Raw genomic sequence first — 57671 nt, 5'->3', positions numbered from 1 at the left:
GGTCGGCTGCGGGCGGCTCGGCTGTTGCGCGCCACCGAGTTCGCGGGGCTCGCGTTCGGACTCGCCCTCGGGGCGGCCCTGCTCGTGCCCGCCACGCGAGAGACGGTGCTCGCCGGGTCGGAGGTGCCGCCGAGCGGCGTCGGCTACGTGGTACTCGCCGTGCTGGTCGTGGTGGAGATCGCCATGTCGATCGCCCTCATCTACGGCGGCTACCTCGTCGAGAACACCGACAGCCAGGTGCTGTCCCTCACCGCCACGGCCGCCGCGTTGCGGCTGGTCGCCACCGTGGTGAGCGCGTTCGCGCTCGTGCCCTCGCTGGGCGCGGTCGGCGGGTTCAGCGCCATCGTCCTCGGCCTGACCGCCGAAGCGGCGTCGCTGCGTCGACTGCTGCGCCGTGCTCACCCCGAGTCCGAGCACCACCGCACCCTTGCCCGTTCCCACCCCGGCCGGTCCGGCCGGAATCCCACGTCGTCGGGATCGATCCCCGGAAGTCAGTAGCGAGACAAGTTGGAGCTGCCCATGTACGTCCTCGGCATCAGCAGGGTGCACGATTCCGCCGCCGCCCTCGTTCGTGATGGCGAGATCATCGCCTTCGCCGAGGAGGAACGGTTCACGCGCTTGAAGCACGACGGCCGCCTGCCCGCGAAGGCCATCGAGTTCTGCCTGCGCCAGGCCGGTATCACCCTCGGCGACGTCGACCACGTGGCCTACTACTGGACCCGGTGGGCCGAACCGATCCACGCGGCGAAGGTGTTCGCCCGCTACTTCCCGAAGACGCTGGAAGTCTTCCGCAACGAGAACGGCGACGACGGCGGGAAGGCGGCCGGGCTGCTCGACACCTTCCGCACTGGCGGCGGCAAGGGGGTGGACGACTACCACGTCGGCGGTGCCGTGCTCGCACACGTGAAGCGCTCCTTCACCCTCGAACGGGACGTCAAGGAGGCCGTCGGCTACACGGGCCCCACGAAGTTCAAGGTGCACCTCATCGACCACCACCGGTCGCACGCGGGCAGCGCTTACTACATCTGCCCGTGGGATGAGGCGGCCGTGCTCACCCTCGACGGCATCGGCAGCGACGGCACCAGCACCCTGCTCGCCCACGGTCGCGGCAACCGCATCCACGACCTGCGGCGCATCAAGTTCCCGCACTCCCTCGGTGCGATGTACGCGGCGGTGACCGGGTACCTCGGCTTCTACCCGACGCGCGACGAGGGCAAGGTCATGGGGCTCGCGCCGTTCGGCAAGGACACCTACGTCGAGGCGTTCCGTGACCTCGTCCACCTCGACCCCGACGGCGGGTTCGAGCTGAACCTGAGCTGGTTCCGTCACCACACCACCGGCAAGCACCAGCTCTCGAAGAAGTTCACCGACACGTTCGGGCCCGCCCGCCCCCGCACCCGCGTGACGGCCGAGAACCCGATCCCCCAGCACTACCAGGACATCGCCTACGCGCTCCAGGTGACGTTGGAGGAGGCGGGCCTGCACCTGGCGCGCTGGCTGCAGCGCCAGACCGGCTCCAAGCGCCTGGCGATGGCGGGCGGTGTGGCGCTCAACAGCGTCATGAACGGGCGCATCCTGCTGGAGACCCCGTTCGAGGAGTTCTTCGCCCAGCCCGCCGCCGCCGACGACGGCTGCGCCCTCGGTGCTGCGCTGGAGGTGAGCGTCGGCAAGCACAACCTGCCCCGCCCTCGCACCGGGTTCACCTACACGGGTCCCGAATTCACCGAGGCCGAGATAGAGCTCGCCCTGCAGGACGCCGGTGTGGAGTACCAGCGCATCGACGACATCGCCAAGCACACGGCGCAGAAGCTCGCCGACGGGCTCATCGTGGGCTGGGTGCAGGGGCGCATGGAGTGCGGTCCGCGTGCCCTGGGCAACCGCTCGCTGCTGGCCGACCCGCGGGACCCGGAGTCGAAGACCCGGATGAACGAGAAGGTGAAGCACCGCGAGGCCTTCCGTCCGTTCGCGCCCTCGTGCCTCGCCGAACGGGCGGGCGAGTACTTCGCCAGCGACTACCCGTCCCCGGTGATGCTGCTGGTCTTCGACGTCCTCGAACACCAGCGCGAGAAGGTTCCCGCCATCACCCACGTCGACGGCACCGCCCGCGTGCAGACCGTCAGCGAGAACGACAACCCGTTGTACTACCGCCTCATCAAGCACTTCGAGGAGATCACCGGGGTGCCTATGGTGGTCAACACGTCGTTCAACGACAACGACGAGCCGATCGTGGCGACTCCCGAGGACGCCATCCGCTGCTTCCTCAAGACCGACGTCGACGCGCTGGCCCTCGGTCCGTTCTGGACCCAGAAGCCGCACCTGGAGGACGAGACCGCATGACGACGACCGCACCGACCCCGCCCGCGACCTCGGAGACCGGCGGCGCGCTGATCCGGGCGCTCTACCGGCACCGCGGCTGGCTGTGGCTGGTCTTCGCGGTCCCGGCGGCCGTGCTCGCCCTGCTCATCATGGTGGTGCTGCCGCCGGACCAGACGCTGGACAACGTCGGCGAGTGGCTGTTCAAGATCAGTCCGTTCCTCTTCGCCGTGCCCGCGGTCGCCCTGTTCCCGAAGGTCAAGGCCGGGCCCGCGTTGCTCGCGCTGGCCGTGATCGCCTACATGAGCTACATCGACACCGAGATGGTGTTGCGCATCCAGGAGTACGGCCGCACGGTCGACACCGATCCGGGTGCGTTCGAGCCCGTGTACCAGTTCGAACTGTTCATCGTCACGTTCATCGTGCTGTTCGCGCTGCTGGCGTACCGCCTCGGCGGGGCCCGCACGACGACCGTGCTGAAGACCGGGATCGCGAGCATCCTGCTCGTCATCGCCGGGATCAACGACCTGACCTTCTGGGCACTGAACGAGGTCTGGTCGGCGGGCAGCCGCCCCGACGCCCTCGCGTGGGCGTCGCACATCGTCGTCTTCGTGGGCGGCCCGCCGAGCGTGGTCACCGCCGTGGTGTTCATGCTCGTCCACGTGGCCCTGGCCGTGGCGGTGCTGCTGCTGCCGCTGGGCAGGTGGGTCGACCGCGCGCTGGGCCTGCCGACGAAGTAGGGAAACCGCTGCTGACAGCGTCGAGACCCGTTCGGACACCCACCGACGCGTGTCCGAACGGGTCTCGACGCATAGAGCCGCCCTCGACCGGGAACACGCGACTGGCGGAGCCCGACAACTTGCCCACCCGCTCCAAACATGATCAACTCTGGAGTCGACGTTCGAAGCGCGGGGAGGGCTTCGACGGTGTGACGTAAGGGTGGACGAAGGGTGGTAGCACCGCAATGACCTCAACACTCGATCCCGACGTCGAGTACGTCGTCCTGTGCGGCTCTCGGCACGAGCGGATCGGATACGCACCGAAGGCCGAGGTCCATCACCTGTCCACCCCGCTTCACCTGGCGTTCTCGTGCTACCTGTTCGACCAGGAGGGCAACTTCCTCGTCACGTGGCGGGCCAAGCACAAGAAGACGTTCCCCGGGGTGCGCACCAACACGTGCTGCGGGCACCCCGGTCCCGACGAGATCATTCCCGACGCCATCGAGCGACGGCTCACCGACGAACTCGGCATCACCGTCGACCGCATCGAGCTGGTGCTGCCCGAGTTCCGGTACGAGGCCACCATGCCCGACGGCGTGCGCGAGAACGAGGTGTGTCCCGTCTACCGCGCCACGGTCACCCGGCGACCGGTGCCCGCCCCGAACCCGGACGAGGTCCACGACACGGTGTGGATGCCGTGGTCGGACTTCGTCGCCGAGGTGGAGGCCGACCGCACCAGCGTGTCGCCGTGGTGTGCGCTGCAGGTCGAGCAGCTCCGGGCTCTCGGCCCCGACCCGCTGGCCTGGCCGGTCGCTGACGACTCCCGTCTTCCGGACGCCGCGCGGGAGCCGCTGGAGGGGCGTCGCTGAGCTGCTTCGACGCGGCCAGAGGGGGGCCGACGCACGGCCACCGACCGCATACGCCATGATCACCCCTCGACAAGGCACTAACGGGTGACTGGTGGCAAGGGCGCGAATATGGCACTGTGCGCCCGGTCTCGGTGAAGAAGTCCGCATGCGCGGGTGCCCGGCAGCGGTTCAACAGGTCGTCGTGGAGCGTCGTGAACAACGAAGACAAGCCAACGCAGGACAAACCAGACCAAGGACACCACAAGTCGATCCGGAAGCGGCTGACCGGCACCGTCCTGGTGCCGAGTATCGCGTTGCTGCTGCTGTGGATCGGCATGTCCACGTACTTCGTCATCGACGCGTTCTATCTGCGCGCGGTGGCGTCGAGTGTGCAGCAGGTGTCGATTCCGGCCGTGACCTCGCTGAGTGCGTTGCAGCAGGAACGCCAGATGTCGCTGGTCTACCTGGAGAAGCCTGAGACCGGGCTGGTCGAGCTGCAGCAGCAACAGCAGCGCATCGACGACTCCCTCGGTGCCCTGCGGCAGGCCATGGAGGAAATCGGGGACGACCTGCCCCCGGAGATCTCCGGGCGCATGCGGGACCTGGAGTCCAGCCTCGACCAGCTTCCCGACATCCGCTCGCAGATCAACCTGCTCAGCATCGGGACCAGCGAGGTCAACGACTACTACAACGAGCTGATCGACACCGCCACCGGGCTGTTCGACGCCCAGGCGCGTGTCGTCCCGGACGTCGCGGCCTCCCAGAACGGTCTGATGGCGACCGAGCTGTTCCGGGTGTCGGACCAGATGTCGCGGGCCGCCTCGCTCGCGTCGAGTGCCTTCGCCAACGGCAGCCTCACCGCGACGCAGCACCGGTCGCTGTCCGAACTGGTCGGTGCCTACCGGTCGGGCCTCAGCGAGAGCGCCCCGAACACGCTGCCCGACGTGCGCGCCTTCCACGACGAGCTCGTCGAAAGCGACGACTGGCGGCGGCTGCAGCGCATCGAGAACGAGCTGATCGCGAGCGGCCCCGGCCCGATGGACGTGAACAGCTTCTCGCTCTCGGGCGCCGAGCTGCGCGACATCTCCAGCCGCGTCGCCAACGAACTCGCCTCGCTCACCATCACGCAGGCCGACCAGACCTCGGCGAAGGCTCTGGAGGACTCCGGCCAGAACCTCACCAACGTGCTGCTCGGTAGCGCGTTGACCCTCATCGCCGCCATCGCGTCGATCGTGGTCGCCGTCCGCGTGTCGCGGACCCTGGTCGACCGGACCCTGATGACGCGCCTCGAACGCCTCCGCAACGACTCCCTGGAGCTCGCGCGGACCAGGCTGCCCAACATCGTGCAGCGGCTGAAGGACGGCGAGGCGGTGGACGTCAACGCCGAGATGCCGCGACTGGACCACGGCCGCGACGAGATCGGGCAGGTGGCCGAGGCGTTCAACATCGCGCAGCTCACCGCCGTCAACGCGGCGGTCAGCGAGGCGAAGGCCCGCAGCGGTGTGAACAACGTGTTCCTCGGTATCGCCCACCGCAACCAGGGCCTCGTGCACCGCCAGCTCCAGATCCTCGACCGGATGGAGAGCCGCGAGGAGAACCCGGCTCAGTTGAAGAGCCTCTTCCAGCTCGACAACCTCGCGACCCGAGCCCGCCGCACCACCGAGAACCTCATCATCCTCGGTGGCAAGCAGCCCGGACGTCGCTGGCGCAAGCCGGTCATGCTGATGGACGTCCTGCGTGCCGCGATCTCCGAGACCGAGCACTTCTCGCGAGTCGAGGTCGAGCCCATCCCCGAGGTGGCCCTCGTGGGTTCCGCGGTCGCCGACGCCATTCACCTCGTCGCCGAGCTGGTGGACAACGCGACGACGTTCTCGCCCCCGGGATCGCCCGTCTACATGACGGGGACGAAGGTGGCGCGTGGCGTCGTCGTCGACATCGCCGACCAGGGCCTCGGGATGAAGGACGACGTCCGCGAGTGGGCGAACTCGATGATGTCGGAGCCGCCCGAGTTCGACGCCATGGCCATGAAGGCCGACGCGAGCCTCGGTCTGTTCGTGGTGGCGCGCCTGGCGCACCGCCTCGGTGCGCAAGTCACGTTCGACTCGTCGCGCTACGGCGGCACTCGCGCCACGATCCTGCTGCCCACCGACATCCTGGCCAGCGACGAGCAGACCGCCGACATCGACTCGGGCTTCCACGCCACCCCGGCCATGGAACCGGAGATCGAGGTGCACAGCCCGGCAGTCACGACTCCGGCGCAGCAGTCGCCGCAGTCGCAGCAGCAGACCCAGCAGAACACGCCTCAGGCGGCTCCGGTCACGGCACCGGTTCAGCAGCCGCCGACGCCGACACCGCGGAACGCGCAGCCTGCCACGCGCAACGGCTACGCACCCGCTCTGTCACCCCGGTCAGCGTCGACCGAGGCGGCCCCGGCGAGGCCCCGCGACGCCTACTCGTCGCCCTCGCCTCAGGACAGGCCCGGACATCACGCGGGGACGACCGACTCCGCTGCACCGGGCAACGGCTTGCCGCAGCGGAAGAGGCAACGCGCACCGTTGCCGCAGCGGCGACCACAAGAGAACCTCGTGGAACAGCTGCGTGACGATCCCGAGTCCGAGCAGCGAGACATCGAACGCTTTGCGGGCCGGACGCGGAGCACGCTGTCGGCATTCCGCAAGGGCACTCTCAGGGGACGTGACGCCGACGACGCGTCCCAATCGACCGATGCCAACTGATAGGGGAAGCGGATTCATCGATGAATGAGAACGGCAATTCCATGTTGGATCTCAACTGGCTGCTGGACGACATGGTGGACCGCGTGGTCGGAGCACAACACGCCGTCGTGTTGTCGGCTGACGGCCTGCTGATGGGCAAGTCCAACTCGCTGTCCAAGGACGACTCCGACCAGCTCTCCGCCATGGCTTCCAGCCTGCAGAGTCTCGCGAAGGGCGTCAGCCGCCACTTCCACCGCGGCCCCGTGCTCCAGACCCTCATCGAGATGACCGAGGGTTATCTGTTCGTCTCCGCGGCCGGTGCCGGCGCGTGCCTCGCCGTGCTCGCGGAGGACGCCGTCGACGTCGAGATGATCGCCTACGAGATGAACCGGCTGGTGAAGCGCGTCGGGGACTACATGACCGCGGCGCCGCGGAACCCGGCCGCGTCGGGGACGTGAGATGAACGATCAGTGGTACGACGAGGCGGCCGGCCCACTCGTGCGGCCGTACGCCATCACCAGGGGCCGAATACCGGCGTCGGACATCACCCTGGACGTCGCCACGCAGGTGATGGCGCTGTCCGGGACGAAGCGGACCGGCATGGGCCTCACCCCGGAACACACGGCGATCCTCGATCTCTGCGTCCGGCCGCTGTCGGTCGCCGAGATCGCAGCGCACGTGAAGGTGCCGATCGCGGTCGTGAAGGTCCTGTGCGGTGACCTCATCGAACGAGGTGAAGTGATCGTCCGCTCTCCGTCCCAGACGTTGCAAGCCCCGGATCGTCAACTACTTCAGGCGGTGCTCGATGGCCTCTCCAAGCTCTGAAGACAGCACGGCGACAGCCGTGGTCCCCACTCCGGTCAAGATCATCGTGGCCGGTGGTTTCGGTGCCGGCAAGACCACGATGGTCGGCTCGGTCAGCGAGATCCCGCCCCTGTCCACCGAGGAGGTGATGACGGCCGCCAGCGACGGTGTCGACGACATCACGGGCGTCGAGCAGAAGAAGACCACCACCGTCGCCCTGGACTTCGGCCGCATCACCATCTCGCCCCACACCGTGCTGTACCTGTTCGGCACACCCGGCCAGGAGCGCTTCTGGTACATGTGGGACGAGCTCGCGCGGGGCGCGATCGGCACGGTCGTGCTCGTGGACACCCGTCGGCTCGACAGCAGCTTCTCGGCCATCGACTTCTTCGAACGCCGCAACATCCCGTTCATCGTGGCGGTGAACTGCTTCGACGGCTCGGACGAGTACACCGAGGACGAGATTAGGTCGGCGTTGGCCATCTCCCCCGGCGTGCCGATCCTGTTCTGCGACGCCCGCCAGCGGGAGTCCAGCAAGCTCGCGTTGATCCGCCTCGTGCGTTACGCGATGAGCAGGCTCCCGACCGAACCGCAGTTGGCTCCCTCCGGCGCCTGAGGACGACACACGAAGGGCCACCTCCCGGACGTTCCGGGGAGGTGGCCCTCGCTTTTGGACTGCGCTGTCAGTTCCCCGCCGGGATCTGCGCGAGCTTCAGGTTGAAGTGACGCAGCAGCGGCGGCGCGTCGACGATCCGGTACGACGCCACGCGGTGCGGGTTCTTCGCGATGTCGGCCAGCACGTCGGCGACGTACTCCAGGTGCGCCATCGTGTACGTGCGCCGCGGGATCGCCAGCCGCACCAGCTCGAACGGCGCGGGGTTCACGAGGTTGTGATTCTCGTCGAAGCTGCCCAGGTAGAGCGAGCCGAGCTCGGCGGCCCGGATCCCGCCCGCGAGGTACAGCTCCGACGCCAGCGCGTGCCCGGGGTAGCCGTACGCCGGGATGTGGGACAGCAGGCGTCCCGCGTTGAGGTAGAGGGCATGCATGCCGGCCGGCTGCACGATGTCCACCCCGGCCTGGTTGATCAGCTCGGCGAAGCGGGCGGCGTCGGCCTCCCTCGACCGCAGGTAGTTCGGGTCGAGCACCTCGTAGAGGCCCTGCGCGACCCGCTCCAGGTCGTGTGCCGCCATACCGCCGTACGTGCGGAAGCCCTCCGTGGCGATGAGGTTGGCCTCGCACCGCTTGGCGAGCTCCGGGTTCCGGATGCCGAGCAGCGCGCCCATCGGGGCGATGCCGTCCTTTTTGAGGCTTGCGACGCAACCGTCGGCCAGCGCGAAGGTCTGGCGCGCGATCTCCCGGGGGCTGAGGTGACCGTAGCCCGGCTCGCGACGCGCGACGAGCCAGGAGTTCTCCGCGAACCGCGCGGCGTCGAGGAAGAAGGGGACACCGTAGCGGTCGCACAGCGCACGCACCGCGCGCAGGTTCGCCATCGACACCGGCTGACCGCCACCACCGTTGTTCGTGATGGTGATCAGCACCTGTCCGACCCGGCTGCCGTCGGGTCCGCGAAGGGTCTGCTCCAACGCGTCGAGATCGATGTTGCCCTTGAAGGGCTCGCGACTGTCCAAATTGCCGAATTCCGGGCACGGCAGGTCGCGCGCCTCGGCACCCACCAGTTCGACGTTGGCCCGGGTGGTGTCGAAGTGGGTGTTGCTCAGCGAGATCTGGCCCGGCTTGAGCACGGTCGAGAAGAGCACCCGCTCGGCAGCCCGCCCCTGGTGCACGGGGTAGGCGAAGGGGTACGAGGTCAGCTCGTCCACGGCCCGACGGAACCGGTAGAACGCGTCCGATCCCGCGTACGCCCGGTCCGCCTGCGCCGCGCCCGCCTCCTGCGCGGCCGAGACCGCGCCGGTGCCCGAGTCGGTCAGCAGGTCGATGGTGACCATGCTGGAGGGCAGGTTGAACGGGTTGTACGCGGCCCGGGCCAGCGCTTCCTCACGCTGCTGCCGAGTCGTGATGGGGATTTCTTTGACGACCTGGATTCGATAGGGAGGGAACGGCCTCAAGGCTCCTACTTTCGAAGGACGCTGATGATCGCTGTCGGTGCTTCAGACTCCCACGGAGCCCGACGCTGCCGAGGCACCGACCCGAGGTGGCAGCACCTCGTAGCCCTCCGACGACAGGTAGATCGTCGTTCCGGTCCCGAACTGCCCCAACCGCAGCGACACGTGGGCGAGCAGGCCACGACCGGCGTCGAGCGGCCGGTCGGTGAGAGCGGCGATCGCCCTGTCCAGCCCGGCGGGATCGCTGCCCCGGGCGGCCAGGTACGCGCGCACCCGCTCCCGCGCTTCGGCGTCGTCGGTGACGTAGTCGCGGATCGGCAGGTAGAGGCTGTAGTTGCCGGGGCGCTTCGGCTCGGAGTCGACGAAGGAGTAGCTCGACACCAGCGGTCGACCGCCGTAGATCTCGGTGTCGCCGCCCAGCACCCGGCAGAAGTCGCGGATCACCTCGCCGTCGAGTCCGTCGACGGCTTGCGACGCACGGACCGCCTCCTCGACCGTGGCGGAGTAGTGCGAGATGTAGAGCTTGACGCGCGACGTGGGGCTGTCGTCGAGGTCCACGGCGAAGAAGGTGAACCGGTCGTCGTCGCCCCGGTGGATCGAATGCTCGGTGGCGGCGTCGTAGGCGTCGTCCATGCCGAGCCGACGGAATCCCTCGGCGACGAGTTCCCGCCCGCGGTCCTCACCGCGAACGTCCGGGTTGAAGTAGACCTTCACCTTCGGTTTCGCGGAGGGCCGGAAAATGAGCGAGTACCAGAACGAGAACTTGCCCTGCGGGTCCTCGGGAAGAAAGAGGTCCTGGACGGCGTCGAAGCGCTCCGTGGGGATATCGAGACGTCGCGCCGTGGAGTCCAGGAAGCGCCGCGCGGCATTCATGTTGGCGGCCATTCCCGGTTGGTCGGCGATCACCTCGCCCAAAACGCGGACGGCGTTCTCGCCCGTGTCGTCCAGTGCCACGGAGAACTCGACGGGCGTGGCGTCGTCGGCCACGTCGGACGGCCACAGTGGCCCTTCGGAGAGCCGACGGTCGCCTCCGGCACCGAGAAGCTCACGGAGCAGCTCGACCGGGCTGTCGTCGGAAGGCGGAAAACCGGCTTCGTGGCACAGGTTCCGCAACTGCCTACTGGTGTGTTCGAAAAGCGTGGGATCGTTGATGTCGTTCACGCTCGCTCCGACGGGCTCGCGTACAAGAGTGCTTCACTCCCACAGACGTCGTGGTCACAAACGTGATCAAGATACGTCCGTTTCACACCCCGAGATACCCCTTTATGAGTGATCTTGACAACCGGGATGATCACGCTCCGGCGTCGTCGACCGCGTGTCCAGGGCACACGTTCCCCTGCCGTGAACCACGTCACGAGTCCACACCGACCGGTCGAATGCGGCCGGGTCCTGACCGCTTTGCTCCATAGCGTCCGGGCATGACCGATGACGACATCCGACCGTTCCGTGTGCACGTTCCCCAGGAGCAGCTCGACGACCTCGCCACCCGGCTCGCCGCAACCCGGTGGCCGAGCGAGCTGCCGGGGGTCGGCTGGACTCGCGGGGTACCCGTCGACTACCTGCGCGACCTGGCCGAGTACTGGCGCACCGGATACGACTGGCGGCGACACGAGGCCGCGCTCAACGACCTGCCCCAGTTCGTCACGACAGTGGAGAACCAACTGATCCACTTTCTGCACATCCGCTCGTCCGAACCGGACGCGACGCCGCTGCTGTTGCTGCACGGCTGGCCCGGCAACGTCACCGACTTCCTGCGCGTGATCGACCCACTCGTGAACCCGACCGCACACGGCGGCACGGCGTCCGACGCGTGCCACGTGGTCGTGCCGTCGCTTCCCGGCTTCGGGTTCTCGACTCCGCTCGCGGGACCGGGCGTCGACGCGACGCGAATGGCGGAGCTGCTGGACACCGTCATGCACCGACTCGGCCACCACCGCTACGCCGTCCACGGCTACGACACGGGTTCCTGGGTGGCGCTGGCCCTCGGCCGCGTCCGACCCGAGTCCGTTCGCGCCGTGCACGTCAGCGCCATGCTCAGCTTCCCGACCGGAGCCGACGGCGAGTTCGACGCTCTCGACGAGCGTGACCTCGCCCGGTGGGATCGGATGCAGCACCACAACGACGCCTACCTCCAGTGCAACGCCAAGCGACCTCAGACAGTCGCGTATGGACTGACGGACTCGCCCGTGGGGCAACTGGCCTGGATCGTGGAGAAGTTCAAGGAGCTGACCCACCCGGAGGTCGCCCTGCCCGAGCAGTGCGTGGACCGTGACCACCTGCTCACCGACGTGAGCCTCTACTGGTTCACCGGCACTGCGGCCTCGGCCGCGCAGGTGTACTACGAGGAGATGTCGGCCGTGGACTGGGCGCAGGCGCCCGACGACGCAGCTCCCGCACGGAGCACGGTGCCCACCGGTGTGCTCCTGTCCGCCCACGACGTGACCGTGCGCGCGTGGGCCGAGCGGGACCACCCGATCGTCCGGTGGACCGAACTCGACACCGGGGGACACTTCCTGGCCATGGAGGAGCCGGACGCGCTGGTGCAGGACGTGCGACAGTTCCTCGCGGACGTGCCGTGAGGCTCTCCGCACGCCGCCTCGGCCGAGCCCTCCTCGCGCGCCAACTCCTGACGAGGCGCGAGTCGCTGTCGGTCGTCGACGCCGTCGAGCGCGTCCTCGGGCTGAACGCCCAGAACCCGAATCCGCCGTACCTCGCGCTGTGGAATCGGGTCGAAGGCTTCACCAAGGAGCACCTCACGCGCGCCGTCGAGGACGGAACGGTCGTGCGGTCGACGTCGCTGCGAGGCACACAGCACCTGCTGTCGGTGGCCGACTTCCGGTTGGTGCGCCCGCTCGTGGCACCGCTGTTGCGCCGCGTGCAGCGCAACGCCTTCGGACGCCGGACCGCCGAGGTCGACCTCGACGCACTCGTCGCCGAAGCCCGTCGGTTCCTGGCCGACGGGCGCGTGTCGACCCGGCCCGAGCTGGGTCGGCTGCTCGCCGAGCGGTGGCCGTCCGTGGAGCCGGGTGTGCTCGCCACGTCGGTGCAGTACCTGCTGCCGGTGGTGCATCCGGCTCCGAGCGGTACCTGGAACGTCCACGGCGCCACGCCGTTCGCCTCGGCCGAGCCGCTCGGCGTCCCCGCCATACCCACGGCCGAGGAAGCCCGCAGACTCGTGGTGCGATACCTGCACGCCTTCGGCCCGGCCTCGGTGGCCGACGCGCGGACGTGGTCGGGGATCGGCGGGCTGGCGGAAGCGTTCGAGGACCTACGGCCGGAGTTGGTCCGGCACACCGACGAGCACGGCCGTGAGGTGTTCGACGTCGAGGGCGCGCCGCTTCCCGACGTCGACATCGAATGTCCAGTTCGGCTGCTGCCGGAGTTCGACGCGACGTTGCTCGCCCACGCCGACCGCACGCGGATCATGAGCGAGGACGTGCGCCGTCGCGTCTGTCGGGGCGCGGCCGTGGCCGCGACGGTCCTGCTCGACGGCACCGTGGCCGCGAGTTGGACGACGACCGCGACCCGAAAGCTCGCCACCCTCACGGTCCGTCCCTTTCGGACGATCGACCCGGCGCGACGCTCGGCCGTGGAGGCCGAGGCGTACCGGTTGCTGGACTTCACCGATCCGGACGCCGAACACCGGGTCGAGTGGGCGCCGGACGACTGAGCACGCCGTATTCGGTCGGGCACCTTCGGCTACTGATCGACTCCCTCGGTCACCGGCCTGTAGCAGGGCGTTCGTATCGGCGACCCGGGAACTTGGTCTGGATCACACATCTCGCCGGAACGGGTCGAGATGGCCCCCCGCAGAGTCCGAACCGGGACATCTCGCTCGCGTTCGAACGGAAGTGAACCACTGTGCAGAAGCGACGCATCGCCCTGACCGCCGTCACCGCCACCACCCTCGCGTTCGGCCTGGCGGCCTGTGGCGGCGACGAGGACGGCTCGACCGACACCGACACGATGCCCACCTCCGCCTCCTCGTCGGTGGCCGAGTCGCCCGAGTCGTCGGCCGCCGAGGAACCCGCCGACGACACCGGTGCCGCTCCGGGCGAGATCACGCCTCCCGGCACCGAACTGAAGGTCGGCGAGACCGCCACCGTCCCGTACACCTACGGCAAGGACAAGAGCGGCACCATCGCCATCACCGTCACCGACATCGAGAAGGGTGACCCCGCCGACCTGGCCCAGTTCGGCGACCGCGCCGAGGGCCTCGTGCCCTACTACATCAAGTTCACCGTGGAGAACGTCGAGGGCACCGACCTCGCCTACAGCTCGTTGCGCCTGCGCGCACAGACCGCCGACGGCCGCGGCACGGGCGTCGTCATCAGCGGCAAGATCGAGGGCAAGTGCGAGAGCGAAAGCGCTGACCGCGACTTCACCACCGCGGGCGCCACGTACGAGTCCTGCTCGCTCCAGGCCTCGCGCGACGGCGTCGACGTCGTGGCTGCCGAGTTCGACGACTCGGACGACTACTCCGACGACCCCATCGTCTGGACCAAGTGAGCTGATGTCGGCCGCTCGGTGAACCGGCGGCCTCGTCCGGCGGATGCGCGCGTCGCGTCCGCCGGACGTTTCGCGCGCTACGCGCTCTCCCACTCCTGCGGTCGTCCCGCCCTGGCCAGTAGTCCGTCGACGAAGGCCCGCAACCCCGCACCGTAGGTGTCCTGCGACGCAAGCGTCGCCCACTTCCCTCCCAGCGCGGCGAGCTGCGGCAGCGACTCGGCGTCGATGCCCCCGAAGAAGTCCGCGCGCTCGGCGTCCGCCCGCGCGGCCTGCTCGCCGTCGCCCACCGATCCACGGGCCGAGTGCGCCCGGACGAGGATCTCCCCGACCGTGTAGTACCAGAGGCTGCGGAAGACGTGCACCGCCTGTTCGGGCGTGCAGCCCGCGGCGACCGCCCCGCCGACGATCGCCTCCACCAGTCGGAGCGCGGGCTCCCCGAGCCGGGCGATGAAACCGTCCGCGGTGAGCACCTCCGCCGCCCACGGCCAGGCTGCCAGCGCGTCGTGGATGACCGTGGCCGCCACGACGATGCGCTCCCGCGGGTCCTCCGGCAGCTCGGGCTGCGAGATCTGATCCGCGTACTCCCGGATGAGCAGGAGCAGCAGATCCTCCTTGCCCCGCACGTGGTGGTACAGCGTCGTGGCTCCGATACCCAGTTCGGCGGCGAGCTGGCGGATGGTCAGGCTCTCCCAGCCGTTGCGGTCGATGAGCCGTCGGGCCGCGGCCAGGATCTGCGCACGCGAGGTCAGCGGCGGCCGACCGGTCCGCCCGGATTCGTTGCGTCGGGGCATCACTCCATCATGCCTCGCTCCCGCCGACCGGCAGCGTCACCGACTGCCGCCGTCCCCATCGCGGTCGACAGTCGGCCGCGCCCGGTGCTACTTTTGGAACGCGTTCGAAAAGGTGTCCGTAGCAAGGTAGAAGGACTGGATAGCGGTGACACAGACGGAGTCAGCAGGTGGTCGGTCGGCTGTGACACGGGGCGCGAGCCCCGGTCTCACCCTCGCCGCAGTCGCGGTCGTGCAGTTCATGGTGTCCGTGGACCTCACGGTGGTGAACGTCGGTCTCCCGGAGATCGACCGCGCCCTCGGCTTCAGTGACGTGGGCCTGACCTGGGTGATCCATGCCTACGCCCTCACTTTCGGTGGGCTGCTCCTCCTCGGCGGCAAGCTCGCCGACCGGTACGGCCACAAGCGGGTCCTGCTGACCGGACTCGCCGTCTTCGCGCTCGCCTCCCTGCTCGGCGGGTTCTCGCAGGTCCCCGGACACCTGGTGGCCGCGCGGGCCGTCCAGGGCATCGGTGCCGCGGCACTCGCCCCGGCCGCGCTCGCGCTGCTCACGGCCACCTTCCCCAGCGGCAAGGCCCGGGTGAAGGCGTTCGGTGTGTGGAGCGCGATGAACGCCGCGGGCGGTGCGCTCGGCGTGCTGATCGGCGGCGCGCTCACCGAGTACGCCGGCTGGCAGTGGGTGATGTTCGTGATGGTGCCGATGGCCGCCTGCGCGCTGGCGCTGGCCATGCGTGGCGTCGCACCCGACCCGGCGCCCACCCGCCGGGGCCGTCCCGACGTCCTCGGGGCCGTGCTGGCCACCGCGGGCATGACGTTGCTCGTGTTCGGCATCGTGCGCACCGAGCAGTACGCGTGGACGTCGGCGACCACGATCGTCACGCTGGCGGTGGCCGTCGTGCTGCTGGCCGTGTTCCTCGCCGTCGAGCGCACCACCAACCGCGACCCGCTGGTGCGGCTCGGGCTGTTCGCCAACCGCTCCGTCGCCGGAGCCAACGCCTTCAACCTGCTGCTCGGCGCGGCGATGGCCTCGGCCTTCTACTTCGTGTCGCTCTATCTGCAGCGAGTCCTGGACAGCGGCCCGGCCTTGACCGGTCTCCAGTGCCTGCCGTTCGCGATCGGCGTGGTCGTCGGCTCCGTCGTCGCGATCAAGCTCGGCTACAAGGTTCCCCGGCGGACCCTGCTCGTCGCCGGTGGTCTGCTGACGGCGGTCGGGTTCGCGTGGTTCGGCCTGCTCAGCGCCGACGGCTCGTTCGCGGCCGACGTGCTCGGCCCGTCGATCGTGACGAGCCTCGGGTTCGGTCTGTGCCTCGGCCCGGTCGTCTCGACCGCCACCGTGGGCGTCGCGCCGCACGAGACGGGCACCGCCTCCGGCCTGCTCAACAGCACTCGTCAGATCGGTGCCTCGCTCGGGCTGGCCGCACTCGGCACCGCCGCCTACCAGCACACGGACGGGCAGACCACGCCCCAGGCGCTCGCCGACGGCTACGGGTTGGGCATGACGATCTGCGCCGTGCTCCTGGTCGCCGCGGCTGTCATCGCGTTCACCGTGCTGCCTCGCACCAACGAGGCGGAGCCGGAGAAGGACGCGGTCGCGAGCGCCGACTGACGTCTCGCTCATCGACTCGGGCCGCTGCCGGAAACCCTGCCCGGCAGCGGCCCGACCCGTTCGGGGAGGATGGCAGGATGCCTGCTGAGGTACCTCGCAGTCGGGGTGTCGGTCGGCCCCCGCGCCTGTCGCTCGACGCGATCGTGGCCGCCGCCGACCGCATCCTCCGCACCGACGGCCCGGAGAAGTTGTCGATGCGACGCCTGGCCACCGAACTCGGCAGCACGCCCATGGCGCTGTACCACCACGTGCGGGACAAGGACGAGTTGCTGCTGCTGGTGATGGAGACCCACGCCCGGCGGATGACCCGGCCCGACTTCCCCGACGACCCACGCGAACGCCTCGTGGCCGCGGCGATCCTGCTCCACGAACTGCTGTCCGAACATCTGTGGATCGTCGACGTCCTGACCGGCGACGACCTGATCGGCCCTTCAGCGCTGTGGATCGTCGAGGAGATGATCGACGCCGCCGTCGAGGCCGGCTGCACCCTCGACGAGGCGTTCCACGTCTACCGCGCGATCTGGTACTACATCGTCGGCGACCTCATCATCCGCCTGAACCGCACCCGGCGCCGCGCCCGCTCCACCACGCCGGTGCACCAGAACGAGGTCGTCGCGAACCTGACCGCGGGCACCCATCCCCGATTGGCGGCACTCGCCGACCGCTGGGAAGACCTGAACGCCCGCGACACACACCGGTGGGGGCTGCGCGCCGTCGTGGCCGGGTTGTTGCAGTCCGAGACCGTGCCCGACGCCCTCCGCTGACGCCGGGCACGGCGGCCTGGGGCGAGGTCAGCCCAGGTCGAGCTCGGGCGAGTGCAGCTCCAACCACGTGTGCAGGTCCAGCACCCGTTCGAGGTTCGCCCGGGCGCCCATGGACACCGTGGTCGGGTCCTGCTCCACGGCCTGCTGCGCCCAGCCGCGGTCGACCAGCGCGAACACCGGGGCGTCGGGCTCCGCGACGAGTTCCTTGATCTGCTGCTGCAACAACGCCGCGTACTGGGGGTTCTGCGGCGACGGGTACGGGCTCTTCACCCGCTCCACCACCGACCGCGGCAGCACGTGGGAGGCGGCGTGTCGCAACAGGCTCTTCTCCCGGCCGTCGAACGCCTTCAGCTCCCACGGCGTGTTGTAGACGTACTCCACGAGCCGGTGGTCGCAGAACGGAACCCGAACCTCCAGACCCACCGCCATCGACAACCGGTCCTTGCGGTCGAGCAGCGTGCGCATGAATCGCGTCAGGTGCAGGTGGCACAGCGTCCGCATCCGCCGTTCCGCCTCGGACTCGCCGTCCAGGTGTTCGACCTCCGCGAGCGCGGTCGAGTACTGGTCGGCGGTGTAGGTGGCGACGTCGAGTCGTCGGGCCAGCCCGCGTTCGATGTGGTCGGATCGAGCGGCGAGCCCCATCGGCGGAATGGCCGCCATCCACGGGAACGTTTCGACGTTCCGCATGGCCTCGTGGTGGAACCACGGGTAACCGCCGAACACCTCGTCGGCGGCCTCCCCGGACAGGGCGACCGTCGAGTGTTCCCGGATGCCCTTGAACAGCAGGTAAAGCGAGCTGTCGAGGTCGCCGAACCCGACCGGGATGTCGCGGGCGGCGACGGTGGCTCGCCGCACGGAGGGGTCGGAGATGGCCGCCGGATCGAGCAGCACGTCCCGGTGCTGCGACCGCACGTGCGCCACCACGTCCCGCACGAACGGCGCGTCGGGGGTCTCCCGCAGCTCGTCCGGGACGAAGTTGTCCTCCTCGCCGAAGTTCACCGCGAAGCTGCGTACCTGCTCGCCCCGCAGGCCGAGCCGCTCGGCGGCCAGCGCGGTGATGGAGCTGGAGTCGAGCCCTCCCGAGAGCAGGACACACTGCGGGACGTCCGAGATGAGCTGGTGCTCGACGATGTCGGTGAGCAGCTCCCGCACGCGAGCCACGGTCTCGTCCCGGCCGTCGGTGTGCTCGGTGGCGCTCAGCTTCCAGTAGGTCCGCTGCCGCAGGCCGTCGCGGTCGACGCTGACGAACGTGCCGGGCTGCATGTCGTGCATGCCCTTCCACAACGCCCAGCCGGGGGTCTTGGTCTGGGCGAACAGTTCCCGCAGCCCGTCGAGGTCGACCACGTTGCGCACCATCGGGTTCGCCAGGATCGCCTTCGGCTCGGACCCGAAGACCACGCCGTCGGGCGTCGGGTAGAAGTAGAGCGGCTTGATTCCCAATCGGTCGCGCACCAGGAGCAGTCGCTGTTCCCGCTCATCCCAGATCGCGAAGGCGTACATTCCGACGAGCCGGTCGACCAGCTTCTCGCCCCACTCCAGATAGGCGCGGAGAACGACCTCGGTGTCGCTGTCCGTCCGGAACGAGTGACCATTCGACACGAGCTGCTCACGCAGTTCGCGAAAATTGTAGACCTCACCGGAATACACGAGCGCGACCTCGCCCGCCGGAGTGTCCACACTCATCGGCTGCGCGCCACCGGGCAGGTCGATGACGGCGAGGCGACGGTGGCCCAGTCCCACGCGCTGTCGCAGATACGTGCCGCTGCTGTCCGGGCCACGGTCGGACATCGTCTCGGTCATCGCGTCGAGCACGTCGGCCCGGCGCGACAGATCGGATTCGAACGACACCCAGCCCGTGATCCCGCACATTGTCAAACCCCGTTTCGCAGTTCTGCGCGCTCGTCCCAGTGATTCGACGACGACGTCGCTCGCCGAAAATCACACGAGCGAACCGCCGAACACAGCCATGGTGCCAATGGCGACGCCGGAGTCACAATGTTCGTTCCACCCCAACCGACGTGAGAATCGCACGCCCGAATTGCCGCGAACGAATTCTCGCGGTCAGGGAGCCGACGGCCACGGCGCGGTCGTCGCCCCGCACGCGGCACGTGCGCAGGACACGAGCAGTTCCACCACCGCGTCACGGTGTCGGTCCAGATAGAAATGACCGCCCTCGAAGACCGTGAGCTCGCACGAGTCCTCGGTGACCGACCGCCATCCCTCGGCCTCCCGAGTGTCAACCTCGGGGTCCCGATCGCCGTACAGCACGGTGACCGGGACCTTCAGCAACGGACCGGGAGCCGGACGATAGGTCTCGCTCAGGCGGTAGTCGGCCCTGATGATCGGCAGGAACGCCGCGACCAGCGACGGGTTGTCGAGGATGTCGACGTGCGTGGCCTCGGTGCGGCGCAGTTCCTCCACCAGCTCGTCGTCGGTGGCCAGGTGCAGCCGACCCGGCCGGGTCAGCTCCGGTGCCGGATGCCCGGAGACCACCAACGCCGCAGGCGGCGTGCCCGCCTCCGAGAGGCGGCGCGCGACCTCGTACGCCGCGAGCGATCCCATGCTGTGTCCGAACAGGACCAGCGGACGGGGTAACCCGTCTCGGGGCACGTCGGCGGCGAGCGAGTCGGCGAGGGACTGCATGTCGCTCGGCACGGGCTCGGAGTACCTGTCCTCCCGGCCCGGATACTGCGCGACGAGCAGCTCGACGTCCCACGGCGCCGCCGTGGCCCAGGACCGGTGGTAGCTCGCGCTCCCCCCACCGTGCGGGAACACCAGGATGCGAGCCCGCGCGTACGGGCGGGGTGCGTACCGGCGGAACGCGCCGGAACTCTCGGACGGAGATACCACCGGTCTCTACCTCACTCGCTCGTCACCGACGCCATGGACAGATCGCAGAAGCGCGCGTACCGGCCGTTGCGCGCCACCAGCTCGTCGTGCGTGCCCTCTTCGACGATGTGTCCGTCGTCGAGGAAGACGACCCGGTCGGCGCGGCGGACAGTGCGCATGCGGTGCGCCACCATCACCACGGTCCGGCCCGCCATCAGCCGTTCGATGCCCTCGTGGACGGCCGTCTCGTTCACCGGGTCGAGCGCCGACGTCACCTCGTCCAGCAACACGACGGGTGCGTTCTTCAGCAGCGCTCGCGCGATGGAGACCCGCTGGCGTTCTCCGCCCGAGAGCAGCGCACCGCCCTCACCGACGTTCGCCTGCCAGCCACCGGGCAGCCGCTCGATCACCTCGTCCAGCCGCGCGGCAGTCGCCGCCTCCCTGACCTCCTCGTCGGTGGCGTCGGGCCGACCGAGGCGGATGTTCTCCTCGATGGTGCCGTCGAAGAGGTACACGTCCTGGAACACGATGGCGACCTTCGACATCAGGACCTCGGCGTCCATGTTCCGCACGTCGACCCCGCCCATGCGGACCGCGCCGCCGTCCACGTCGTAGAAGCGCGCCACCAGCTCCAGCAGCGTGCTCTTGCCCGCACCGGACGGACCGACCACCGCGAGCCGCTGTCCCTCGGGCACGTGCAACGACAGCTCGTCGATCACCGTGCGGTCGCCCCGGCGGAACGTGACCGCGTCGAACGTCAGGTCGTCGGTCTCCGGCCGGACGGGCTCGGCGGGCTCGGGCAACGGCTCGGTGCGCAGCACCACGTCGAGCCTGGCCAGCTCGCCCCGGGCGGCCCGCAGCTTGCCGCCGATGTCGGACAGCGACAGCAGCGGGTCGGCACAGCGCGCGGCGAGCACGAGCACCGTCAACAGCTCGGGCACCCCGATGGAGCCGCCGAGCGCCAGGTACGCGCCCAGCGCGAGCAGCACCGTGAACATCGCCTGCACGACGACCGTCAGCCCCACCGCGCCGGGCATGGCCGACAACGTCTGGCGTCGGGACGCCCGCTCGACCTGCCGCAACGAGTTGTCGAGCAGTTCGAACCGTTCGCCGGTCCGGTTGCCCGCGCGCAGCACCGGCTGAGCCTGGAGGTACTCGATCACGCGATCGGTCGCGTCCTTGTCGCGGCGGGCCCGCTCCACGTCGTCGGCGGCCATCGAGCGGCCGGTCCACACCTGGATGGCCGCGACCAGCGGGGCCGCGACAAGCGCCGCCAGGCCGAGCCGCCAGTCGAAGACGAGCATGACGACCACGATCGTCAACGGGGTCACGCACGCCGAGACGAACGGAGCGAGCAGGTGGGCGATCACGCTCATCGCCTGCAGCACACCCCGGCTGGCCAGGACGGACACCTCGCCGACCCGGCCGGAGTCGTACCACCCGAGCGGCAGGCGGGCCAGGTGGTCGCCGAGCCGGTGGTACATGCCCCGCAGCAGGGCGGCGCCCACGCGGAACCCCGACAGGTCGCTGACGTAACGCAGCACCGCGTACAGCACCACCGCGCCCGCGAACGCGATCAGCCAGGGCCAGGCGTCGGCGGGGGTGTCGCCGAACAACTCCCGCAGCACGGGCACGATCAGGGCGTACGACAGACCCTCGGCGATCGCGGTGATCGTCATCAACGCGACCGTGCGGCGCAACGGCCGGGCGTACTCCTCGCCGAGCACGCGCAGCAGCGTCCGGATCATCGAACTCCACCTCCTCGCACCACGTCCTCCTCGGACTCGTCGTCGGCGACCGCCGCGCGGTGGGTGCGCCAGAACTCGGCGAACCTCCCGCCCTTCTCCAGCAGTTCGGCCGGCGTGCCCTGCTCGACGATCTGCCCGCCGTCCAACATCACCACCGTGTCGGCGTCGGCCACCGTTTCGAGCCGGTGCGCGATGACCAGCACCGTCTGTTCCGGACCGAGGTTCGACAACGCACGACGCACCGCCGCCTCCGTCTGCGGGTCGGCGAAGGCCGTGGCCTCGTCGAGCACGAGCACCGGGGCCTCGGAAAGCAACGCGCGGGCGATCGCGATCCGCTGCGCCTCACCGCCGGACAGTCCGGCGTCCTCCCCGATCACCGACTCGTACCCGCGCGGCAGCTCCAGAATCCGGTCGTGGATGTTGGCCAGCTTGGCGACGCGCACGACGTCGTCGAGTTCCGCGTGCGGCACCGCGAGCGCGATGTTCTCGGCGACGGACGCCCGCAGCAGGCGGACGTCCTGGAAGACGAACGAGACCGTGCGGTACAGCTCCGCGCTCTCGACCTCGCGCAGGTCGACCCCACCGAGCCGCACCGACCCCTGGGTCGGGTCGAAGAACCGGGGCAGCAACTGCACCAGCGTGGACTTCCCGCTGCCCGACGGACCGACGATCGCGGTGACGGTGCCCGGCTCGAGCGTCAGGTCGATGCCCTTGAGCACCTCGTGGTCGTCCTCGTAGGAGAACCGGACGTCACGCAGTTCGACCCGGTGACCCTCCGGCCGCCGAGGCCGGGTCGGCTCCGGCAGCGGGTCGACCCCCAGCACCTCCTTGATGCGGCCGACGGCGCGTCCGGCGGCCTGCATCTCGTCGAACCCGTGTCCCAGCGCGGCCACCGGTGCCGTGAGCCCGAGGCCGAGCAGCAGGAACGGCAACAGGTCCGCGGGCGCGAGACTGCCCGAGGTGATCAACGCGGTCCCGCCCACGAGCACCGCGACGAGCACGAACGGCGGCGACAGCACGAGCTGCATGCCCGCGGCGATGCCGGACATGCCGCGCACCCACCGGGTGAAGGTACCGACGAACTCGTCGGCGGCCGTGAGGAACCTGCGGTGGGCCCGTCCCGTGCCGTTGAAGGTCTTCACGACCGAGATGCCCTGCACGAACTCGACGACGGAGTTCGAGATCCGGCCCATCGCCGCGTCGAACTCGTTCTGCTCGCGCGTGCGGGTCGGGGTCATCATCAGCGGGACCAGGGCGATGGCCAGCACGACGGGGATCAACGTGATCAGCGTGAGCCGCCAGTCGACCGTGAACAGGTAGACGAGCGACACCAGCGGGACCACGAAAGCGGAGACCAGCTCACCGGGCGTGTGCGCGATGAACGGGTGGACGGCACCGACGTCCTCACCCACCACCTTGGCGAGCTCGCCGGTGCGGCGTCGGGAGAACCAGCCGACCGGCACCCGCCCGAGCTGCGTGGCGAGCGCGCGGCGCAGCGTCAACTGGACCTTGCCGTCGACGACGTGTCCGAGCCCCGACGACGCGGCCGTGAACACCAGCCGGACGAGCAGCCCGACGGCACCCACGACGACGATCGTCCACACCCGGCTCTCGTCGACCGGGTCAGGTGACAGCAGTGTGCGGCCCAGTTCCACGACGGCCAACAGCGGTGCCAGCCCCGCGACGGCGCCGATGACCTGCAGCACGACCACACCCGCGAAGCTCGCGGCGTGAGGTCGCAGAAGTGTTCCCATGCTGTGTTCCGCGGCGGAGTCGGCAGCGGGCTCCGCGGCCGACGGCCGCTGCCCCACTCCGGCGGAATCGCTCGCGTTCATCGCCCTCCAGTCCCCTTTTTGATACGCGTACGAATATCACCGTACTCGCGCCGAACGCCGCGAGCCAGCACGAAACCGCACCCCGGTCCACCCGCGGTGACGGGCCGTGCCGACGGGCGGCGAGACCTACAGATCCGCCACCGTCAACGGCTCGCCTGGGTCCGGAGTGGACGTTTCGGGATAGCCGAGTCCCTCGGTCAGCTCCTTCCATGCCCGCGCGACGGTCAACATCCGTTGTCCGCCCCGCAACGGATCGGTCTTCGCGGTGATCCGGTCGCGCAGATCGTCCAATGCGGACACGACGCCGTCGCCCCACACGTCGCGCACCACCGTGGACCAGGTGGGAGTGTCGGGACCTCCCACGTACGCCCCGGTGGGACCACCGACGTCCGGGGCGTCCGCTCCGGTGAACCACAGCCCGAGCGGGTCCGACGTCGTCCGCAGCACGGGGCTCCAGATCACCGGACCGTGGGTGTTGGCCAGCATGAGGTTGCCCGCGTCCGTGCCGACGGTGATGCGGTGCAGCAGCAAGCTGCTGCTGTCGTCCCCCTCCTTCATCCGGTTCTCCACGCGCAGCGTGAGCGGCACACCCGCGACCGTTCCGTGCACGGCGGTCAGGGGCCGGCCCCGGGAGTCGCCGACGGGTGTCACCGACCAGGGCCGGAGTCCGTCGAAGATGTCGGCCAGGATGTCGAGCAGGTCGAACGAGACCTGCACGGCGCACAACGCGTCGACGAAGACGGGACGACGTTGCCGGATCAGCGCTCGCGCCGCCGAGGTGAACCGGCGGACGGGTTCGACGTACGGGTAGAACGTGTTCACCACGTACTGGGTTCCCGTCCTCCGGGCCACGCGCAGGCAGTCGGCGAGTTCGTCCGGATGGACCGGGTGCTCCTGCAGCACGTGGACGCCGCGTTCGAGCAAGGCGCGGGCGAGGTCCGCACCACGCCCGCCACCGACCGCGCTCGACACGACGACGCAGGCCGCGTCCACGTCGTCCGGAAGCTGCTCGACCGCGTCATAGAGCGGGACGCCGTACTGCTCGGCGAGCGCGCGTGAGCGGGCACTGCCCCTGGCCAGGATGCCGACGAGTCGGTAGCGCTCCGGCGCCCGCGCGAGTGCGGCGAGGTAGATCTGCCCGAACCGCGTACCGCACACGACGACGCGCAGCGGGGCGCTCATGCCCGGTCCCCGGCGGCCAGCGCGGCGGCGAGCTGCTCGACGTGCGGAAGCCGCAGACAGCCGACGTGGTCACCGGGGACGTCGACCACGGTCACCTCCCCGAGACACGCGTCGCGCCAGAACGCGACCGGGTCCTCACCCGGCGGTCGGGCCTCCACCGGGCAGAGGTAGGTCAGGTCGCCCGCGTACAGCTCCGGCTCGTACCGCGCCACCGCGTCGACGATGCGGGCGAACCACTCGCGCGCCCGCGCGACGTGCTCGCCCAGCCGCTCGGCGTCGAGCCGGTCGAACAGCTCGTCGGCGGCCTCGTCCGACAGCGGAGCGGCGACGTGGTGCCCCGACACGAGGGACAGCCGTACCGTCGTCCCCGCCTCGCTCAGCACCCTGGCCAGCTCGAACGCCACCGGCGCGCCCAGCGAGTACCCGACGACCTCGATCTCGTCGTACCCGGCGGCCCGCAGCGTGCGGGCGTGCTCGGCGGCCAGGGTCTCGACCAGCTCGGACGCGGGTGCGTCGACCGACTCCACAACGCCGTCGCCGAGCACGGCGAGACCGAACAACGGCCGGTCGGTGGCCAGCCGGGGCACCAGATCGCGGTACGGCACCAGCGTTCCGGTGGCGTCGTGCACGAGCACCCGTGCCGACGTCGAGTCGGACTCCGACGGCACCCACAGCGGCACCAACGGCGAGTGGGACTCGGCGGGCTCCGTCGCCGACGACGTGGGAGCGCCCGCCGCTTCCAGCCGTTGCGCCAGCCCGGCGACGCTCGGCGCGTCGAGCAGCGCACGCAAGAGGACGTCGAACGACACCGCGGCGGCTTCGCCGACGTGTTCGCGCACCCGACCGACCAACTGCGCGGCGAGCAGGGAGTTTCCGCCCGCGTCGAAGAAGTTCTCGTCGCGGCTCGTCGGTTGCCGCCCCAGCACGTCGGCCCACAGCTCGGCGATCCGCGTCTCGGCTCCCGGACGCGGTGGGTCGGTGTGCGTGGGACGCGGTGCGGGGGCTGCCGTCACCGTGGAGAGCAAACGTTTGCGGTCGACCTTGCCGTTGGCCGTCAGCGGGAACGCCTCGACCGGCCGCACCCAGGCCGGGACCATGTGCGCGGGCAGGCGGTCGGCCACCCACCGCAGCAACTCGTCCGTGTCGACGTCCGCCGAACGCTGCTTCGGGAGGACGAACGCGACGAGGGCCCGCTCGAACGCCTCCTCACCCGCGGCCAGCACCACGCAGGTCCCCACCGCCGGATGGTCGCTGAGCACCGACTCGATCTCACCGAGCTCGATCCGGTGGCCCCGGATCTTGACCTGTTGGTCGGCCCGGCCCAGGAACTCGATCTCGCCGTTCGGCAGGTACCGACCGAGGTCACCGGTGCGGTAGAGCCGTTCCCCGGTCTCCGGGTGGAAGGGGAAGCGTTCGGCCGTGCGCTCCGGGTCGTTGAGGTAACCGGTCGCCAGTCCGATCCCGGCGATGTACAGCTCGCCCGTCACCAGGTCGGGACACTCGCGCAGCGCGGCGTCGAGCACGTGGAACCGTTGGTTGTCCAGCGGCCTGCCGTACGGGATGCTGCGCCAGTGCGGCTCGACCCCGTCGATGCGGTGGTGGATCGACCAGATCGCCGCCTCCGTCGCACCGCCCAGGCTCACGAGCTCGGTACCGGGCAGGTGCCGACCCGCGTGTTCCGGCAACACCAGCGGAATCCAGTCCCCGGACAACAACGCCACCCGCAGGCTCGGCAGCTCCGTGGGCTCGACGTCCAGGTAGTGCAGGAGCATGTGCAGTTGCGCGGGGACCGAGTTCCACACCGTCACGCCGTGCTCGGCGACCAGCGCCGCCCAGTGGGACGGGTCGCCACGGCGGTCCGGATCGGGCAGCACGAGCGCCGCCCCGACGGCGGGAGGTCCGAACAGGTCGTAGACCGACAGGTCGAAACTCAGCGCCGCGAGCCCCAGGACGCGGTCGGAGTCACCGACCCCGAAGCGCCGGTTGATGTCGTGCACCGTGTTCGTCGCGGCGCGGTGGCTGGTCATGACGCCCTTCGGCACACCCGTCGATCCCGAGGTGTGGATGACGTAGGCCAGCTCGCCCGGGTCCACGGCGGGCCCGTCGGGCACGTCCGCGACCGGTACCTCCCGCGCCTCGGCGACGCACACGGAGCGGAATTCCGACGGCGCGGTGACTCCCTCGGCCACGATCGCGACCCGCACGCCGCTGTCGGTGAGGATGCGGTCGCGGCGGACGGCCGGCTGTCCGGGGTCGACGGGGACGTAGACGCCTCCGGCGAGCAGCACCCCCAGCACCGCCACCACCTGGTCGAGCCCCTTGTCGAGGACGATCCCGACGAAGTCGCCGGGTCGACAGCCTGCGGAGCGCAGCACCTCGGCCAGCCCGGCCGCGCGGCCCAGCCACTGACCGAAGGTCAGCGAACCCGACGAGGCGATCACGGCCGTCCGATCGGGATTCGCCCGCGCGTAGGCCACCAGCGGGTCGTGCAACAGCCCCTCCGGGACCGGCGCCGACGTCGCGTTCACCTCGGCACGAACCGCGCGCTGTCGCTCCGGCAACGGCTGCGGCACCCTGGCCTTCCAGGGGTCGTCGTGCTCGGCGAGTCGGTGCAGCAGGCCCACGAACGCGGCGAACATGTCGTCCACCACGCCGTCCGGGAAGACACCCTCCCGCACGTCCCAGTTGATGTCGAGCCCGCCGAACTGGTCACCGACCTGACAGTCGAGCCAGACCTGCGGCGTCTGGCTGATCCCGTGGACCGGCCTGGGGTTGCGGCCCGCCACCGAGGTCGTCGCGCCGCCGACCCCGATGCTGCCGGTGAACACCACCGGGGCGGTCGCCGCCTCCCGGCCGCGCCGCCGGGCCAGCTCGCGCAGGACCTCGACCCCGCTGTAGAGCCGGTGGTCCAGGTCCTCGAAGACGCGCTCACCGAGGGCACGAGCCCGCTCCGCGAAGCTGGACTTGCCGTCGTGGTCGACGGCAAGGACGTTGAGCGAGGTGAAGTCGCCGAGCAGCCGGTCGACGTGCGGGTGCAGCGGCATCCGGTCGAGGACGGGCAACGCGAGACTGAACCGCTCGGTGGCACTCCACCGACCGATGGTCTCCGCGTAGGCGGCCAGCACCGCGTTGGCCGGGGTGCTGCCGTGCTCCGCCGCGCGCGCCTTGAGCGACCGCCACGTCTGCGGGTCGACCGTCGTCGTCAACCGGCGGAAGCGCGCGGGCACCGTCGCCGGGTCGTGGTCCTCGCGCAATGGCAACGCGGGCGCACCCGGCAGTTCGTCGACGCGGGCGAGCCAGTAGGCGCGGTCCCGCTCGTACCTCTCGGTCTCCCGCAACCTGCGGTGAGCGAGCACGTAGTCCCGGAACGTGGCCTCGACGGGCGGAAGTTCACAGTCCGGCGAGCGGTACCGCTGGTCCAGTTCGGACAGCACCTGTTGCAGCGAGAGCCAGTCCAGAGCCATGAAGTCGACCGACACGTGCAGGACGCTGCGCTCGCGCTCCAGGTGCAGCCGCAGCTCGTACATCGGCCGCACCTCGGTGGGGTGCACCTTGTGCGACAGCTCCGCTCGCACCTTCGCCGACGCCGCCGCCACCGCGTCTGCGTCCGCGTCGCGCAGGTCGACGACCTCGATGCGGGTGTCCGGCAGCTCCGGCAGCACCCGCTGGGTGCCGTCGTCGGTGAGCACCGTGCGCAGGGCGTCGTGCCGCCGCACGAGCCCGTCCCACGCCCGCTGGAACCGGTCCGGATCGAGGTCGGCCGGGTACTCGTACTCCTGGTAGATGTGGCAGGACACCCCGCCGTAGTCGAACGCCGGGTTGCGCCCGAACAGGTAGGCCGACTGGATGTCGGTCAACGGGAAGGGCTGGTCGCTCTCCTCCGGCCGCGCCCGCCACACCGAACCCACGCCGTCGCCCGTGCGGCGCCCGGCGGGCAACGTGGCCAGCAGCTCCGGTTTGGCCTGCCGTAGTCGTCGCAGCCGGTCCTCGGTCATGGCGCCCCGGGGCGCCCGGAAGCGGAGCTGGTCCCCCTCCCGCCACAATTCGATCCCGGCATCCTCGAACTCGTCGAGCAGCTCGCCCGCGTTCACACCGCACCCTCTTCGAAGCCGTCGTCGATCCCGTCAGCCGGCCGGTCGCCCTCGGCGACGAGGTGGTCGATCAACGCGCCCACCGCGGCGACCGTCGGCGCGCGCATGACCTCCCGCATGGGCAGCTCCACGTTCCACGTGGCGCGCACGTCGGCGACGAACCGCGTGGCCAGCAGGCTGTCCCCGCCGAGCCGGAAGAAGTTCTCCTCCCTGCCGAGGGAGGCAAGTCCGAGCAACGCCGCCCACCGTTCGGCGACGGCCACCTCGGTGGCACCACGCGGGGGATCGCCCACGTCGCGGGGCCGCTCGGCGGACTGGTCGAGCACCGTGCGGATCTGCCGCCGGTCGACCTTGCCGTTCGCACTCAGCGGCAGCGTCGGCAGCACGACGAGCCGGTCCGGAACCATGTGCTCGGGCAGCAGGTCCGCGGCCCACAGCCGCACCTGTTCCGGGTCGATGGCGGTCGCCGTGTCCGGCCGGTCGGCACTGATCAGCACCTCGCCGGTCTCCTCGGAGTGCCGCACCGTCACGTTCCGCAGCCCGGCCCGCCCACAGGCCTGCCGCCAGCGCTCCCGACCGGAGAGCCACGGCCCGGGCCGGTGTCCGTCGGAGAAGCGACCCGCCCGCGCCTCCAACGGCAGCGCGGTCACCAGCGCGAGCGGCGCCGGGTACGTGCGTTCGACGAGATAGAGCCGACCACCCGGGGCGAGCAGCAGCGCTGTCGTCGCCACCGCCGAGTCCGGGTCCGCCATGCGGTGCAGCACGTTGTTGGCGATCACGGCGTCGAACGCGTGCAGATGGTCGCTCGCGATCACCGCCTCGCCCTGCAACGCCGTCCGGGCCTTCGCTCCGGCCTCGCGGACGGCGGCCTCGGCGGCGGTCACCGTCGCCGCAGAACTGCCGAGCACCGTGTAGTCGATCGCATCCGCAGCCCCACCGAGCGCGGTGAGCAGGCGCACCGCGCCCCGGCCGCCCGCGTCCCAGTCGGCGACCGTCAGCGGTGTGACACCGTCCTTCTGTTCGCGCAGATCCTGCGCGAGCACGTCCAGGCAGCGTGCCGTGCCGGGCATCGCATCGGCCAACGCGTCAGGCGCCAACACCGGGTCGTCGAGCAGCGCCGTCGCGTCGGCCTCCCCAGCGACGACGGCCTTGAACAGCGGGGTGGCCCACTGCAACGCCGTCGCCACCGACTCCAGCGGGGTGCCCGCGGTGGAGTCGACGACGGCGCGCCTCCAGTCCGGTGACGTCACCTCGGCCCAACGGGACCCGGGCCGATACGCCACGCCTGCGCGCTCGACCACGTCACGCCGCACGAGGTAGTCGAGCCAGACGTCCAGCACGGGTGCCTGCTCGGCACACGCGGCCGGAGTGCCCTCACCCGACGCGAACGCGGGTGCGACGACGTCGGCGAGTGTGGCCTCCACCAGGTGATGCTGGAGGCGGTCGGGGTCGTCCTGCGCGCCGACCTCGGTCGCGGGCGGCAGGAAGGCGTGGTCGGTGGTGGGCTCCACGCTCTCGGCGGCAGCGTCCTCCTCTGGAACCGGTGCCCGTTCGACCACGGCGGCGACGAGCTCGCGCCGCCCCTCGGTGAACGGGACCGCCACGGCCTGCGAGATCGCCGGGTGCGCCTGCAGGCACGCCTCGATCTCACCCAGCTCCACCCGGAAGCCGTTGATCTTCACCTGCTGGTCGAGCCGTCCCAGGAACTCCAGGTTGCCGTCGGGCCAGTACCGACCGAGGTCGCCGGTGCGATACCAGCGCTCGCCGTCCACCACCGGGAACCGGGCCGCGGTCAGCTCGGGGTCGCCGCGGTAGCCGAGCGCGACACCCGCCCCACCGATCCACAGCTCGCCCGGGACCCAGTCGGGGCAGTCCCGGCCCTGGTCGTCGACGACGCGGAACTTCTGGTTGCGCAGCGGGGTGCCGTACGGGATCGACCGCCAGCCGCCGGGAACCTCGGTGACTTCGAAGGCATTCGACCAGATGGCGGCCTCGGTCGCACCGCCGAGGGCGATCAACCGGCAGCGGCCCTTCGAGGCCCGGGCCAACCTGCCCGGCAGGTCAAGGCCGATCCAGTCGCCGGAGAGCAGCGCCAACCGCATGGTCGGGGGCAACTCGGTCTCCCCGGCCGCGGTCAGCACCATGTCGAGCAGCGCCGGGACGGTGTTCCACACCGTCACGCCGTGCCGCCGGCAGAGAGTGAGCCATTCGACCGCGTCGCGGCGTCCGGACTCGGAGACCAGCACCGCCGCACCACCCACGGCGAGGAACCCGAAGACGTCCCACACCGACAGGTCGAAGTCGAGCGCGGACACCGCCAGCACTCGGTCGTCCGGGCCGATGCCGAAGCGTTCGTTGACGTCCTCCACCGTGTTCACCGCGGCGCGATGGCTGACCTCCACGCCCTTGGGCAGGCCAGTGGAGCCCGACGTGAAGATCACGTACGCGGGGTCGTCCGGAGTGGACGGTACCGGCGCGGGAAGCGGCCGAGCCGCCGACGCCTCGTCGATCGGCAACACGTCGAACCCGTCGAGCGACAACCCGCCGGTGCCGTCGAGCACAATCTTCGCGCCGCTGAGGTCGAGGATGCGGGCCCGTCGTTCGGCGGGTTGGTCCACACCGATCGGCACGTACGCCGCACCGGCGGCGAGAACCCCGAGCACGGCAGTGATCTGATCGGCTCCCTTGGGTGCCGTCACGGCGACGTAGTCGCCTCGCCCGACACCTCGCTCCGCGAGCGCGCCCGCGACGCACAGCGCACGCCGGGCCAGCTCGTCATGGGTCGTCACGCCGGCCTCGCCCCACAGCAACGCGGGCCGTCCCGCTCGGGCGGCTGCCTGCTCGAAGAAGACCGTGTGCAGGAGGTTCTCGGTCAGAGGGCGAGTGGTCGAGTTGACCGCCGTGCGCCGCTGCCGTTGCTCGGCGGGCAGAGGCAGCTCACCGACCGCGGCGTCCCAGTCGTCGGTCAGCAACCGCCGGACCAGGGTTTGGTAGCTGGCCATCATCGCATCGAGCACACCGGCCGGGAACAGTTCGTCGACCGCGTCCCAGACGAGCAGCACGCCGCCCTCGCGGGTGCGGTAGACCTGGTGATCGAGCCAGATCTGCGGAGTCTGCGACAACATCCACGTCGGCTCGCCGAACCGCGCGACGAAGTCGTCCGGCACCAACGGCGCGGACAGGTCACAGGCGAAGACCACCGGAGCGGTCCGGGGCGCGTCGAGGTCGGTGCGGATGAAGTCGCGCAGCACCTCGACCCCGGAGTAGGCGGCGTGGCCGATGTCGGAGTGCATCCGCCGCTGAATGGCCTTGGCGCACTCGGTGAAGCTCTCCTGTTCGAGTTCGACCTCCAGCAGCACCAGGCCCGTGAAGTCGGCGACGATCCGGTCGAGCTGCGGGTGCGCGTCGAGGTCACGGTCGAACAGCGGCAGGTTGAGCAGGAAGTGGTCGCTTCCGCTCCACCGGCTCAGCACCAGGGAGAACGCCGTGGCCAGCACCACCGACGGCGTGATCCCGGCCTCGGCAGCCCGGCGTTCGATGCGGCCCCACTCCTCGGCCGACAGCTCGTGCGAGCGGCGGACGAACCGGGGCGAGGTGACCGTCTCCGGGTCGAGCGCGAGCGGCAGTTTCGGTCCACTCGGCAGGTTCGGCAGGCGTTCCTGCCAGTACGCCTTCGCCCGCTCCCGGTCGCGCGCACGAACCGCGTCCTGTTCGGCGAGGTACCGGTCGAACGTGTAGGTGAGGTCTGGCAGATCACCCGTGTCGCCGTAGAACACGGCGAGGTCCGCCAACAGCACGCGGATGCTGGCGAGGTCGGCCGCGAGCAGGTCGACGTTGAAGTGCAGCCGGTCCACCCCGTACGGCAGGCGGGAGATCTGGACGTCGATGACCTCGCCCCGCTCCACCTCCAGCCGCCGGTGGGAGAGCCGCTCGCGCAGCGCCAGCGCCGCCTCCGTCGCGTCCTCCGCCGAGAGTTCACGGTGGTCGTGCACGGTCACACCCGGCCAGGGCGACACGGGAAGCACCTGCTGGGTCGCGTCGTCGGTGAACGACACCCGCAACATCGGATGCCGCTCCACCAACAGCCGCACCGCCTTCTCCAGCCGATCCGGATCGACGTCGGGCGCGTCGAACTCCAGGTAGGCGTGGCAACTCACACCGCCGAGCGGCTGGTCGTCGGCCCGACCGATGAAGTAGGCCTGCTGCACGGCGGTGAGCGGGAACGGCCGGTCGATGGCGACCTCCCCGACCGGCTCGGGTCGCGGAGCCTCCTCCGCGGGCTCGACCGGCGTCACCGGCTCGCCGGTTCCGGGCGTCAGCAACGCGAACCACGCCGACAGCCTCGGGTCCTCCGAGAGCTGTGCGAACTTGATCTCGGCTCCGGCCCGGTTCAGCCGGCCCGCCAGCCGCATCAGCGACAGTGACTGCAATCCGAGTTCGAAGAGGTTGGCGTCGTCGTCGGCCTCCGACAGCTCGACGCCCAACAACTCACCGACGGCCCGGCGCAACTCGTCGGGACTCAGCAACGATTCCGCGGCGGCGCGGGCTCCGGTGTCGCGCTGTTTGTTCTCCGGTAACACGTCTCGGCTCCCTCGCGCGCGATCGACTCCACGGCGGCACACATCACGCCGACGACAACCGACGTGAATAACAATTCGTTCGGCCGACTCGGGATACTGTATTGACTGAAAAACGCACTTGTCACGTTTTCGACAAGACCGTACCAACACTTCGACAAGGGCGGCAATCCACGCAACACCCGGCGTTCTCGTGAATTACTCAATGCCCGATGTGACGGTTTCACATGCGCCCGAGCACACGATTGGCACGCATTCTCGATTGCGATATTCCTGTTCGATGACCAACGGTTTCGAACGCCGGGAAACGGAAACACTCGACCGACTGCAACGGCAGGCAGGCAACGCGGGCGAGACGCTTTCCTACGGTCCGCATCCCGATCAGATCGTCGAATTGATCGGCGACTCGGGTCCCGTGGTCGCGTTCGTCCACGGCGGCTACTTCCGCCCCACGATCGACCGCAGTCACGCTCGCTCCACCGCGCGTGCCCTCGCCCGGCTCGGCGTGCGGGTGGCGCTGCTGGAGTACCGACGGGTTCCCGGACGCCCGTGGCTGTCGGTCGCGGACCTCGACCTCGCCGAGGCTCGGCTGCGTCCCGCGCTGTGGGTGGGCCACTCGGCAGGCGGCATGCTGGCACTGACCCGCGCCTACGGACGTCCCACCGCCGTGCTTGCGCTGGCCCCGGTCGCCGACCTCGACCGCGCGGTGGAGCTGAACCTCGGGAACGGCGCGGTGGCCGCCTGGATGGGCGGGACACCACGCCGACTACCGCACCGCTACGCCGCCCTGAACCCGCGGCGACGGCTCACCCCCGGCAGCCCCGGCGTCCTGTTGATGCACGGCAGGCACGACGCGACGGTCCCGGTGGCGCTGAGCGAGGACAGCCCGGCGGAGTCGTCGGTGCTGCCCCACGCTCACCATTTCGACCTCGTCGACCCGGAGTCCGGGCACTGGCCGGTCGTGCTGGACGCCGTGCGCTCGTCACTCGGCGCCGCGGCCACGGCTCTCGCGGAGTGACTTCTTGTCGATCTTCCCGACGGGTGTGCGGGGGAAGTCCGACAACACGACCAGCTCGTCCGGCAGCTTGTAGGCCGCCAGCCCGCGCTGTCGGATGTGGTCACGCAGCTCCCGCAGGGACAGCTCCCCCGCCTCACCGTCGGCGTGTCCCTTGAGGATCACGAAGACACAGAGTCGTTCGTCCAGCTCCTCGTCCGGAATGCCGACCACGGCGGCGTCCCGCACGCGGGGATGGGTCAGGACGTGTCCTTCCACTTCCTCCGCCGAGACCTTCTCCCCCATGTGGTGGATGATGTCCTTCAGGCGGCCCTCGATGACGACGTTGCCGTCCTCGGTCATCCTCGCCAAGTCACCGGAGCGGTAGAAACCGTCGGTGGTGAACGAGCGACGGTTGTGCTCCGGCGCGGCGAAGTAGCCGCGGATCGTGTACGGGCCGCGCGTGAGGAGTTCACCGACCTCGCCGACGGCGACCTCGTTGTCCTCGGAGTCGACGATCTTGATCTCGTCGTCGGGGCAGATCGGCCTGCCCTCCGTGCCGAACACCACCTCCGGCGGGTCGTCCCGGCGGGTGTGGGTGATGAGTCCCTCGCCGATGCCGTACACGTTCATGAGGCGGCACCCCAGGTTCGTGCTGACCCGCTCGGCCGCCGTCGGGCCGAACTTCGAGCTGCCCACCTGGATCGTCACGCCACTCATGTCGACCGGCATGAGCTGCGCCGCCTCCGCCCACAACAGCGCCAAGGCGGGCACCAGGGTCGTCAGGGTGACGCCTTCGCGCTCGATCAGCGGGAACACGTCGTCGGGACTGGGGTTGGCGGCCAGCACGGCCTTGCCGCCCAGCAGCACCGCGCCCAACGCGCCGGGACAGCCGAGGGCGGCGTTGTGGGGGACGGGGTTCGCGGCCAGGTAGACGCCGTTTTCATCGAAGCCCGCCACCTCGGCGCACGCGCGGATGTTGTACGCGTAGTCGTCATGGGTCCGGGGGATCAGCTTCGGCACCCCGGTGGTCCCGCCCGAGAGCAACAGCAACGCCACCGTCGACGGGTCGACCGGCGGAAGCTCCCGCTTGTCGCTACGGGCCAGTTCGGACAGTGCCGTGAACTCCTCGGCCTCCCCTGCCACGACGACGTGCTTCAGCGCGGGGATATCCTCGCGGACCTCGCGGGCGAGCGTCCGGTAGTCGAAGCCCTGGAAGCGGTCCGGCCCCACGTAGGCCACCGCGTCCGATGCCCGCACGAGGTGGCTGATCTCGTCCCGGCGGTGTCCCGGCAACGCCAGCACCGGGATCGCGCCGATGCTGAACATCGCGCAGAGGGTCGACAGGAACTCCACGACGTTGGGCAGGTGCAGGATCACGCGGTCGCCGCTGCCGATACCCAGGTCGAGCAGACCGGCTGCGATCCGGTCGGTCTCGTCGACCAATTCGGAGTAGGAGACCCGGCGGGTCCCGTCCACCACGGCGACCTTGTCCGGCCTGCGCTCGGCACTCTCGGAAAGCAACTGTCGAAGCGACAGTCCTTTCCAGTAACCGGCCCGGCGGTAGCGCTCGGCGAAGTCGGGCGGCCAGGGCACGAAACCGTCCAGCATGGTCTCCTCCTCGGTTGCGACGCCCCCAGGTTCGGGCACGAACCCGATTCGACACAGCACAGTCGACAGAGCTTTGACAGATTGACCGAAGGTGGCGGAGGTTCTGGTGACGCTGTGGGCGTGAAGCCAGGACGATCACGTGAGCGAGGTTGGCTACGGACGCTACGCGGCGTGCGGGACGACCACCCTGCCCTGCGGCTGGTCTGCTTCCCCCACTCCGGCGCCTCGGTGACCACCTACCGTTCCTGGGCACCGCTGGTGCCGGAAGGCGTCGAGCTGCTCGCTGTGCAGTACCCGCAGCACGCGGACCGCTTCGCCGAACCTCCCGCCGGCAGCGTGGCCGAGATGGGAGCGGCCGTCGCGGCGGAGCTGGCCACGCTCGACAGAACTCCCGTCGCCCTGTTCGGGCACAGCCTCGGCGCGTTGGTGTCCTACGAGACCGCGCGGGCGCTCACGGACGCGGGCTTCTCCCCGCGGCTGCTGTTCGTGTCGGGGTGTCCGGCGCCGGAACTCGCGGGCGGCGGCACCACGCACACGCTCCCCGACGACGAACTGTGGACGCGCCTGCTCGCGCTCGGGGGCACCGACTCCGCCCTCGCCGCCGACGACGAGATCCGTGACCTGGTGCTCCCGGTGCTGCGGTCGGACATCACCCTGCACGAGACCTACCGGCCCGCTCCGCCGGTGCGGCCGCTGAGCTGCCCGATCCGCTGCCACTACAACACCGACGACCCGCTCGTACCCGACGGCTCGTTCGCCACCTGGGCGGATGCCACCAGCGGCCCGTTCAGCGTCCGGGCGTGGCCCGGTGGGCACTTCCACCACCTCACCGACCCCACCGCCCTCGTCGCCGACGTGTGCGACAACCTCGTCGAGGTGGTCCGATGACACTCGCCGGGAAGTCCGTGATCGTCACCGGGGCCGGAACCGGTATCGGTCTCGGCATCACCGAAACCTTGCTGGCCGACGGAGCGAACGTCACCGTCGTGGGACGTCGGGAGGAACCGCTCCGCACGCTCGCCGACAAGTACGGCGACGCGGTGAACGTCGTCACCCAGGACGTCAGCGCGCCCGGCGCGGGAGAACGCATCGTCGCCGCGGCCACCCGCGCGTTCGGAGGCGTCGACTCGGTGGTCAACAACGCCGGGCTCGCCCGGTTCGGCCGCCTCGACACGATCGACCCCGACCTGTTCGACGCGATGTTCGCCGTCAACGTCAAGGCACCCGCCGAACTGATCCGGTGCGCGCTGCCTCAGCTCAAGGCCCACCACGGCAGCGTCGTCAACATCTCGTCGGTGGGCGGCGCACTCTCCATGCCCGGCCGCTCGTTCTACGGGGCCACCAAGGCGGCCCTCAACAGTCTTACCCGGTCGCTGGCGCGGGAGCTCGCTCCGGACGTCCGGGTCAACGCCCTGATGCCAGGCCCGGTCGACACTCCGATGTGGAACGAAACCGGACTGGACGCCGCAGGCACCGACCGGCTGCGCGACGAGCTGACCGCGTCCACTCCGATGGGACGGTTCGGGCGCGGCGAGGAGATCGGCACCTGGGTGCGGTTGCTGCTCGACCCCGACGTCTCGGGCTGGGTCACCGGCGCGGTCGTCCCCGTCGACGGAGGCCGCACGACCTGATCGAACCGACAACCCGACCCGACGTCGAAGGTGGTACCAGCGTGACTCCAGCAATCCACTCCGCCGCCGAATCCATCCCGTCCTCGTGCCTGCACGGCATCTTCCGGGCCGCCGAGGAACAGGAGAAGCAAGCCGGGGTCGACGTGATGAAACTGCACGTCGGCGACCCGTACTTCAACCCGGGCGAGGACGTCGCCGCCGCGTTCGTCGACGCGGTGCAGCGTGGTGAGACCAAGTACACCGGGGTGGAGGGCATGACCGCGTTGCGCGAGGCCGCGGTCGAGAAACTCCGGGTGGACAACGGCATCGACAGCGACGTGTCGCGACTGCTGATCTCGCCGGGCTCCTGTCAGGGGCTCGCCGCTCTGTTGCAGACGCTCGCCGAACCCGGCGCCGAGATCCTGCTGCCGGAACTGCACTGGCCGGTGCACGTCCAGCAGAGCCTGCTGGCCGGTTTCCGCCCGGTGCTGTACCGGCTCGACGAGAACTTCCACCCCGACGCCGACTCGATCGCCGCCGTGGCCACCCCGCGCACGAAGGTCCTGCTCATCAACTCGCCCGCCAACCCGACCGGGGCCATCCTCGACCGGGCCGAGATCGAGTCGCTGTTGCAGCTCGCGCGGGAACGCGGTTGGCACGTGATCAGCGACGAGGCGTACGAGCACTTCACCTACGACCGCGAGCACCTCTCCGTCGCCTCGCTGGAGCGGGACGTGCCCGTGGCCGAGCGCATCGTGCACAGCGTGTTCACGTTCTCGAAGAGCTTCGCGATGACCGGCTACCGCCTCGGGTACGTCGCGCTGGCCAACGACAAGGCCGCCGACGTCATGAAGGTGGTCCAGGAGGCCAACATCATCGGCACCTCCACGCCGGCCCAGTACGCGGGCATCGCCGCCCTGGCCAGCCGCGCGCAGAGCACGGCGGCCAACCGCAAGCTCGTGCAGCACAACCGGGACGTGGCCCTGCCCCCGCTGATCGACGCCGGGCTGCTGCGGGAGCTGCCCGCCGGTGGCTGGTACGCGATGCTCGACGTGGGTCGCACGGGGCTGGACTCGGAGACCTTCGCCACGAAGCTGCTCGAAGCCAAGGGCGTCGCGGTGGTGCCGGGCAACGGCTTCGCCATGCGCCCCCACGTCGACGACCACGGCCGCGTCACCTCCCACGACTACGCGCCGTGGGCCCAGCACCTTGTCCGCATCGCGTTCTGCGTCGATCCCACCTGGCTGGAGAACGGGATCGGCCGACTCCTGGAGTTCGTCGAGGAGTGCGACGAGCGCTCCGCCTGAGCGGCCTGAGCGCACGATTTCCCGAAGTCGTCCGTTGTCCACGACCTGAAACAGCACGGTCGCGTCAGTCCGAGAGAAGCGAGGTAACCATGGCGAGAAGCGTCGTCATCGTCGGAGGCGGCACCGCGGGTTGGATGACCGCGTCGTATCTCAAGGCCGCGTTCGGCGACCGGCTCCCCGTCACGCTCGTGGAGTCGAAGAACGTCCCCACCATCGGCGTCGGCGAAGCCTCCTTCAGCACGATCCGGCACTTCTTCGCCTACCTCGGCCTGGACGAGGACGACTGGATGCCGGATTGTCACGCCACCTACAAGCTGGGCATCCGTTACGACAACTGGCGGGCCGAGGGGCACCACTTCTACCACCCCTTCGAGCGTCCGCGCGTGGTCGAAGGGGTCTCACTGGCCGACTGGTGGCTGCACAAGCGGCCGAGCGCGGACTTCGACCGCGACTGCACGGTGATCGCCGCGCTCTGCGAGGCCAAGCGGGCACCTCGCGACTTCGACGGCAACCTGATGACCCGCGACCACGGTGACAGCGACCCGGCCCGGCTCGGCCGCTCGACGATGGCCCAGCAGACCACCCAGTTCCCGTACGCCTACCAGTTCGACGCGACGCTGCTGGCCCGGCTGCTCACCCGCTACGGCACCGAACGCGGCGTGCGGCACGTCCTGGACGACGTGGTGGACGTGGCGCTGAACGAGCGTGGCGACATCACGCACGTCCGAACCCGCGAGAACGGTGACCTCAAGGGCGACCTGTTCATCGACTGCACCGGCTTCCGGGGCATGCTCATCAACAAGGCACTGGGCGAGCCGTTCGTGTCGTACCAGGACACGCTGCCCAACGACAGTGCCGTCGCCCTGCGGGTCCCGCTGGAGATGCCCGAGCAGGGCATGGGCCCCTACACCAGGGCGAGCGCGCAGGACGCGGGGTGGATCTGGACCATTCCGCTGTGGGGTCGGATCGGGACAGGTTACGTCTACGCCAGCGACTACTGCACCCCCGACGAAGCCGAGCGCACGCTGCGGTCCTACGTGGGCCCGGCCGCCGACGGCCTAGAGGCCAACCACATCCGCATGCGCATCGGGCGCACGCGGCGGTCGTGGGTGAACAACTGCGTCGCGATCGGCCTGTCCAGCGGGTTCGTCGAGCCGCTCGAATCGACAGGCATCTTCTTCATCCAGAACGGCATCGAGCAACTCGTAAAGCACTTCCCGGGCGGCCAGGACGACGACCAGCTCCGCAAGTCCTACAACCGCCAGGTCGCGAACGTGCTGGACGGCGTGCGCGAGTTCCTCGTGCTGCACTACGTCGCGGCGGCCCGCAACAACAACGACTACTGGCGTGACGCCAAGACGCTGCGCGTGCCGGATGAGCTGGCCGCGCGCATCGAGCAGTGGAAGTACAAGCTTCCCGACGAGGAAACCGTCTTCCCCTACTACCACGGCTTCGAGCCGTACTCCTACATCGCGATGATCCTCGGTCTCGGTGGTCTGGACCTCCACCCGCTTCCGGGCCTGAAGCTCATGGACGACACGGCGGCGATGAAGGAGATGCAGGCGATCAAGGACGAGGCCAAGATGCTGGTCGACCAGCTCCCGAGCCACTGGGACTACCTGGGTCACGTCCACCGCAAGAAAACGCGGTCGTGACAGCCGAGGCCAGGAGGCGGTGAACATGACCGATCATCTGACCAGCGCCGTCGGCCGTCCGCCGGTCGACGCAGGCCAATTCCGGTCGCTCATGGCGACGTTGCCCGCCGGGGTCGCCGTCGTCACGACCACCGCACCGGACGGGCGGCCGTGGGGCATGACGTGCTCGTCGATCTGCAGCGTCTCGCTGCGGCCACCGATCCTGCTGGCGTGTCTGCGCGAGCAGTCACCCACCCTGGCGGCGCTGCTGGAGAGCTCCGTCTTCGCCGTCAACCTGCTGCACGACAGGGCGGAGGCGACGGCCACGCTGTTCGCCTCCGGCGCGGCGGACCGGTTCGACCGCGTCCCCTGGTCGCGCGAACCGGTTTCCGGTGTGCCCCACCTCGTCGAGGCCGCCCACGCGATCGCCGACTGCTCAGTCGAGCAGACCCTGCGAGTCGGCGATCACCTGGTGGTCTTCGGCACGGTGCACCGGGTGCGCACGCAACCGGAGCGGTCGGCGAACCCACTGCTGTACGGCATGCGCCGCTACTGGTCGTTGGCCGAAGTCCCGTCATGACGACGACCGAGGACAGCCCGGTCGACAAGGCCAGGCACTCCGACGCGGACGGACCCGGCGAGCGGTCCGTCCGGTCGGACGGTCCCCGACCACGGATCCCCGACTGTCCCCTCGCCCGCACCGCGCAGACGATCGGGCCGTGGTGGACGTTGGAGATCCTGCACGAAATTCTCGACGGCAACACCGACGTCGACACCGTCTCCCGCAACCTCGACATGCCGCCCGACCTGCTGCGACAGCGGTTGGACACGCTCGTGGCGAAAGGCCTGCTGGAACCGGCCTCCGGCGCGGCTCGGTACCGGGCGACCCGGCGCGGTCGGGCGCTGCGTCCGCTCATCCTCGTCATGGCCGCGTGGGGCAACCACGAGCTGGCACCCGAGGAGCGCGGCCTGGTGATCGTCGACGCACGCACCGGTGTCGAGGTGGAGCCCGTCGTGGTGGACCGACGGAGCGGAGAGCCGATCGACACCCCTCACCACGTGTTCGCCCGTGGCCCCAAGGCCAGTGAGCAGCTTCGCGCCCGCTACCCGGAGATTCCGAAGCGGACGTAAGCCCGCCGATCACGGGCGCGGACGGCGGTCGCCCGGAGCCCCCGGCGAGAGCGACGAAAGCGGGAAAGGAAGCAGCAAGAGATGGGCCGTCGCAGGTCGGACGACTGTCACAGTGGGCCGATGAGTCAGCCCGCTCTCGGTGTCCGTTCCCTCGATCTCACCGACCCGGCGACGTTCGTCGACAACGACCCGCACGAGTTCTGGCGAGAGGTGCGCGCGGCCAGCCCGGTCTACTGGCACGACTCCGGCGAACACCGCCCCGGCTTCTGGGTCGTGTCCCGCCACGCCGACGTCCAGGCGCTCTACCACCTCGACGCCCTCAGCTCCGAGCGCGGCAACGTGCTCGACGTCGTCCTACGCGGTGACGACTCCGCGGGCGGAACCATGCTCGCCGTCACCGATCCGCCTCGACACGGCCGGATGCGGGAGTTGCTGCGCACGGCCTTCACCCCGCGCGTCCTCGCCGACGTGGTCGAGAAGGTGCGCGCTCGCACCACGGCGTTGATCACCGCCGTCGTCGACGCGGGCACCTTCGACTTCGCCACGCAGGTCGCCGACCAGATCCCGATGAACACGATCTGCGATCTGCTGTCGATCCCGGCCGAGGACCGTCCGGACCTGCTCCGGTGGAACAAGATGGCGTTGTCGTCGGATCACGCCGACGCGAGCGAACTCGACGCGCTCGAAGCCCGCAACGAGATCCTGCTCTACTTCATGGACGTCGCGCAGGAGCGCCGGTCGATGCCGGGCGACGACGTCATCAGCATGCTGGCGACGGCGGAGCTGGACGGCAAGCCCCTCACGCTCGACGAGATCGCGGTCAACTGCTACAGCCTCATCCTCGGCGGCGACGAGACCTCCCGCCTGTCGGCGATCTGCGCGGTGCTCGCGCTCGTCGAGCACCCCGGCCAGTGGACGGCACTGAAGTCGGGCGAGGTCTCCCTCAACTCGGCCGTGGAGGAGGTGCTGCGCTGGGCGACACCGGGAATGCACCTGGCCCGCACCGCCCTGCGCGACGTCGAACTGCACGACGTCACGATGCGCCGCGGCGACATCGTCACGCTGTGGAACATCTCGGCGAACAACGACGAGACCGTCTTCGCCGAGCCGCGCCGCTTCGATCTGTCCCGCTCCCCCAACAAGCACCTCTCCTTCGGCAACGGACCGCACTACTGCCTCGGTGCCTTCCTCGGGCGGGCGGAGCTGCGGGCCCTGTTGTCGGCCCTGGTGGCCGGTGTGGGCCGGATGGAGCTTGCCGGCAAGCCCCACCCGATCTACTCGAACTTCCTCACCGGCTACGACAGCCTGCCCGTGCAGTTCGGCCACTGACGGCGGGTGTTCGCGCACATGCCCCTACCAACAGACGAGGTCAGGATGAGAAAGAACGTCTGTGTCATCGGTGCCGGGCCGTCGGGCCTGGTCGCGGTGAAGGAACTACTGGACGAGAACCACTCGGTGACGTGCTTCGACCGCGCTCCGCAGCTCGGCGGGGTGTTCCGGCCGAACGCCGCCGCGGACGAACCGGGTCACTACGACTCGACGCTGCTCACCATCTCCAACTACATGATGGCGTTCTCCAGCTTCCCGCCCCCGCCGGGACAGCGCCGCTATCACTGGTCGGCCGCCGAGTACTGGCAGTACCTCCGCGACTTCGCCGATCACTTCGGTCTCGAACCGTCGATCCGCTACCGCACGGACGTGCTGAGCGTGACGAGAAGCGAGGACGGTGACGGCTACCTCGTCGAGGTCGCGCCGGTGGGCGAGCCCGAGAAGCGAACGACCCACCACTTCGACGCGGTGGTGGTGTCCACGGGCACCCACCGGGTTCCGAACTACATCGACCTGCCGGGGCAGGAGGAGTTCGAGGGCGAGATCCTGCACTCGGCCTACTACCGCAACGCCGAGCCCTTCCGTGGCAAGCGAGTGCTCTGCGTCGGGGTCGGCGAGACCGCGGCCGACGTCGTCCACGAGATCGCCGGGGTGGCCGAGAGCTGCACGCTGTCGGTGCGCCGCCACCAGCCGGTCATCGTGCGCAACCCCGGCAAACGCGGTTACCCGAACGACGCCTACACCTCCCACCTGCTGAACTCGGTGCCGCTGCAGATCGCCACGCTCGGCGCGCGGTTGCAGGCGAAGTTCGGCAAGCGGTTCGGCAAGACACCGATCGAACGCGCGGTGGCCGACTGGAACTCGCGCAACCGGTACTTCTTCAACCACTTCTTCACCAAGAACGAGTCGTTCCTGCATCGGGTGGTCGACGGGACTCTGACGGTCAACGCGTCCGGCATCGAACGGCTCGGCCGCGACTACGTGCAGTTCAAGGACGGCCGGCGCGAGCAGATCGACACGATCATGCTCAACACGGGCTACGTGGAGAACTTCGACATCCTCAAGAACGTGGACGTGGGCGACGTCCGCCGGATGTACAAGCACATGATCCACCCGGAGCTCGGCGACAGCATGGTCTTCATCGGCTGGGCGCGGCCCGCCGCGGGTGGCGTGCCCGCGTGCTCCGAGATGCAGAGCCGCTACTTCGCCCTGCTGTGCAGCGGCAAGCGCAGACTTCCCGACCCCGCTCGGCTGACCGAACTCATCGAGCAGCAGGCGGCCTACGAGGACGAGCTGTTCTTCGGCAACCCGAACGAACGCACCCTCGTGCACTACAACAACTACATGATCGATTTCGCGGACCTGATCGGCTGCTCCCCCTGGCGGGCGTCGGTGTTCGCCGACCCGAAGCTCGCCTACCGGCTCTGGAGCGGTTCGCAGATCCCGACGATCTACCGGCTGTACGGGCCGCACAGCGACCACTGGAACGCGCGCAGCACCGTGCTGAGCCTGCCGTCGACGTTCCGGGTGCACGAGACCGTCCTGGCCACGGCGTTCATCGGGGTGGTCAGGGCACTGACCAAGCTCGGTCTCGTCAAGAAGGACCCGGTCTACCGACGGAGACCGTGACACGACGACGGGCCCCGACGCGGCAGGCGATCGCGCCGGGGCCCGTCCACATGGGGGCTCACGCCTCGCGCGGCCCCTCGTCACGTCGTTCGAGCAGCTCGGCCAGCTCGGCGAGGTTCGCTGTCTCGAACATCGACCGCATCGGCACGGCCACCCCGACCTCCTTGCGCAGTCGGCTGACCAACCGCGCGGCGAGCACCGAGTGGCCGCCGAGGTCGAAGAAGTTGTCCTGCGGCGTGACCTCGTCGACCCCCAACGTCTCGCGCACCAGCTCGCACACCACGCGCTCGTACGACGTGGCGGCGGCGTCCGCCGTCTCCCTCGTGGTCCTGTCGGCGCCGTCAGCCCGCTGCCCCACCGTGGACGTCAGGGCCCGCTCCGCGAGCGCCTTGCGATCGACCTTGCCGTTCGGCAACGTCGGCAGTGACTCCAGCAGCACGACGTTCGAAGGCACCATGTGCTCCGGGAGCGCCACCCTGGCGTGGTCGCGCAGCTCCGCCTCCGTCACGGTCGCACCGGCCGGGGTCTTCACGTAGGCGACGACGTGCTGCGTGGAGGCGTCCTCACCGCCGACGCACGCGACCACGACCTCCACCTCGGGATGCGTCTCCAACCTGGCCTCGATCTCGCCCAGCTCGATCCGGAAGCCGCGCATCTTCACCTGGTTGTCGACGCGACCGGTGAAGTAGAACTCGCCGTTCGGGTCGCGACGCCCCCGGTCGCCCGAGCGGTACATCCGGCTGCCGGGCGGACCGTACGGGTCGGCCACGAACCGGCTCGCCGTCAGCCCGGGCCGGTTCAGGTAGCCCCGCGCCACGCCACTGCCGCCGAGGAAGAACTCGCCCTCGCCACCGTCGCGGAGGTCCTCCAACCGCTCGTCCAGGACGTACACCGTGCCACCGTCCCACGGTGTCCCGACACTCACCTCGTCCTGCACGCCTTCGAACGGCCCGCCGATCGACGCGCCGACCGTGACCTCGGTGGGGCCGTAGGCGTTGTAGAGCCGCCTGCCCTTCTGCCAGCGCTCCGCGAGCGCCCGGGTGCACACGTCGCCGGTGGAGGTGATGGTTCCGCCGACCAGCAGCCCCTCGCTGTCGGTCGAGCCCAGCGCCACGGGTGGCAGCACCGCGTGGTTCACCTCGTGGCGGAGCATGGTCTCGCGCAGCGACTCCCCCGGCAGCAGGTCGTGCCGATCGGCCATCACCAACGTCGCACCGTGCAGCAACGCGAGCGAGAAGTCCCAGAACCACGCGTCGAAACTGAACGAAGCCCACTGCAGGATGCGGTCACCCTGTCCGACCCCGTAGATCCTCGCCTGGGTCGACACCATGTCCGCCACCCCGGCGTGACTGACCGCGACTCCCTTCGGCACACCCGTCGACCCGGACGTGTAGATGACGTACATCAGGTGGTCGGGCAGCAGCGGCGCCGACCGCTCCTCCTGAGTCACGTCGTCGGCGCGCTCCCGCTCCACCTCGGCCTCGACGTCGGGGGCGTCCAGCACGAGTTCGGGCAGCCCGTCGCAGGGCACCGTGACGTCCCCGGTCCGCAGCAGCAACACCGGGCGGGCGTCCTCCACCATGTGGGTCAACCGCGCGGCCGGGTAGTCCGGGTCGAGCGGCAGGTACGCGCCTCCCGCCTTCAGCACGGCCAGCACCGCCACCACCAGCCGTGGCGAACGGGGCAGCGCGATCGCGACCAGCGAGTCCGGTCCCACGCCCGCGGCGAGCAGTCGCCTGGCCAGCCGGTTCGCCTCCGCGTTCACCTCCGCGTACGTCACGACGGTGTCCTCGAAACGCACAGCCGGAGCGCTGGGCGATGTCGCGACGCTGCCTTCGAAAAATTCAGCAACAGTTCTCAACTTCGGTCCGCCTTCGACGCGAGGTACCGGCACGATCGGCTCAGAATAGGCATGCGCCGGCCCCGCACAGCGGCAATCTTTCCCGAGTCTTTTCCGCACCGAGGACGTCCTGACAGCGGTCGAAGTGCGGTTTCCTCACAGTCCGGAGTGGACCGAAAAACCGCGTGACAGAACTCTTTCCTCGTCTCCGCGCCGTGACACGAATTCGCCCACAATGGGCCGATGTTTTCGGGAACGTGTCCTCACAGGCGACACCGGATCATGTCCGATTGCGGCGCCGACGCGAGGACCGACGTCCCGGGCCACGGGCATCCGAGGTGACTCGCCGGATCCGGTCCGGTGTCCTCGCACGCGGCCTCCGTTCGCGACTCGCCATCACCTGCCCGACTTCGTCACAAGGAGAGGGAACCACAGTGGCCGACGACATGACCTACCAGGACTACCTCGAACTGGACACGCTGCTGTCTCTGCAGTCACCCCGCACCGCGGGAACCGGAGCGTCGGAGTCCACGGTCCTGTCGGAGCGGTTCTTCATCGTCGCGCACCAGGCCAGCGAACTGTGGCTCCAGCAACTGATCCTCGACCTGGAAGCGGTGCTCGACGCCTTCACCACCTCCGACGACTCGTCGAGTGCGGACTGGATCGTCGACGTACTCCACCGGGCGGCGGCGACGATGTCGTTGCTGCAGAACCACATTCTCGTGCTCGACCGCCTGCCGGTGCGTGACTTCGCCACCTTCCGGGCGTTCCTCGGCACGTCCAGCGGAGCGCAGTCGGCGCAGTTCCACCGGCTCTCGCACCTGCTGGGCCACGGCGACAAGGAGGGACCGCTCTACGAGTCGTTCGCGGCCTGGGTGGCCCGGTCGGGGCTCGACCTCACCGAACTGGCGCCGTGCGGCACCGAGTCAGGCGTCCACTACCGGATCATCGACGCCCTGCTCGACCTCGGCAACAACTACTGGCGCTGGCAGACGAGCCACATCTGTCTGATCACCAAGGTGTTGGGCGACCACGCGGGCACCGCGGGCACCGAAGGGGCGAACCACCTGCTCAGGCACTGCACGCTTCCCTTCCCGGAGTTGCGGCGACTGCGCGGTCGCGCTCACCTCGGCCACAGCGTGGACGTCGTCGCGATGGCCAACGACTGACCGTCAGAGTGGCTCCACGACGAAACCGCGACCCCACACGTTGCGCAACGCCAGGCCGATCGGCTGCAACCGTCGGCGCAACCGCATGACGTGCAGGTCGAGGGCGTTGCTCGACGAGCTCGCGCCCGACCTCTCCAGAATCTCCCGAAGCTCCGCCCGGTACACGAGCTGGCCGTACCGGGCGATGAGGGGAGTCAGCATCTCGCACTGCATCACCGACAGCGTCACGGACGCTCCCTTGAACCACACCGTGCCGGAGGAGTCCAGCACGGGTTTCTCGTTCACCACGGCGCGTGCCGACAACTGGCGCACCCTGGCCCGGAGGTCCTGCGACACGATCGGCGGCCGGACCCAGTCCTCATACGGGCCGAGGTTCTCCGGCGGGGGAGCGCCATGCTCGACGATCAGCAGGCAGAGATTCTGCCGCAGCTTGCATTGCTCCCGAACCTCGCTCTCCGCGGGCCAGCGCACGAACTTGACCCGGTTCTCGACGTCTACCTTCACGGACTGCCCCCAACCATTCTCTGCTCCTGGTCGTGGAAAGCTGGAGTTGTCGATCGCGCCGTCGCGGCCGTGGTCGAACGCACACGCCGTCACGGCGACGGCGCGAGCGATCGACGGTGAGTTCACCGCGAGGCTGCTGCCATCGCGTCGCGCAGGCTCTTCGGACGCATGTCCGTCCAGGACCGTTCGATGTGGTCAATCACGTTCTGTCGGCTGTCGGGGCCGAACACGACCCGCCAGCCCTCGGGCACGTCGACGTCCTCGGGCCACAGCGAGTACTGCTCCTCGGCGTTGCACAACGCCAGATAGGTGCGGTCGTCGTCCTCGAACGGGTTCGGCATGGCTGACTCTTCCTCTCGTGGGTCGGATGGACAACAACGAGGACCGGTCACGGTCCGGTAGGTCTGTGGCGTGGTTCGTCGAGCGTCCACGGTTCGGAGGTGACGGTGCCGCCGACGATGCGGGCGGGGTACAGCCCGTGTCGCGCGGCGAGGTCCCGGGCCGCCAGCACTCCCGACACGGACAGTCCGCCGTAGGAAGGGCTCGGCGTGTCGGGTTCGAAGCCGAGCAGGATCGTCTCCGCCATGCAGGAGTAGAGAATCCCCGGCGGCAGGGTGATCCCCGGGAAGTGCGGACGTTGCGCGTCCGGGAGCTGGATGCGCCCTCCGGAGACCAGCGTGACGTTGTCCCGCCGCGCCACGGAAGGGGCGACGTCGCCCGGGACGGCCAGGTCGCAGACGAGCACGTCCCCGTCGTCGGCGAGGTGGGCCTCCGTGATCACCGGCTCCGCGGAGTTGGTCGCGGTCACCACGGTGGGACAGTCGCGCAGCGCGGCGGAGTCCTCGCTGATCGAGACGTCGGTCAAGTGCTCCAGTCGCTTCGCAACCGTGCCGAGCCGTCGCCCGGACCCCCGCCTGCCGACGAGCACGAGCGACTCGCAGTACGGCGCGATCAGTTCGGCCATGACCGCGCCGATGTTGCCCATCGCGCCGACGAGGCCGACCCGACGTCGCCCCGGCTCGATCCCGGCCAGCCGCGACCGCAGCAGGTCGTAGGCGCACGCCGCCGTCAACGAGTTGCCCGAGGTGACGCGCACCTCGTCCTCCACCACGGCGCGCGAGGCGTCGGTGACGATCGAGGTGTAGCCGCCGAGCCCGATGACGTCCGCCCGCAACGACACGGCCAGGTCCACAGCGTCGAGCACGGTGCGCTTCAACCACGGCCCGTGTCCCGCACGCAGACCCTCGACCGCCTGGGCCGCGGTGAACGGCACCGCCACCATGCTGACCTCCACCTCCGCGCCCGTGGGCGAGGTGACGCGGCGACGGACGACCTCGAACGGGTCGGCCTCGCCGTGCAGCCGGTCGATCGCCGCCGAACACTGCTCGTCCGACCAGTCGCCCAGCTCCGGTGCCAGTGCCCGCAGCGTGCCCGCGGTGTCGAGGTTGGCGAGGAAGACGGCACGCGGGAGGCCGCCGCGCCGTCGCGGGGCGCTGGTCGCCCCACTGCGCGGTGCCGGAACGTGGCTCCTCGGCCGCCACTCGACCTGCGCGGGCACCGTCAGGTGTTCGAGCAGGGTCGCGTAGTCGCCCTTGGAGAGCAGCCCCGCCACCTCGTCGAACGCCTCGGCGATGCGGTCGATCTCGGCGAACTCCAGCACGGCGGACGGCTGCACGCGCAGGGTGGTCGGCGCGGACAGCGTGGGAATCACCCGGATGCCGTGGGTGCGCAGCAACCGGCCCGCGATCAGGTAACCGAGCGACTCGGAGTCGAACACCTCGCGAAGCAACTGCGACTCCGGCCGGGGCAACCGGAACTCCACCCCGAGCAACAGCCCTCGACCGCGCACCTCGGCGATCGCGTCCGGCCAGCGCCGCGCGACCTCCACCAGCCGGTCGCGCAACCGCGAGCCCAGCTCGACGATGCGGTCCCGGCACGCGTGGGCGAGGTCGAGTGCCTTCAGGGCGATCCGCGCCGAGAAGTCGTCCTCGGCGAAGGTGGAGGTGTGGTGGCGTCCGAAGTCCGCGACGTACCGCGGCGTTGCCACCAGCATCGCCGAGATCTTGGCGAGTCCTCCGCCGAGCGACTTGGACAGCAGGTAGTAGTCGGCGACGACCCCGGACGGCTCCGAGGCGAGGAACGTGCCCGTGCGGCCCATGCCGCACTGGATCTCGTCGAACACCAGCGGTGCCTCGTGCCGGTCGGCCAGCTCCCGCAGCGCCGCGAGCGTCTCGTCCGGTACCTCCCTCACCCCGGCCTCGCCCTGGATGGGTTCGGCGAAACAGGCGGCGACGCGGGAGACGACGCGGGTCGTGGAGTGCGCGACCCCGGTGGGATCGACGGTCACCAGGGAGATCTCGACCCGCTCGGCGTCCAGCGCGGTGACCACCTCGGCCGGGGTCCAGTCGTGCAACCGGTGCCGTCGCGGCCCCGGGAGATGCAGATCGGACGGCACGTTCGCGCCGTGCGTCAGCGTGCCCGCACCGGAGGTCTTGCCGTGGAAGGCGTCCTGAAGCGAGACGAAGACCGGGCTCTCCTCGCGAAGACGGGCCACGGTGTCGAGCGACTCCCGCACCACGTCCTCGCAGCGTCGCCCCTCGGTGGGGCCGTCCGCGCAGACCAGGTCCGCCGTGCCGTCCCGCCGCAGCGACCGCAACGACCGCTCCAGTTCCTCCTGCACCGCGCCGAGCCGACGGCTGCGTTCGACCGCCGCGTGCTTCATCGCCGCCTCGACGGCCTCGGCACCGGAGTTGCCGAGCGTCACGACGTAGGCGGCGCCGGTGGCCTCGCCGACGACGTCGGAGAGCCGCTGTGCGAGTTCGGCCGCGGCGGTGCGCACGCTGCCCTGCGCGTTGAAGGGCACGCTCTCGTCGAGACAACGCCGGGCCACCTCGACCAGCGCCGGATGGTTGTGGCCGAACAACGACGCGCCCGCACCCCCGACCAGGTCCAGGACACGGTCGACCGCACCGTCCGCGCCGTCGCGGACCAGGTAGTCGCCCGAACCGGACCGGTAGCTCGCGTCCAGGTTGAGGGACCGGAACAGCCGGGCCAGTTCCGGCCGGGCGTAGGCGGCGAAACGAGCGGTGTCGGTCATCGGTCCGCGTTCCCTCGTCCCGCCTCCACCGGCAGGGCCGCCGCCACCTGGGTCACCACGTCGCGCAGCGTCTGCATCGACGCGGCCTGCTCGTCGGAGATCTCCAACCCGAAGATCCCCTCCAGCTCCACGATCAAATCGATCGACCGAACCGAGTCGAGGCCGTAGTTCACGAGCGGAGCGTCGGGGTCGAGTTCGGCCACCGCCAGGCGGCGACGGAACAACTCGTCGACGACCTCGAATACGTTCCCGTCCATCACGTTTCCTCTTCTCGTTCGGACACTTGATCGAGCCTCGAACCACCCACCGCCCGTCTCGGCTCGTCGGGTCGTCGGATCGCCACGGCGAGGGAGGCGTCACCGGAGCGGACCCGGACCCGTGCCGACACCTCGCCGCAGGAGGCGAGCAGCGCGCCACCGGCCGGGGTCAACGCGATCCGCCAGAACGGCAGCCCGTCACAGACCGCGGCACCGGACAGGGCCTTGAACGCCGCCTCCTTCGCGGCGAACAGGTCCCGGGCGCTGTAGCGGCCCGCCGGCCTCAGCAGTGCTCGTCGCTCCGGCTCACGCAGGATGAACCGCGCCACCCTCGCCGAGACGTCCTCGCTCTCGATGTCGATGCCGACTCCGGCGGCACCGGGGACGACGATCGCGACGGCGAGGCGCGACGTGTGCGCGATCGACCCCGCGAAACCACGCGGGAAGCACGGCCTGCCGTCGGACCCGCGAGGCACCACTCGCCTTTCCGCTCCCGCCTCGACCAACGCCGTGGCGGCGGCCCGACGCCCCGCGACGGTCTGCTGGACGGCCGCGTACGGCCACTGCACCGGTTCCCACGCCGTGCGGGCTCCCGGCACGGCCCGACGCAGCACGTCCAGCTCGACAGCCGCCGACACGTCTGCTCAACCCCGCACGGCCACGACGTGGTCGGCCAACGAGCCGATCGAGCGCAGCACCTCCGGCTCGACGTCGTCCTCCCACTCGAAACCGAACTCGTCCTCCATCGCGACGAGCAGGCTGACGAGCGCGGTGGAGGACACCCCGGCCCGACGCAGCGACTCGGTGTCCGACACGCGGTCGACGAAGCTCGCGTCGTCGACCAGCTTCGCCAGCAGCGTGCGGATCGCCTGCCGGACCTCGGAAGCCGCGTCAGCCATTCGCTTCGACTTCCTCGACGAGCTCACGAACGATCTGCTGGAAGCGGGCGGAGTCGTCGATGAACGGCAGATGCCCGGCCTTCGGCATGATCACGTGGCGGCCGTTGGGGAAGATGTCCGCGAGTTCGGCGGCGCCGGTGGGGCTCAACAGGATGTCGTCGTCCCCGACGACGATGACGGTGGGCGCCTCGATGCGGCGGCACAGCTCGGGGTCGGTCTCCGCCCGCAGCGCCAGGTTCAGCCCGTTGGCGAGGTCCTCGGCCGTGGTGAGGGCGAGGAAGCTTTCCCGCAGTCCCAGGAAGCCCGGCGTGCCGAGTTCCTCGTTCATGTCGGCACCGAAGACCTCGGGGTACAGGTGGCCGTACAGCGCGGCCATGCCGTGGTTCTCCAACGTCAGCAGCCACGCGCGCTGGATCTGGCGGTGTCGACGCATGCCCCGCGGCCCGAGAGCGGGTCCGGCGAGCACGAGACCCTTGACGCGGTCCGGGTACCGCAGCGCGACGTCACGGGCCAGCACCGTCGAGATCGACGTGCCGACCAGGTAGGTCGACTCGATCTCCAACGCATCGAGCAGGCGGATGACGTCCTCCGCGTGCTCCTCCCACGTCGGTTCCTTGTCGTGGTGGGAGGACTGGCCGTGGTTGCACAGGTCGTAGCTGACGACCCGGTGGTCCTTGGCGAGGTCCTCGGTGAACACGCGCCACGTCGGGGCGGTGATGAAGAAGTTGTTCAGCGTGGTGACGGCCGGGCCTTCCCCACGGGACTCGTAGTAGAGCTCCACGCCGTCCCTGGTCTGCACGCGCGGTGCGTCCTCGTGGTACCAGAGTTCGAGGCGATCCAGCGTTTCCGAAGCTGACATGGCGTCATCCTTTTCCTGATCCGACAACATCGGCACCGGGCAGGACACGGGCGAAGTCGGCGACGACCTCGGCCGCGTGCCGTTCTCGGGTGACGGCGTCGCAGGAGAGGCCGCAGTACATCGCCATCTCCTCGATCCGTCCGGTGGTGGTTCGGGTCGGCACCGCCGCGCTGAACCGGGGCACGAGGTAGGACCTCTCCCCGACCACCGTGCGACCGATGAACTTCGCGGGCTGCTCCGGCGTGGCCGTCACCGAGGTGGCCAGCACCCGGTGTCGTCGGCTCGGCCAGCCGACGTGGTACACGTCGGTGATCACCGTGTCGGTGCCGTGTGCCCGCGTCACCGCCTGCTTGAAGTACGGGTGGGCGTGCGACTCCTCGACGGCCACGAAGGCGGTGCCCAGCAGCACCCCGTCGGCGCCCGCCGCGACCGCGCGACGAGCCTCGTCCGGAGACCCGATGCCCCCGGCGGCCACGAGACACGCCTCGGGCAGCCGCTCCCGCAGCGCGGCCACCAGCTCGTCCCGGTGGGAGTGACCCAGCAGGTGGCCACCCGCCTCGACTCCCTGCGCCACCACGATCGCGCCCGCCTCGGCCGCGGCCACCCCGTCGGCGACGGTGCCGACCTGCACCACCAGGTGCCTGCCTGCCGCACGGACGCGCTCGAACACGCGCGACTCGGGCATCCCGAACAGCGACACGTACACCCGCGACGGCGTCTCGTCGAGCACCTGGTCGAGCTGCCGGTCCAGCTCCTCGGCGCCGACGACCTCGGGAATCAAATTGACCCCCACCGGCCGATCGGTGCCCGCGACGAGGCGTTCCAGCATCGCCGACAGGGCCACCCCGGAGAGCTTGTAACCGCCGACGCAGCCCGCCGCGCCCGCGTCGGACACCGCACACGCCAGCTCCGCGCCCGCGACACCGCCCATTCCGGACTGCAACAGGCTCACGTCGGTGCCGAGCACCCGCGCCAACGCCGGACGCATCAGCGCAGACTCTCGACCGCCGCCAGCGCCTTCGAGGCACTGCCGAACCGCGTGGTCAGTGTGTGCACCCAGCGTTCGAGTCCGAACGCGAGGCAGCTCGTGTGCGCCGGCTCGTCACCGACCTGGATGTCGCAGCGCTCGCCGAAGAAGTTGCGGTGGTAGTTCACCGACCCGATCGCGAGCCCGTCGACGACGAATTCCTCCTTCACCGGGAAGAGCCGCTGCATCTTCGCCTTGCCGCCGTTGCGGTCGAAGAACGGGTCGGTGGCGACCTCCGTCCGCACCTCCAGACCGAGCTCGGCACACAACGCGAGCACCGTCTCCTTCGCCCGGCCCAGGTGTGCCTTCGTCGCGTCCTGCGTGCCGATGCACACGATCTCCCGCATGGAGAACCCGAGCAGCCTCCGCAGCCCGTCGTAGTGGTCCTCGTTGCGGAAACACGTGCCGAGCGTGGTACGCAGCGCGCCGGACTCCGGCAACCGCGCACCCGCCAGGTCGAGGTAGATCGCGTAACAGGCCGCCGACGGCAGGGCGTACGAGGCGGGCACGAGCACGTCCGCGTCGAGCTGCTCGACCGGGCGCGGCAGGTCCGGCAGTGCCCCGCGCAGCCGCTCGGGGTCGCACCCCGTCGCGGCGAGCCCCAGGTGCGGGAAGTTGTCGAAGTAGTCGAACGTGTCGAGGTCCCGGGTCCGCAACAGGTACGGGAACCGGAACTCGGGCGCCCCCCACTCGCCTGCCCAGCGCCGGAACACGGCGTCGAGGGCCCGAAGCAGGTCGAGCTGGTCACCGTCGAGAACGCGCAGCCCGTCGTCGGTCGCTGTCGTCATGATTCCGCCTTCTGCTTGAAGAACCGTGCCTCGATCGCCTTGAGCGTGCGGAAGTCGTCCAGATCCAGCTCCTCCGGATCGATGGACTCGCCGGTCAACTCCTCCAGCAGGAAAATGAACTCGACGAACGCCAACGAGTTGATGGCTCGGCTGTCGATCAGGTCCAGGTCGTCGGGAACCTCACCGAGTCGGGGATTGCGGTCGAGGATGAACGACCGGACCGCGTCGAGTTCGGCCGTCATGACGGGATCGTTTCCCGGCCGACGCCGACCTTGGTGAGGAACTTCCTGGTGCGCTTCAGGACGTCGTCGTGCGCCTTCAGCCGCGCCGGGTGCTCCAACGCGCGCCGCCGCAGAGCCAGCGCGTCGGGGATGCCCGCGTCGCGGTAGGCGGCGGGGTTGTAGAGGGTGCCGATGCTGTACTGGAGGTAGTTCTCCAGGTACTCGGCGAGCACGGGCAGCTCGGCCGGGTCGCGCTCGGTGACCTGCTTCAACAGGTCCTGGAAGATCATGCGGCCGAACGCCACGTGACGGCTCTCGTCCTGGTGGTGCACCCGGTTGATCTCACGGGCGATCGGCGGGAGCGACTCGTCGGTCGCCATGTGCGCGTTGTAGTAGTCGACGATCTCCTCGAAGATCAGGATGCGCGCGAAGACGATCAGCTCCTTCGCCACCGGCGAGAGGTGATCGGTGGACTCGACCTGCAACGTGGGCTGAGCCGGGTACAGCTTGCCGCCGTAGCGCAGGCAGAACTGCGCGAAGAACCACATGTGCTCGTTTTCCTCACCGATGAAGTGGTGCAGGAACTCCGAGACGTTGGCGTACACGCGCTCGTGGATGCGCATCACGACTTCGCTCATCAGTTCACGGATGCCGTGAATGTTGAGGCTGAAGAAGTTGACGGCCTCGTAGCGGGTCAGCGCGAGCTGCTGCTCACGCGTCAGCTCGTCCCACATCGGGGTGCCCGCGAGCGTGGTGAGGCTCTCGCTCATCCACGGCTTGTCGGGCTCGATGGCGTCCGGCCAGTCGAACATCGTGTACGGGTTGTAGTAGCCGGACTCGGCCATCTGCTCCAACCGGTCCAGTTCCAGTTCGATCGGTCGGATGTCGCGTACTGCCATTGTCACTCGCCTTTCGCGCGGAAGGGCTCACCCGCTGGTCAGCGGGCCGGCCGAATGTCGGAGTACACCTGCACCGCTTTCGGTGAAGCACAGTCGTGGTAGCCGAAGGGCGCGTTGCCGGAGGCAGTGGACGGGATCACCTTGTTGTAGATCGATCCCAGACACAGCTCCTGGAACTGCGCGGTGTTCGCCGACAGCCTGGCCGCAAGCTGTGCCTTGGCGATGTCGACGGTCTTCACCGCGCCGTCGTCGTCGATCACCTCGACGCACGCATGGGGAAGGTCGAGTGCACCACCGAGCACTCCGCAGAACCACCCTCGCTTGGCCTCGGCGCGGTACCCGGCCGCGCGGAACTGCTCGGCGAGGAAGAGGCTGGCCGCGATGCAGCTTGTGGCACCGAGAGAATGCACCAGTTCGTAGTCGGCCTGCATGGCCACCGGAACCATCTGCCAGCGGTAGCCGGCGTCGAGATAGTCGCGGGTCAAGCGGCGCAACTCGGTCGAGACCAACGGAGTTCGCGCACCGGTGGTCGTCACCGTCGCCGAGAACTCGGCCGATCCGGTCGACGCCTCGGGCGCGACGGCGTCGTCGACTCGCCCGCCGAAGCGGACGACGTCGGGGGCCTCGAACCGCCACGGCGCGACCTCCGTGCACTCGGGGCACTCCAGGCGCACCCGCATGGCCCAGGTCTTGGGCTTCAACAACGGGTCCACGGGGCGGTCGGCGAACCGGAAGAGCATCCGGAAGGTCAGTTCCGGCTGCGTCCTCGACGACTTCGAGTACATGCCGAGGTTGTAGAGGTCGTTCGGGTCGAAGTGTCGGACCCCGGACTTCAGCTCGTACGGCAGGCCCGCGTCCACCAGCTCGTCGATGCCCGTCGAGTCGCAACGCAGCATCTCGCGCGCCACCGACTCGGGTTGGTCCCGCACCGCGTACCGCGTGGGGACGAACTCGATCGATCGCGCGACCTCGGCCCACGGCTTCGCCGTTTCGACGACTCGATCCGACACGGTTCATCTCCCCACGAGAAAAAAATTAGCTCCGCGAGCCGACCCCAGACACAGCTGAAACCACTTTGATCGGAAATCATTCCGCCGACCCGGACAGGCGGAACGGTCTCGACAGTAGCGGGCGGACAAGCACGCCGCAACGGTTCAGTTTCACACGTGCACCCGTGCATTTCGCATACCCGCGAATGACGGGACAACATCCGCACAGTCGCTGGTCACAGCCTACGAGCCCAGCTCAAGCAGGCAGCCAGCACGGCGTTGCGACGTTCGGCCGAACAACGTCGGACACCCACGTCGAACGTCTCGAATTCAATGCTTTTAAGCATGGACTTACTCATTCGTAAGCATTAAGAAAAGCAAGTCCTCACGCTCCCCATCACACGCTCTTCGGAGGTATCCGTGCAGAAGATTCTCGATGCGATTCTGGCCGACGAACTCGACGACATCGGCAGGATCGACGTACCGA

At 69.6% G+C, this 57671-nt stretch carries 48 protein-coding genes (2 of these 48 cut by a window edge); 24 read left to right on the top strand and 24 right to left on the bottom strand.

The annotated features are described in order from the left end of the window. The 8 genes from JAV51_RS18125 to JAV51_RS18090 all read left to right on the top strand — a co-directional run. Window positions 1-498 carry the end of a hypothetical protein gene (locus tag JAV51_RS18125; RefSeq protein WP_231642609.1) on the top strand. Its footprint begins 843 nt before the window's first position, so the window shows 498 of its 1341 coding nt (coding positions 844-1341); its start codon lies off the left edge, out of view; it ends in the stop codon at window positions 496-498. A gap of 21 nt (window positions 499-519) precedes the next feature. Continuing rightward, window positions 520-2337 (top strand): carbamoyltransferase C-terminal domain-containing protein, encoded by a 1818-nt coding sequence (locus JAV51_RS18120; RefSeq protein WP_197321968.1) that lies wholly within the window; start codon window positions 520-522, stop codon window positions 2335-2337. Then, complete coding sequence (locus tag JAV51_RS18115; protein WP_197321940.1) at window positions 2334-3053, top strand: hypothetical protein; 720 nt, start codon at window positions 2334-2336, stop codon at window positions 3051-3053. Before JAV51_RS18120 ends, JAV51_RS18115 begins: the two co-directional genes overlap by 4 nt. A gap of 224 nt (window positions 3054-3277) precedes the next feature. Beyond that, window positions 3278-3901 carry an isopentenyl-diphosphate Delta-isomerase gene (idi, locus tag JAV51_RS18110; protein WP_197321939.1) on the top strand — a complete coding sequence of 208 codons (624 nt, stop codon included), beginning with the start codon at window positions 3278-3280 and terminating at the stop codon, window positions 3899-3901. Between the two features lie 191 nt (window positions 3902-4092). Then, entirely contained in the window at window positions 4093-6615 is a 2523-nt protein-coding gene (locus JAV51_RS18105) for a nitrate- and nitrite sensing domain-containing protein (RefSeq protein ID WP_197321938.1), read from the top strand. 20 nt (window positions 6616-6635) lie between these two features. Beyond that, the gene (locus JAV51_RS18100) at window positions 6636-7052 is read left to right on the top strand and encodes a roadblock/LC7 domain-containing protein (protein ID WP_197321937.1); all 417 of its coding nucleotides are present in this window, start codon (window positions 6636-6638) and stop codon (window positions 7050-7052) included. 1 nt (window position 7053) lies between these two features. Further along, a complete protein-coding gene (locus tag JAV51_RS18095) occupies window positions 7054-7419 on the top strand; it encodes a DUF742 domain-containing protein (RefSeq protein ID WP_197321936.1) in 366 nt (121 codons plus the stop codon). Further along, a complete protein-coding gene (locus JAV51_RS18090; RefSeq protein WP_197321935.1) occupies window positions 7400-8014 on the top strand; it encodes an ATP/GTP-binding protein in 615 nt (204 codons plus the stop codon). The genes JAV51_RS18095 and JAV51_RS18090 overlap by 20 nt, the downstream gene beginning before the upstream one ends. A gap of 67 nt (window positions 8015-8081) precedes the next feature. On the opposite strand, the gene JAV51_RS18085 is transcribed toward JAV51_RS18090, so the two are convergent. Then, the gene (locus JAV51_RS18085; protein WP_197321934.1) at window positions 8082-9464 is read right to left on the bottom strand and encodes a tryptophanase; all 1383 of its coding nucleotides are present in this window, start codon (window positions 9462-9464) and stop codon (window positions 8082-8084) included. Between the two features lie 42 nt (window positions 9465-9506). Next, window positions 9507-10622 carry a tryptophan dimethylallyltransferase family protein gene (locus JAV51_RS18080; RefSeq protein ID WP_197321933.1) on the bottom strand — a complete coding sequence of 372 codons (1116 nt, stop codon included), beginning with the start codon at window positions 10620-10622 and terminating at the stop codon, window positions 9507-9509. Window positions 10623-10879: 257 nt separating this feature from the next. On the opposite strand from JAV51_RS18080, the gene JAV51_RS18075 reads away from it, so the two are divergent. The 3 genes from JAV51_RS18075 to JAV51_RS18065 all read left to right on the top strand — a co-directional run bounded on the left by JAV51_RS18075 (window position 10880) and on the right by JAV51_RS18065 (window position 13970). Further along, complete coding sequence (locus JAV51_RS18075; protein WP_197321932.1) at window positions 10880-12040, top strand: epoxide hydrolase family protein; 1161 nt, start codon at window positions 10880-10882, stop codon at window positions 12038-12040. Further along, on the top strand, window positions 12037-13131 hold the full coding sequence (locus JAV51_RS18070) for a winged helix DNA-binding domain-containing protein (protein WP_197321931.1): 1095 nt from the start codon (window positions 12037-12039) through the stop codon (window positions 13129-13131). The genes JAV51_RS18075 and JAV51_RS18070 overlap by 4 nt, the downstream gene beginning before the upstream one ends. Before the next feature lie 191 nt (window positions 13132-13322). Continuing rightward, a complete protein-coding gene (locus JAV51_RS18065; protein ID WP_197321930.1) occupies window positions 13323-13970 on the top strand; it encodes a hypothetical protein in 648 nt (215 codons plus the stop codon). A gap of 77 nt (window positions 13971-14047) precedes the next feature. On the opposite strand, the gene JAV51_RS18060 is transcribed toward JAV51_RS18065, so the two are convergent. Next, window positions 14048-14761 (bottom strand): TetR/AcrR family transcriptional regulator, encoded by a 714-nt coding sequence (locus JAV51_RS18060; protein WP_197321929.1) that lies wholly within the window; start codon window positions 14759-14761, stop codon window positions 14048-14050. Between the two features lie 181 nt (window positions 14762-14942). Here JAV51_RS18060 and JAV51_RS18055 point away from each other — a divergent pair, with 181 nt between their 5' ends. Next, the gene (locus JAV51_RS18055) at window positions 14943-16364 is read left to right on the top strand and encodes an MFS transporter (RefSeq protein WP_307845924.1); all 1422 of its coding nucleotides are present in this window, start codon (window positions 14943-14945) and stop codon (window positions 16362-16364) included. 77 nt (window positions 16365-16441) lie between these two features. Then, window positions 16442-17128 (top strand): TetR/AcrR family transcriptional regulator, encoded by a 687-nt coding sequence (locus tag JAV51_RS18050; RefSeq protein WP_197321928.1) that lies wholly within the window; start codon window positions 16442-16444, stop codon window positions 17126-17128. A gap of 27 nt (window positions 17129-17155) precedes the next feature. On the opposite strand, the gene asnB is transcribed toward JAV51_RS18050, so the two are convergent. The 7 genes from asnB to JAV51_RS18015 all read right to left on the bottom strand — a co-directional run bounded on the left by asnB (window position 17156) and on the right by JAV51_RS18015 (window position 33393). Beyond that, on the bottom strand, window positions 17156-18997 hold the full coding sequence (gene asnB / locus JAV51_RS18045; RefSeq protein WP_197321927.1) for an asparagine synthase (glutamine-hydrolyzing): 1842 nt from the start codon (window positions 18995-18997) through the stop codon (window positions 17156-17158). 192 nt (window positions 18998-19189) lie between these two features. Further along, the gene (locus tag JAV51_RS18040) at window positions 19190-19978 is read right to left on the bottom strand and encodes a thioesterase II family protein (protein WP_197321926.1); all 789 of its coding nucleotides are present in this window, start codon (window positions 19976-19978) and stop codon (window positions 19190-19192) included. A gap of 11 nt (window positions 19979-19989) precedes the next feature. Continuing rightward, window positions 19990-21705, bottom strand: coding sequence for an ABC transporter ATP-binding protein (locus JAV51_RS18035; protein ID WP_197321925.1), 1716 nt, complete (start codon window positions 21703-21705; stop codon window positions 19990-19992). After that, window positions 21702-23540, bottom strand: a complete 1839-nt coding sequence (locus JAV51_RS18030; RefSeq protein ID WP_197321924.1) for an ABC transporter ATP-binding protein — start codon at window positions 23538-23540, stop codon at window positions 21702-21704. Before JAV51_RS18030 ends, JAV51_RS18035 begins: the two co-directional genes overlap by 4 nt. 126 nt (window positions 23541-23666) lie before the next feature. Beyond that, on the bottom strand, window positions 23667-24722 hold the full coding sequence (locus JAV51_RS18025; RefSeq protein WP_197321923.1) for a Gfo/Idh/MocA family oxidoreductase: 1056 nt from the start codon (window positions 24720-24722) through the stop codon (window positions 23667-23669). Beyond that, a complete protein-coding gene (locus tag JAV51_RS18020) occupies window positions 24719-28813 on the bottom strand; it encodes a non-ribosomal peptide synthetase (protein WP_197321922.1) in 4095 nt (1364 codons plus the stop codon). The genes JAV51_RS18025 and JAV51_RS18020 overlap by 4 nt, the downstream gene beginning before the upstream one ends. Further along, entirely contained in the window at window positions 28810-33393 is a 4584-nt protein-coding gene (locus JAV51_RS18015) for a non-ribosomal peptide synthetase (protein ID WP_197321921.1), read from the bottom strand. Before JAV51_RS18015 ends, JAV51_RS18020 begins: the two co-directional genes overlap by 4 nt. Before the next feature lie 277 nt (window positions 33394-33670). Between JAV51_RS18015 and JAV51_RS18010 the strand changes: the two genes are divergently transcribed. Then, complete coding sequence (locus JAV51_RS18010) at window positions 33671-34408, top strand: S9 family peptidase (RefSeq protein WP_197321920.1); 738 nt, start codon at window positions 33671-33673, stop codon at window positions 34406-34408. On the opposite strand, the gene JAV51_RS18005 is transcribed toward JAV51_RS18010, so the two are convergent. Beyond that, the gene (locus JAV51_RS18005) at window positions 34373-35995 is read right to left on the bottom strand and encodes a (2,3-dihydroxybenzoyl)adenylate synthase (RefSeq protein ID WP_197321919.1); all 1623 of its coding nucleotides are present in this window, start codon (window positions 35993-35995) and stop codon (window positions 34373-34375) included. The genes JAV51_RS18010 and JAV51_RS18005 overlap by 36 nt on opposite strands. Window positions 35996-36166: 171 nt before the next feature. Between JAV51_RS18005 and JAV51_RS18000 the strand changes: the two genes are divergently transcribed. The 8 genes from JAV51_RS18000 to JAV51_RS17965 all read left to right on the top strand — a co-directional run bounded on the left by JAV51_RS18000 (window position 36167) and on the right by JAV51_RS17965 (window position 44635). Continuing rightward, window positions 36167-36883, top strand: a complete 717-nt coding sequence (locus JAV51_RS18000; RefSeq protein WP_197321918.1) for a thioesterase II family protein — start codon at window positions 36167-36169, stop codon at window positions 36881-36883. Further along, on the top strand, window positions 36880-37626 hold the full coding sequence (locus tag JAV51_RS17995) for an SDR family NAD(P)-dependent oxidoreductase (protein ID WP_197321917.1): 747 nt from the start codon (window positions 36880-36882) through the stop codon (window positions 37624-37626). The genes JAV51_RS18000 and JAV51_RS17995 overlap by 4 nt, the downstream gene beginning before the upstream one ends. Before the next feature lie 41 nt (window positions 37627-37667). After that, window positions 37668-38912 carry a pyridoxal phosphate-dependent aminotransferase gene (locus JAV51_RS17990; protein ID WP_197321916.1) on the top strand — a complete coding sequence of 415 codons (1245 nt, stop codon included), beginning with the start codon at window positions 37668-37670 and terminating at the stop codon, window positions 38910-38912. An 89-nt stretch (window positions 38913-39001) separates the two neighbouring features. Beyond that, complete coding sequence (locus JAV51_RS17985; protein ID WP_197321915.1) at window positions 39002-40567, top strand: tryptophan halogenase family protein; 1566 nt, start codon at window positions 39002-39004, stop codon at window positions 40565-40567. A gap of 25 nt (window positions 40568-40592) precedes the next feature. Further along, window positions 40593-41126 (top strand): flavin reductase family protein, encoded by a 534-nt coding sequence (locus tag JAV51_RS17980; protein WP_197321914.1) that lies wholly within the window; start codon window positions 40593-40595, stop codon window positions 41124-41126. Next, on the top strand, window positions 41123-41677 hold the full coding sequence (locus JAV51_RS17975; RefSeq protein WP_197321913.1) for a helix-turn-helix domain-containing protein: 555 nt from the start codon (window positions 41123-41125) through the stop codon (window positions 41675-41677). The genes JAV51_RS17980 and JAV51_RS17975 overlap by 4 nt, the downstream gene beginning before the upstream one ends. Before the next feature lie 120 nt (window positions 41678-41797). Further along, on the top strand, window positions 41798-43006 hold the full coding sequence (locus tag JAV51_RS17970) for a cytochrome P450 (RefSeq protein ID WP_197321912.1): 1209 nt from the start codon (window positions 41798-41800) through the stop codon (window positions 43004-43006). 45 nt (window positions 43007-43051) lie between these two features. Next, the gene (locus tag JAV51_RS17965) at window positions 43052-44635 is read left to right on the top strand and encodes an NAD(P)/FAD-dependent oxidoreductase (RefSeq protein WP_197321911.1); all 1584 of its coding nucleotides are present in this window, start codon (window positions 43052-43054) and stop codon (window positions 44633-44635) included. Window positions 44636-44693: 58 nt separating this feature from the next. Here the strand turns inward: JAV51_RS17965 and JAV51_RS17960 are convergent, their stop codons facing one another. After that, window positions 44694-46529, bottom strand: coding sequence for a non-ribosomal peptide synthetase (locus JAV51_RS17960; protein ID WP_307845923.1), 1836 nt, complete (start codon window positions 46527-46529; stop codon window positions 44694-44696). 380 nt (window positions 46530-46909) lie between these two features. Between JAV51_RS17960 and JAV51_RS17955 the strand changes: the two genes are divergently transcribed. Continuing rightward, window positions 46910-47644: a tryptophan 2,3-dioxygenase family protein gene (locus tag JAV51_RS17955; protein WP_197321909.1), complete on the top strand. Its 735-nt coding sequence runs from the start codon at window positions 46910-46912 to the stop codon at window positions 47642-47644. Window positions 47645-47647: 3 nt separating this feature from the next. Here JAV51_RS17955 and JAV51_RS20500 read toward each other — a convergent pair whose 3' ends face one another. The 12 genes from JAV51_RS20500 to JAV51_RS17895 all read right to left on the bottom strand — a co-directional run bounded on the left by JAV51_RS20500 (window position 47648) and on the right by JAV51_RS17895 (window position 57205). After that, window positions 47648-48148: a winged helix-turn-helix domain-containing protein gene (locus tag JAV51_RS20500; RefSeq protein ID WP_197321908.1), complete on the bottom strand. Its 501-nt coding sequence runs from the start codon at window positions 48146-48148 to the stop codon at window positions 47648-47650. 122 nt (window positions 48149-48270) lie between these two features. Continuing rightward, window positions 48271-48489, bottom strand: a complete 219-nt coding sequence (locus tag JAV51_RS17945) for an MbtH family protein (protein ID WP_197321907.1) — start codon at window positions 48487-48489, stop codon at window positions 48271-48273. A 47-nt stretch (window positions 48490-48536) separates the two neighbouring features. Then, window positions 48537-51245, bottom strand: coding sequence for an aminotransferase class III-fold pyridoxal phosphate-dependent enzyme (locus tag JAV51_RS17940; protein WP_197321906.1), 2709 nt, complete (start codon window positions 51243-51245; stop codon window positions 48537-48539). Next, window positions 51242-51502 (bottom strand): acyl carrier protein, encoded by a 261-nt coding sequence (locus JAV51_RS17935; RefSeq protein WP_197321905.1) that lies wholly within the window; start codon window positions 51500-51502, stop codon window positions 51242-51244. The genes JAV51_RS17940 and JAV51_RS17935 overlap by 4 nt, the downstream gene beginning before the upstream one ends. Continuing rightward, entirely contained in the window at window positions 51502-52140 is a 639-nt protein-coding gene (locus JAV51_RS17930; protein WP_197321904.1) for a 4'-phosphopantetheinyl transferase superfamily protein, read from the bottom strand. Before JAV51_RS17930 ends, JAV51_RS17935 begins: the two co-directional genes overlap by 1 nt. Window positions 52141-52146: 6 nt before the next feature. Beyond that, window positions 52147-52401, bottom strand: coding sequence for a phosphopantetheine-binding protein (locus JAV51_RS17925; RefSeq protein WP_197321903.1), 255 nt, complete (start codon window positions 52399-52401; stop codon window positions 52147-52149). After that, window positions 52394-53260 carry an alpha/beta fold hydrolase gene (locus JAV51_RS17920; protein WP_197321902.1) on the bottom strand — a complete coding sequence of 289 codons (867 nt, stop codon included), beginning with the start codon at window positions 53258-53260 and terminating at the stop codon, window positions 52394-52396. Before JAV51_RS17920 ends, JAV51_RS17925 begins: the two co-directional genes overlap by 8 nt. A 4-nt stretch (window positions 53261-53264) precedes the next feature. Then, complete coding sequence (locus JAV51_RS17915) at window positions 53265-54248, bottom strand: nitronate monooxygenase family protein (protein ID WP_197321901.1); 984 nt, start codon at window positions 54246-54248, stop codon at window positions 53265-53267. Further along, complete coding sequence (locus JAV51_RS17910; RefSeq protein WP_197321900.1) at window positions 54248-55075, bottom strand: hypothetical protein; 828 nt, start codon at window positions 55073-55075, stop codon at window positions 54248-54250. The genes JAV51_RS17915 and JAV51_RS17910 overlap by 1 nt, the downstream gene beginning before the upstream one ends. Then, on the bottom strand, window positions 55072-55317 hold the full coding sequence (locus tag JAV51_RS17905; RefSeq protein ID WP_197321899.1) for an acyl carrier protein: 246 nt from the start codon (window positions 55315-55317) through the stop codon (window positions 55072-55074). The genes JAV51_RS17910 and JAV51_RS17905 overlap by 4 nt, the downstream gene beginning before the upstream one ends. Next, complete coding sequence (locus tag JAV51_RS17900) at window positions 55314-56195, bottom strand: diiron oxygenase (RefSeq protein ID WP_231642570.1); 882 nt, start codon at window positions 56193-56195, stop codon at window positions 55314-55316. The genes JAV51_RS17905 and JAV51_RS17900 overlap by 4 nt, the downstream gene beginning before the upstream one ends. A 38-nt stretch (window positions 56196-56233) precedes the next feature. Next, window positions 56234-57205: a hypothetical protein gene (locus JAV51_RS17895; RefSeq protein WP_197321898.1), complete on the bottom strand. Its 972-nt coding sequence runs from the start codon at window positions 57203-57205 to the stop codon at window positions 56234-56236. A 399-nt stretch (window positions 57206-57604) separates the two neighbouring features. Between JAV51_RS17895 and ccrA the strand changes: the two genes are divergently transcribed. Then, a protein-coding gene (gene ccrA, locus JAV51_RS17890) for a crotonyl-CoA carboxylase/reductase (protein WP_197321897.1) crosses the window boundary here: on the top strand, window positions 57605-57671 show its 5' end (the start). It continues 1271 nt past the right edge of the window; the window shows 67 of its 1338 coding nt (coding positions 1-67); its start codon is at window positions 57605-57607; its stop codon lies beyond the right edge, outside the window.

Origin of the sequence: Saccharomonospora sp. NB11 (assembly GCF_015910535.1) — a bacterium.
Classification (GTDB): Bacteria; Actinomycetota; Actinomycetes; order Mycobacteriales; family Pseudonocardiaceae; genus Saccharomonospora.
Note: the sequence above shows the minus strand (reverse complement) of the source record. Positions and strands in the feature narration are given on the sequence as shown.

Excerpts from the sequence above, each read along its gene's own strand:
- JAV51_RS18120 (WP_197321968.1), top strand. The coding sequence starts at position 520 with ATGTACGTCCTCGGCATCAGCAGGGTGCACGATTCCGCCGCCGCCCTC.
- JAV51_RS18115 (WP_197321940.1), top strand. The coding sequence starts at position 2,334 with ATGACGACGACCGCACCGACCCCGCCCGCGACCTCGGAGACCGGCGGC.
- idi (WP_197321939.1), top strand. The coding sequence starts at position 3,278 with ATGACCTCAACACTCGATCCCGACGTCGAGTACGTCGTCCTGTGCGGC.
- JAV51_RS18100 (WP_197321937.1), top strand. The coding sequence starts at position 6,636 with ATGAATGAGAACGGCAATTCCATGTTGGATCTCAACTGGCTGCTGGAC.
- JAV51_RS18095 (WP_197321936.1), top strand. The coding sequence starts at position 7,054 with ATGAACGATCAGTGGTACGACGAGGCGGCCGGCCCACTCGTGCGGCCG.
- JAV51_RS18090 (WP_197321935.1), top strand. The coding sequence starts at position 7,400 with ATGGCCTCTCCAAGCTCTGAAGACAGCACGGCGACAGCCGTGGTCCCC.
- JAV51_RS18075 (WP_197321932.1), top strand. The coding sequence starts at position 10,880 with ATGACCGATGACGACATCCGACCGTTCCGTGTGCACGTTCCCCAGGAG.
- JAV51_RS18060 (WP_197321929.1), bottom strand. The coding sequence starts at position 14,761 with ATGCCCCGACGCAACGAATCCGGGCGGACCGGTCGGCCGCCGCTGACC.
- JAV51_RS18050 (WP_197321928.1), top strand. The coding sequence starts at position 16,442 with ATGCCTGCTGAGGTACCTCGCAGTCGGGGTGTCGGTCGGCCCCCGCGC.
- asnB (WP_197321927.1), bottom strand. The coding sequence starts at position 18,997 with ATGTGCGGGATCACGGGCTGGGTGTCGTTCGAATCCGATCTGTCGCGC.
- JAV51_RS18035 (WP_197321925.1), bottom strand. The coding sequence starts at position 21,705 with ATGATCCGGACGCTGCTGCGCGTGCTCGGCGAGGAGTACGCCCGGCCG.
- JAV51_RS18030 (WP_197321924.1), bottom strand. The coding sequence starts at position 23,540 with ATGAACGCGAGCGATTCCGCCGGAGTGGGGCAGCGGCCGTCGGCCGCG.
- JAV51_RS18025 (WP_197321923.1), bottom strand. The coding sequence starts at position 24,722 with ATGAGCGCCCCGCTGCGCGTCGTCGTGTGCGGTACGCGGTTCGGGCAG.
- JAV51_RS18010 (WP_197321920.1), top strand. The coding sequence starts at position 33,671 with ATGACCAACGGTTTCGAACGCCGGGAAACGGAAACACTCGACCGACTG.
- JAV51_RS18005 (WP_197321919.1), bottom strand. The coding sequence starts at position 35,995 with ATGCTGGACGGTTTCGTGCCCTGGCCGCCCGACTTCGCCGAGCGCTAC.
- JAV51_RS17995 (WP_197321917.1), top strand. The coding sequence starts at position 36,880 with ATGACACTCGCCGGGAAGTCCGTGATCGTCACCGGGGCCGGAACCGGT.
- JAV51_RS17985 (WP_197321915.1), top strand. The coding sequence starts at position 39,002 with ATGGCGAGAAGCGTCGTCATCGTCGGAGGCGGCACCGCGGGTTGGATG.
- JAV51_RS17980 (WP_197321914.1), top strand. The coding sequence starts at position 40,593 with ATGACCGATCATCTGACCAGCGCCGTCGGCCGTCCGCCGGTCGACGCA.
- JAV51_RS17975 (WP_197321913.1), top strand. The coding sequence starts at position 41,123 with ATGACGACGACCGAGGACAGCCCGGTCGACAAGGCCAGGCACTCCGAC.
- JAV51_RS17970 (WP_197321912.1), top strand. The coding sequence starts at position 41,798 with ATGAGTCAGCCCGCTCTCGGTGTCCGTTCCCTCGATCTCACCGACCCG.
- JAV51_RS17965 (WP_197321911.1), top strand. The coding sequence starts at position 43,052 with ATGAGAAAGAACGTCTGTGTCATCGGTGCCGGGCCGTCGGGCCTGGTC.
- JAV51_RS17945 (WP_197321907.1), bottom strand. The coding sequence starts at position 48,489 with ATGCCGAACCCGTTCGAGGACGACGACCGCACCTATCTGGCGTTGTGC.
- JAV51_RS17940 (WP_197321906.1), bottom strand. The coding sequence starts at position 51,245 with ATGACCGACACCGCTCGTTTCGCCGCCTACGCCCGGCCGGAACTGGCC.
- JAV51_RS17935 (WP_197321905.1), bottom strand. The coding sequence starts at position 51,502 with ATGGACGGGAACGTATTCGAGGTCGTCGACGAGTTGTTCCGTCGCCGC.
- JAV51_RS17925 (WP_197321903.1), bottom strand. The coding sequence starts at position 52,401 with ATGGCTGACGCGGCTTCCGAGGTCCGGCAGGCGATCCGCACGCTGCTG.
- JAV51_RS17920 (WP_197321902.1), bottom strand. The coding sequence starts at position 53,260 with ATGTCAGCTTCGGAAACGCTGGATCGCCTCGAACTCTGGTACCACGAG.
- JAV51_RS17915 (WP_197321901.1), bottom strand. The coding sequence starts at position 54,248 with ATGCGTCCGGCGTTGGCGCGGGTGCTCGGCACCGACGTGAGCCTGTTG.
- JAV51_RS17910 (WP_197321900.1), bottom strand. The coding sequence starts at position 55,075 with ATGACGACAGCGACCGACGACGGGCTGCGCGTTCTCGACGGTGACCAG.
- JAV51_RS17905 (WP_197321899.1), bottom strand. The coding sequence starts at position 55,317 with ATGACGGCCGAACTCGACGCGGTCCGGTCGTTCATCCTCGACCGCAAT.
- JAV51_RS17900 (WP_231642570.1), bottom strand. The coding sequence starts at position 56,195 with ATGGCAGTACGCGACATCCGACCGATCGAACTGGAACTGGACCGGTTG.